At 48.9% G+C, this 57,671-nt stretch carries 55 protein-coding genes, 1 tRNA gene and 1 pseudogene (1 of these 57 only partly in view); 17 read left to right on the forward strand and 40 right to left on the reverse strand.

What is annotated here, in order from left to right:
• A pseudogene (locus PSE6802_RS27400) lies at positions 1–557 on the forward strand (NF041680 family putative transposase); the annotation flags it as partial.
• A gap of 67 nt (positions 558–624) precedes the next feature.
• Here PSE6802_RS27400 and PSE6802_RS30680 read toward each other — a convergent pair.
• From PSE6802_RS30680 to PSE6802_RS31670, 9 genes are all read right to left on the reverse strand, one after another.
• Positions 625–1,146: a hypothetical protein gene (locus PSE6802_RS30680; RefSeq protein WP_019498371.1), complete on the reverse strand. Its 522-nt coding sequence runs from the start codon at positions 1,144–1,146 to the stop codon at positions 625–627.
• 63 nt (positions 1,147–1,209) lie between these two features.
• Positions 1,210–2,601, reverse strand: a complete 1,392-nt coding sequence (locus PSE6802_RS27410; RefSeq protein ID WP_019498372.1) for a DEAD/DEAH box helicase — start codon at positions 2,599–2,601, stop codon at positions 1,210–1,212.
• Entirely contained in the window at positions 2,598–2,948 is a 351-nt protein-coding gene (locus tag PSE6802_RS0101860) for a hypothetical protein (protein WP_019498373.1), read from the reverse strand. The genes PSE6802_RS27410 and PSE6802_RS0101860 overlap by 4 nt, the downstream gene beginning before the upstream one ends.
• Positions 2,932–3,213, reverse strand: coding sequence for a hypothetical protein (locus PSE6802_RS0101865; protein WP_019498374.1), 282 nt, complete (start codon positions 3,211–3,213; stop codon positions 2,932–2,934). Before PSE6802_RS0101865 ends, PSE6802_RS0101860 begins: the two co-directional genes overlap by 17 nt.
• A 96-nt stretch (positions 3,214–3,309) precedes the next feature.
• On the reverse strand, positions 3,310–4,092 hold the full coding sequence (locus PSE6802_RS0101870) for a DUF3987 domain-containing protein (RefSeq protein ID WP_019498375.1): 783 nt from the start codon (positions 4,090–4,092) through the stop codon (positions 3,310–3,312).
• A gap of 44 nt (positions 4,093–4,136) precedes the next feature.
• On the reverse strand, positions 4,137–4,976 hold the full coding sequence (locus PSE6802_RS0101875) for an IS5 family transposase (protein ID WP_019498088.1): 840 nt from the start codon (positions 4,974–4,976) through the stop codon (positions 4,137–4,139).
• Positions 4,977–5,052: 76 nt separating this feature from the next.
• Positions 5,053–5,355, reverse strand: a complete 303-nt coding sequence (locus PSE6802_RS27415; RefSeq protein WP_019498376.1) for an Arm DNA-binding domain-containing protein — start codon at positions 5,353–5,355, stop codon at positions 5,053–5,055.
• A gap of 291 nt (positions 5,356–5,646) precedes the next feature.
• On the reverse strand, positions 5,647–6,108 hold the full coding sequence (locus PSE6802_RS27420) for a hypothetical protein (protein WP_019498377.1): 462 nt from the start codon (positions 6,106–6,108) through the stop codon (positions 5,647–5,649).
• Positions 6,105–6,314: a hypothetical protein gene (locus tag PSE6802_RS31670; RefSeq protein ID WP_071592250.1), complete on the reverse strand. Its 210-nt coding sequence runs from the start codon at positions 6,312–6,314 to the stop codon at positions 6,105–6,107. The genes PSE6802_RS27420 and PSE6802_RS31670 overlap by 4 nt, the downstream gene beginning before the upstream one ends.
• Before the next feature lie 1,211 nt (positions 6,315–7,525).
• On the opposite strand from PSE6802_RS31670, the gene PSE6802_RS0101890 reads away from it, so the two are divergent.
• The gene (locus PSE6802_RS0101890; protein ID WP_019498378.1) at positions 7,526–7,828 is read left to right on the forward strand and encodes a hypothetical protein; all 303 of its coding nucleotides are present in this window, start codon (positions 7,526–7,528) and stop codon (positions 7,826–7,828) included.
• Positions 7,829–7,926: 98 nt separating this feature from the next.
• On the opposite strand, the gene PSE6802_RS0101895 is transcribed toward PSE6802_RS0101890, so the two are convergent.
• The 8 genes from PSE6802_RS0101895 to PSE6802_RS0101930 all read right to left on the reverse strand — a co-directional run bounded on the left by PSE6802_RS0101895 (position 7,927) and on the right by PSE6802_RS0101930 (position 15,261).
• Complete coding sequence (locus PSE6802_RS0101895) at positions 7,927–8,124, reverse strand: hypothetical protein (RefSeq protein ID WP_019498379.1); 198 nt, start codon at positions 8,122–8,124, stop codon at positions 7,927–7,929.
• 17 nt (positions 8,125–8,141) lie between these two features.
• Positions 8,142–8,981 (reverse strand): IS5 family transposase, encoded by an 840-nt coding sequence (locus tag PSE6802_RS0101900; protein WP_019498088.1) that lies wholly within the window; start codon positions 8,979–8,981, stop codon positions 8,142–8,144.
• Positions 8,982–9,057: 76 nt separating this feature from the next.
• Positions 9,058–11,907, reverse strand: a complete 2,850-nt coding sequence (locus PSE6802_RS0101905; protein ID WP_156815372.1) for a hypothetical protein — start codon at positions 11,905–11,907, stop codon at positions 9,058–9,060.
• 72 nt (positions 11,908–11,979) lie between these two features.
• Positions 11,980–12,114, reverse strand: coding sequence for a hypothetical protein (locus PSE6802_RS35165; protein WP_263970279.1), 135 nt, complete (start codon positions 12,112–12,114; stop codon positions 11,980–11,982).
• Between the two features lie 419 nt (positions 12,115–12,533).
• Positions 12,534–12,794, reverse strand: coding sequence for a hypothetical protein (locus tag PSE6802_RS0101915; protein WP_019498382.1), 261 nt, complete (start codon positions 12,792–12,794; stop codon positions 12,534–12,536).
• A gap of 231 nt (positions 12,795–13,025) precedes the next feature.
• Complete coding sequence (locus PSE6802_RS0101920) at positions 13,026–13,991, reverse strand: hypothetical protein (RefSeq protein ID WP_156815374.1); 966 nt, start codon at positions 13,989–13,991, stop codon at positions 13,026–13,028.
• Positions 13,948–15,048, reverse strand: a complete 1,101-nt coding sequence (locus tag PSE6802_RS0101925; protein WP_019498384.1) for a tyrosine-type recombinase/integrase — start codon at positions 15,046–15,048, stop codon at positions 13,948–13,950. Before PSE6802_RS0101925 ends, PSE6802_RS0101920 begins: the two co-directional genes overlap by 44 nt.
• Before the next feature lie 140 nt (positions 15,049–15,188).
• A tRNA-Val gene (locus PSE6802_RS0101930) sits at positions 15,189–15,261 on the reverse strand.
• A 142-nt stretch (positions 15,262–15,403) separates the two neighbouring features.
• Between PSE6802_RS0101930 and PSE6802_RS27425 the strand changes: the two genes are divergently transcribed.
• Positions 15,404–15,820, forward strand: a complete 417-nt coding sequence (locus PSE6802_RS27425; protein ID WP_019498385.1) for a hypothetical protein — start codon at positions 15,404–15,406, stop codon at positions 15,818–15,820.
• Positions 15,821–15,825: 5 nt separating this feature from the next.
• Positions 15,826–16,155, forward strand: coding sequence for a hypothetical protein (locus PSE6802_RS0101940; RefSeq protein ID WP_026102989.1), 330 nt, complete (start codon positions 15,826–15,828; stop codon positions 16,153–16,155).
• Between the two features lie 68 nt (positions 16,156–16,223).
• Here the strand turns inward: PSE6802_RS0101940 and PSE6802_RS0101945 are convergent, their stop codons facing one another.
• The 4 genes from PSE6802_RS0101945 to minC are packed head-to-tail and all read right to left on the reverse strand — an operon-like array spanning position 16,224 to position 20,024.
• Positions 16,224–17,915 carry an ArnT family glycosyltransferase gene (locus PSE6802_RS0101945; RefSeq protein ID WP_019498387.1) on the reverse strand — a complete coding sequence of 564 codons (1,692 nt, stop codon included), beginning with the start codon at positions 17,913–17,915 and terminating at the stop codon, positions 16,224–16,226.
• The gene (minE, locus tag PSE6802_RS27430; protein WP_019498388.1) at positions 17,912–18,289 is read right to left on the reverse strand and encodes a cell division topological specificity factor MinE; all 378 of its coding nucleotides are present in this window, start codon (positions 18,287–18,289) and stop codon (positions 17,912–17,914) included. The genes PSE6802_RS0101945 and minE overlap by 4 nt, the downstream gene beginning before the upstream one ends.
• A gap of 8 nt (positions 18,290–18,297) precedes the next feature.
• Positions 18,298–19,104 carry a septum site-determining protein MinD gene (gene minD, locus PSE6802_RS0101955; protein ID WP_019498389.1) on the reverse strand — a complete coding sequence of 269 codons (807 nt, stop codon included), beginning with the start codon at positions 19,102–19,104 and terminating at the stop codon, positions 18,298–18,300.
• A complete protein-coding gene (gene minC / locus PSE6802_RS0101960; protein ID WP_019498390.1) occupies positions 19,101–20,024 on the reverse strand; it encodes a septum site-determining protein MinC in 924 nt (307 codons plus the stop codon). The genes minD and minC overlap by 4 nt, the downstream gene beginning before the upstream one ends.
• Positions 20,025–20,195: 171 nt before the next feature.
• On the opposite strand from minC, the gene PSE6802_RS0101965 reads away from it, so the two are divergent.
• Both PSE6802_RS0101965 and PSE6802_RS0101970 read left to right on the forward strand, forming a co-directional pair.
• Complete coding sequence (locus PSE6802_RS0101965; RefSeq protein WP_019498391.1) at positions 20,196–21,671, forward strand: WGR domain-containing protein; 1,476 nt, start codon at positions 20,196–20,198, stop codon at positions 21,669–21,671.
• Between the two features lie 12 nt (positions 21,672–21,683).
• Positions 21,684–22,925, forward strand: a complete 1,242-nt coding sequence (locus PSE6802_RS0101970; protein WP_019498392.1) for a hypothetical protein — start codon at positions 21,684–21,686, stop codon at positions 22,923–22,925.
• 87 nt (positions 22,926–23,012) lie between these two features.
• Here PSE6802_RS0101970 and PSE6802_RS0101975 read toward each other — a convergent pair whose 3' ends face one another.
• The 4 genes from PSE6802_RS0101975 to pgeF all read right to left on the reverse strand — a co-directional run bounded on the left by PSE6802_RS0101975 (position 23,013) and on the right by pgeF (position 28,290).
• Positions 23,013–23,765, reverse strand: a complete 753-nt coding sequence (locus PSE6802_RS0101975) for a hypothetical protein (protein WP_019498393.1) — start codon at positions 23,763–23,765, stop codon at positions 23,013–23,015.
• A 117-nt stretch (positions 23,766–23,882) separates the two neighbouring features.
• On the reverse strand, positions 23,883–26,369 hold the full coding sequence (locus PSE6802_RS0101980) for an ATP-dependent Clp protease ATP-binding subunit (RefSeq protein WP_019498394.1): 2,487 nt from the start codon (positions 26,367–26,369) through the stop codon (positions 23,883–23,885).
• A gap of 301 nt (positions 26,370–26,670) precedes the next feature.
• Positions 26,671–27,312, reverse strand: coding sequence for a type I restriction endonuclease (locus PSE6802_RS0101985; RefSeq protein WP_019498395.1), 642 nt, complete (start codon positions 27,310–27,312; stop codon positions 26,671–26,673).
• Between the two features lie 225 nt (positions 27,313–27,537).
• The gene (gene pgeF, locus PSE6802_RS0101990) at positions 27,538–28,290 is read right to left on the reverse strand and encodes a peptidoglycan editing factor PgeF (protein WP_019498396.1); all 753 of its coding nucleotides are present in this window, start codon (positions 28,288–28,290) and stop codon (positions 27,538–27,540) included.
• Positions 28,291–28,799: 509 nt separating this feature from the next.
• Here pgeF and PSE6802_RS0101995 point away from each other — a divergent pair.
• From PSE6802_RS0101995 to PSE6802_RS33030, 6 genes are all read left to right on the forward strand, one after another.
• Positions 28,800–31,781: a peptidase domain-containing ABC transporter gene (locus tag PSE6802_RS0101995; protein WP_019498397.1), complete on the forward strand. Its 2,982-nt coding sequence runs from the start codon at positions 28,800–28,802 to the stop codon at positions 31,779–31,781.
• Positions 31,782–31,837: 56 nt separating this feature from the next.
• Entirely contained in the window at positions 31,838–31,966 is a 129-nt protein-coding gene (locus tag PSE6802_RS35170) for a hypothetical protein (RefSeq protein WP_263970281.1), read from the forward strand.
• Between the two features lie 12 nt (positions 31,967–31,978).
• Positions 31,979–33,400: an HlyD family type I secretion periplasmic adaptor subunit gene (locus PSE6802_RS0102000; protein WP_019498399.1), complete on the forward strand. Its 1,422-nt coding sequence runs from the start codon at positions 31,979–31,981 to the stop codon at positions 33,398–33,400.
• Positions 33,401–33,408: 8 nt separating this feature from the next.
• Positions 33,409–34,296, forward strand: coding sequence for a glycosyltransferase family 2 protein (locus PSE6802_RS0102005; RefSeq protein ID WP_019498400.1), 888 nt, complete (start codon positions 33,409–33,411; stop codon positions 34,294–34,296).
• 9 nt (positions 34,297–34,305) lie between these two features.
• The gene (locus PSE6802_RS0102010; protein WP_019498401.1) at positions 34,306–35,388 is read left to right on the forward strand and encodes a glycosyltransferase family 4 protein; all 1,083 of its coding nucleotides are present in this window, start codon (positions 34,306–34,308) and stop codon (positions 35,386–35,388) included.
• 211 nt (positions 35,389–35,599) lie between these two features.
• Positions 35,600–35,773: a hypothetical protein gene (locus PSE6802_RS33030; RefSeq protein ID WP_156815376.1), complete on the forward strand. Its 174-nt coding sequence runs from the start codon at positions 35,600–35,602 to the stop codon at positions 35,771–35,773.
• An 18-nt stretch (positions 35,774–35,791) separates the two neighbouring features.
• On the opposite strand, the gene PSE6802_RS0102015 is transcribed toward PSE6802_RS33030, so the two are convergent.
• From PSE6802_RS0102015 to PSE6802_RS0102030, 4 genes are all read right to left on the reverse strand, one after another.
• On the reverse strand, positions 35,792–36,178 hold the full coding sequence (locus PSE6802_RS0102015) for a DUF6713 family protein (RefSeq protein ID WP_019498402.1): 387 nt from the start codon (positions 36,176–36,178) through the stop codon (positions 35,792–35,794).
• 121 nt (positions 36,179–36,299) lie between these two features.
• Entirely contained in the window at positions 36,300–36,635 is a 336-nt protein-coding gene (locus PSE6802_RS0102020; protein ID WP_019498403.1) for a nucleotidyltransferase family protein, read from the reverse strand.
• A gap of 39 nt (positions 36,636–36,674) precedes the next feature.
• Positions 36,675–36,887 (reverse strand): DUF2283 domain-containing protein, encoded by a 213-nt coding sequence (locus tag PSE6802_RS0102025; RefSeq protein WP_019498404.1) that lies wholly within the window; start codon positions 36,885–36,887, stop codon positions 36,675–36,677.
• Positions 36,884–37,150 (reverse strand): DUF4258 domain-containing protein, encoded by a 267-nt coding sequence (locus PSE6802_RS0102030; protein WP_202950666.1) that lies wholly within the window; start codon positions 37,148–37,150, stop codon positions 36,884–36,886. Before PSE6802_RS0102030 ends, PSE6802_RS0102025 begins: the two co-directional genes overlap by 4 nt.
• A gap of 58 nt (positions 37,151–37,208) precedes the next feature.
• Between PSE6802_RS0102030 and PSE6802_RS0102035 the strand changes: the two genes are divergently transcribed.
• The 3 genes from PSE6802_RS0102035 (at position 37,209) to PSE6802_RS0102045 (ending at position 40,800) form a co-directional block, all read left to right on the forward strand.
• Positions 37,209–37,439 carry a hypothetical protein gene (locus PSE6802_RS0102035; protein WP_019498406.1) on the forward strand — a complete coding sequence of 77 codons (231 nt, stop codon included), beginning with the start codon at positions 37,209–37,211 and terminating at the stop codon, positions 37,437–37,439.
• Between the two features lie 159 nt (positions 37,440–37,598).
• Positions 37,599–37,988 (forward strand): fluoride efflux transporter CrcB, encoded by a 390-nt coding sequence (gene crcB / locus PSE6802_RS0102040; protein ID WP_036945118.1) that lies wholly within the window; start codon positions 37,599–37,601, stop codon positions 37,986–37,988.
• A 25-nt stretch (positions 37,989–38,013) separates the two neighbouring features.
• Positions 38,014–40,800 carry a cation-translocating P-type ATPase gene (locus PSE6802_RS0102045; RefSeq protein WP_019498408.1) on the forward strand — a complete coding sequence of 929 codons (2,787 nt, stop codon included), beginning with the start codon at positions 38,014–38,016 and terminating at the stop codon, positions 40,798–40,800.
• Here PSE6802_RS0102045 and hypF read toward each other — a convergent pair.
• The 3 genes from hypF to PSE6802_RS0102060 all read right to left on the reverse strand — a co-directional run bounded on the left by hypF (position 40,780) and on the right by PSE6802_RS0102060 (position 43,767).
• Positions 40,780–43,134: a carbamoyltransferase HypF gene (gene hypF, locus PSE6802_RS0102050; RefSeq protein WP_019498409.1), complete on the reverse strand. Its 2,355-nt coding sequence runs from the start codon at positions 43,132–43,134 to the stop codon at positions 40,780–40,782. The two genes, PSE6802_RS0102045 and hypF, sit on opposite strands and share 21 nt — an antisense overlap.
• A 235-nt stretch (positions 43,135–43,369) precedes the next feature.
• Positions 43,370–43,582 carry a type II toxin-antitoxin system HicB family antitoxin gene (locus tag PSE6802_RS0102055; RefSeq protein WP_019498410.1) on the reverse strand — a complete coding sequence of 71 codons (213 nt, stop codon included), beginning with the start codon at positions 43,580–43,582 and terminating at the stop codon, positions 43,370–43,372.
• Positions 43,582–43,767, reverse strand: coding sequence for a type II toxin-antitoxin system HicA family toxin (locus tag PSE6802_RS0102060; protein ID WP_019498411.1), 186 nt, complete (start codon positions 43,765–43,767; stop codon positions 43,582–43,584). The genes PSE6802_RS0102055 and PSE6802_RS0102060 overlap by 1 nt, the downstream gene beginning before the upstream one ends.
• Before the next feature lie 196 nt (positions 43,768–43,963).
• Here PSE6802_RS0102060 and PSE6802_RS0102065 point away from each other — a divergent pair, with 196 nt between their 5' ends.
• Positions 43,964–45,466: a phenylacetate--CoA ligase family protein gene (locus PSE6802_RS0102065; RefSeq protein WP_019498412.1), complete on the forward strand. Its 1,503-nt coding sequence runs from the start codon at positions 43,964–43,966 to the stop codon at positions 45,464–45,466.
• A gap of 330 nt (positions 45,467–45,796) precedes the next feature.
• Here PSE6802_RS0102065 and PSE6802_RS0102070 read toward each other — a convergent pair whose 3' ends face one another.
• From PSE6802_RS0102070 to nifJ, 8 genes are all read right to left on the reverse strand, one after another.
• Positions 45,797–47,329, reverse strand: coding sequence for a pyruvate kinase (locus tag PSE6802_RS0102070; protein WP_019498413.1), 1,533 nt, complete (start codon positions 47,327–47,329; stop codon positions 45,797–45,799).
• Positions 47,330–47,385: 56 nt separating this feature from the next.
• Positions 47,386–48,387, reverse strand: coding sequence for a CHAD domain-containing protein (locus PSE6802_RS27435; protein ID WP_019498414.1), 1,002 nt, complete (start codon positions 48,385–48,387; stop codon positions 47,386–47,388).
• A 247-nt stretch (positions 48,388–48,634) separates the two neighbouring features.
• A complete protein-coding gene (hypB, locus tag PSE6802_RS0102080; protein ID WP_019498415.1) occupies positions 48,635–49,504 on the reverse strand; it encodes a hydrogenase nickel incorporation protein HypB in 870 nt (289 codons plus the stop codon).
• A 2-nt stretch (positions 49,505–49,506) separates the two neighbouring features.
• Positions 49,507–49,935, reverse strand: coding sequence for a hydrogenase maturation nickel metallochaperone HypA (hypA, locus tag PSE6802_RS0102085; RefSeq protein WP_019498416.1), 429 nt, complete (start codon positions 49,933–49,935; stop codon positions 49,507–49,509).
• Positions 49,932–50,456 (reverse strand): hydrogenase maturation protease, encoded by a 525-nt coding sequence (locus PSE6802_RS0102090; protein ID WP_019498417.1) that lies wholly within the window; start codon positions 50,454–50,456, stop codon positions 49,932–49,934. Before PSE6802_RS0102090 ends, hypA begins: the two co-directional genes overlap by 4 nt.
• A 1-nt stretch (position 50,457) precedes the next feature.
• Positions 50,458–51,663 (reverse strand): ATP-dependent 6-phosphofructokinase, encoded by a 1,206-nt coding sequence (locus PSE6802_RS0102095; protein ID WP_019498418.1) that lies wholly within the window; start codon positions 51,661–51,663, stop codon positions 50,458–50,460.
• A 9-nt stretch (positions 51,664–51,672) separates the two neighbouring features.
• Entirely contained in the window at positions 51,673–52,686 is a 1,014-nt protein-coding gene (locus tag PSE6802_RS0102100; RefSeq protein WP_019498419.1) for a dihydroorotate dehydrogenase-like protein, read from the reverse strand.
• A 40-nt stretch (positions 52,687–52,726) separates the two neighbouring features.
• Positions 52,727–56,551 (reverse strand): pyruvate:ferredoxin (flavodoxin) oxidoreductase, encoded by a 3,825-nt coding sequence (gene nifJ, locus PSE6802_RS0102105; RefSeq protein ID WP_019498420.1) that lies wholly within the window; start codon positions 56,549–56,551, stop codon positions 52,727–52,729.
• 990 nt (positions 56,552–57,541) lie between these two features.
• Here nifJ and hoxE point away from each other — a divergent pair.
• On the forward strand, positions 57,542–57,671 hold the beginning of the coding sequence (gene hoxE, locus PSE6802_RS0102110; protein ID WP_019498421.1) for a bidirectional hydrogenase complex protein HoxE. The gene runs 413 nt beyond the window's last position; only the first 130 of its 543 coding nucleotides appear in the window; it begins with the start codon at positions 57,542–57,544; the stop codon falls past the right edge of the window.

Here is a 57,671-nt window from a genome sequence, read left to right on the forward strand (position 1 = left end):
TGGGACGATTGCAAATTCGTCGATGGCCAAACCTGCACTTAAAGCAAGCCGCAGACCATCCCTTTACACTCATTCTGGTCGAACGTCTTGATATGCCTGAATCGAAACCCCTGTGGTTGATTTGGGTCGCTAAAGACGAGCCAATCTTGAGTGAGGTATGGCAAAAATATCTGCGCAGATTTGCCATTGAGCATTGGTATCGCTTGGTGCGTCAACGTCTCCATTGGACAATCCCTCAGCTTTCTACCCCTGCTCAGATGGAGACTTGGTCGGACTTGATGCCTTTACTTACTTGGCAATTGTGGCTCGCTCGTGAACTTGTCCAAGACTCTCCTCTGCCTTGGCAGAAACCGATGACTAAATTGTCTCCTGGTCGAGTTGCAAATGCTTTTGCTTTAGTTTTGGTCAGGATTGGCTCTCCTTCCCCTGACCCTAAACCTCGCGGTAAGTCTCCAGGTTGGCCTCTTGGGAAAAAACGAACCCAACGGATTCGTTATCCTACTGTCAAAAAACGCTATGCCAAGCCCCTCAAAAAAGCTTCCGCTGCAACTGCTTAGCTCAACTTCTTCCCTTTTATCCTCTCTCTCGCTAGTTTCTATCTAGCGAGATGCTTCTTGTTGCCTTTTAGTCTAAACTCCAGAATTCACAAACTAATTCAACAGCGGTCTCAGACTGGCACCAATGCCTTGTAACTTGTTTTGGGATCTGCCACTTAATTCGCTCGTCAAGGGCAGTTGACAACCGCCTCAATGCAAGGAGCATCAGTGCTAAGATGGCTGACGGATAACCTGACCCCTCAAATACCTCCGGCGACAGCATGGGGAACCGATGTACCTTCTCCAGTCGAATCATCTCCAGATTTGCGATCGCTGCCTCTACGCCCCAAAGTCGATGCAGTCTTTGCCAACCCATTGCGATTTGTTGGACTAACAGATGTTCGACAGGTGTTTGGGGATTGTATTGGTCGATCAAGCCTTGCACAATCCCCTGAAATGTCTCTAAATCCTCACTCGCCAAGATCGGAGGCTGTTGAGCCAACAGCCCATGTTTTGTGGCATTGCGAGAAGCGATCGCCTTACCTCTTTTGGTAATTGCCCCGCGAGACCTAGCTCCATTTATTCGACTAATTTCGGGGGGGCAACTCATAAAACTTTCCTCATTTCAAGCCATATTAGCAATTAGGGGCGATCGCGCCTTGAAAAAGGAAATTCATGCCGCTTCCCTCTTTCTGAGTTTGAGTTCCGAGAATTTTAACCAGACCCAACCAGGCTTGTAGCCACAAGCGATCGCACAAGCCCGTAATGCTTCGAGACTCGGATCGATCTCCAAAAACTTATGCGCGACCCAACCCAGCTTGTAATCGTACCTCTTCGCCACTTCCAGTAATCTATCGAGTACCTCCAACTCGTCCGCCAGTCGCGCCTCATCCTCTGATATCTCCGTAAGCTCACAGTCAGCCTCAGCGATCGCCACTTCCTCAGACTCGATTATCTCCCCATCAGGCGATCGCTTCAGCCTTTTGCACTGGGTATTGGGATCTACGCCCTCTAGCGTCCACGTGCGATTGGCATCCGGTAGACCGTGAATACCCCAATTGTTCGTATGGTCGAGAATTGTCGCGTACTCTTTGTCATGAGAGGGTCTCAAAACACGTCCCACCATCTGCAACCACAGCGCTAAGGATTTAGTCGGTCGGGCAATCTGAACGCACGCGATCGCAGGTAGATCGAAGCCTTCGCTGACGATGCCGCAATTGGTCAGCACCAGAGTCTCACCACTACGGAAACGATCTAAGATTGCCCTGCGCTCGTCACTAGGAGTAGTGCCATCTAGATGCTCTGCGGATATTTCTTCGGAGGAATAACGATCGCAAATCTCCTTTGAGTGATTCACATTTATCGCGAAAACTACACAGCGCTTTCGATCGGCATACTTGCGGTATGAGGCGATCAGGTTGCCACTGAGTAATGCCGCATCGACAGCATTAGCCAATTGTTTTTGATTGTAGTCGCCGCCAACCGTGCGCACGCCCCTGGTATCGATTGGGTTGGCATCGGCATAGAGCTTGAACGGGCAGAGATGCCCGTCAGCAATTAACTCTTTGACGGAAATACCAGTTACCATGTGGTCGAAAAGACCGTCAAAGCCGCTCCCATCAGTGCGAATAGGCGTAGCGGTGACCCCCAGAATTTTTGATTCGGGGTAGTTATCTAAGACTTTGCGATAGGTATCTGCCGTGCTGTGGTGTGCTTCATCAATTATTGCTAAGCCAGCTTTAGGCAACTCTCGTCTGACCAGGCTCTGGATACTAGCAACCTGAATCGGGAATAGAGGGTTAGATGGGTAACCGGCTTTGATAATACCTACGGGGCGATCGCACCACCGCTGTAGGTGTTCGTTCAGTTGCACGACTAACTCCTCACGATGGGCGATCGCCACGACACCCTCATGCTGCAACTCGCGTGCGATCGCGCTCAGGATTACGGACTTACCACCGCCTGTGGGTAATTGCATCAGTACCCGTCTATTACCCGATTGCCAAGCTCTAAATACTTTTTCTACGAGCGATCGCTGGTAAGGTCTCAATTTTACTTCTGTCATAGATCGCCATCCTCCCAGCGCTCCAATTCTTCGGCATAAAGCCAGGTCGTAATGTTGCCATCAGGTAGGGCTGCATTTCCTAGCCCATCGTGATGCCAGCAACGAAAAATCATCGGTACACCACCGTACTGCACGGCAAATCTCTTGCCAATGTATCGAACGCGATCGCCTGGCTTTAGCTTTTGGGTTGGCATCTTCCAGCGAGTAATCGCGGCTATGGGCACCCGTTTTAATCCACTGGGTGTCTGCAACACTACCCGATCGCCCTCGTTCTGGGCAACAGTGCAACCAACGCCAGACTTTCCGAAGGCGATCGCACCCACTGGAGGCTTAGAACTCTTCAGCATCTTCGATAGCCTCCGAGTCAGGCCGTTTTGGTTCGTTAAGGCTAACCCCCTCAGATTTCAAATCAGGAATTTTTTCCTTTAAAGAAGTAGTCCTTGTAGTCCAAAGCCCTTGGATCTCTTTTCCCTCCTGTATTTCGTCTTGGACTACTGGGTAGTCCGTTGGATAGTCCATGCGTTCCACGTAGTCCAAAATTTGCTCTGGTGCAAACGAGTTATGACCATTTGAACTGCTTTGGACTACATCTTGGACTACCGGATAGTCCATGCTTAATGCTTTGCCCAGATTAGTTTCTAGCGTTTTTGGACTATTGTGACTACTTTCATGATTAATTTGAATTTGATAGTTGGTACTATCTTCGGGTTAACCATTATTAATTGCGTAACCGAGAGACACCACTTTGGACATAAACTGACGGCATAAGTTGGAACTTGGTTTGGGTTTAGTCGTCCACCAATCTCTGATTTGCCTCGATCTCAGCCACCCACACCCTTTAAACCGATTCACGAATCGGACGATCCTCGATGCTTCGGGGCTATCAGACGTACCGATCTCGCAATACAGCATCTTAGTCTGACCCAATAACCAGCGGGTGAACTGGATCGCCTGAAATAGGGTATCCCCTGGAATAGTTGTTTCTGGGTATACGCCAGCTAACTTTGCGTTGGCAATGTGTGTAATCAGGGCAATCCGTGCTGCAACTTCTTTTAGCTTTGGATAAGCTGCCCTCAGAATTCCTGAGGGTTCTTGCTTGATAAAATCGCCTATCTCGCTGTTCCACTGGTTCCAGAAAGCGATCGCCTCACGAGATAATCTATAAGTCTGCGCTGGGTGCTGATTAAGGCCGAGATACAAAGCCTTTAGAAGTGGAGACAGATCGACGTGGGTTCGCTCGGAGATACCAGGGGGAGTAGTTATAGGTAGTCTAACCCAGATAAAACGCGCCCATAGTCCATCCTCTGACGTGGCATCGTCTAGAACCTGCTTTTCAAGAACCGATGGCTGGATACCACCTAAAAGGCTGATTGAGGTGCGGTGAAGGTAGATAGGTTCTGAGGATTTCCGATTGACCTTGATTGCGCTGCCACTGTAGGAACTAAGCCAACGTTGCCGATCGCTTCCTTTCCCATTTCTGTAAGCATCCATACTCTTAAGAAACCCTGCTAGCTCGTCAATAGACCTCTTGCAAATTAGCCAACTGAGGAGCCTTGAGAGCGTTCAAAATTGTAGAGACCAGCAATTAGATTGCAACGCAAACCAAAGCGGTGACGACGATTGCGATAGCGTCCAGATAAGATGCGGAAGATCTTCAAGCGGCGATTAACATGCTCAATGCCAACCCGTTGGCGCGCAAGTTGGCGGTTGAACGCTTTCTGCTCAGGCGTAAGCTGACCACCTTTCGGTTTCTTGTGGGGTAAGCGGCAGTAGAGATGCAGTTTCTGGATGCCTTGATAACCCTTGTCCTGCAAACTCTCGGTTTGAGGATGGAAATGGATGCCAGAAGCTTTGAACAGCTTGAAATCATGCCGTCGCCCCTTGCCGAAAAACGTACAGATAATCTGCCCAGTAAGAGCGTCAATTATGAGTTGACATTTGAGCGTGTGCCCTTTCTGTTTGCCGCTATAAAAGGCACGTTGGTGCCGCTTAGGACGCTCAATGCGAGTTTCAGTCACATCAACGATCGCGACTGTAGGTATCCCAAAGCCCCGCACCAACTGGCGCTTCCCAGGTAGTCGAAAGCGACGTGAGCGGATTAAAGTCTCCTCTACCCAATGCACTATTCGACAAACTGTAGACTCGCTGATGCCCCAACTAGTGGCGATGTGAAAGTAGGTGCGATATTCCCGCCAATACTCGAAGGCAACCAATATGCGGTCTTCTAGTCCGAGTTTAGGCTTGGCTCCAGGTGTTGGCGTTGCTCGCCACTCTGGTTTAAGCACTTTCACAATTGCTTTGAACGTATTAGTCTCGATACCAAATCGACGCTTAAAGTGTGCAGCAGGTAGGGTTTGCGCTATTATATAGTTCATCATCAGGACGCTTTTTCGTTATTGCTATGTCCTGATATTTTCCTATCTTGGGGTTCTTTGGCAACTCAACCTCAACCTAATCTGCAAGAGGTCTATTAGTCAGGTTTTTCTCTTTTGCGATCGCCTCGACATAGCGATCGAATAAATCCGGTACGTTAACCTCAATGGCACTCTTACCTATTGTTTTTGGGCTGTATTTCATTAGCGTTGAATCGAAGTAGCCAGCAGCGATATCAACCTCGATAGTTGCTGCTTTCTGCTTGGCTACTGCCCTACCTGTGGCATTATCATCAACGCCTAAACTCAAACCGTATCGCTTACCTTGATAGTGCCATCTGAGCCTCAAGCGATCGTCATTACTCTCTATCCAAACTGTCATTTTTTCTGGGTGTATTTCTGGGTGAATTTACTAACCCAAACAACCCCTAACAGCCTATTTTCGTTGGCTTATTGACAACAAAAACGACCTTCAAGAGTTCTTTGGAACTCCCAAAAGCCTTACCAGTAGCGGTTCCCCAACCGATGGGCGATGAGGGACTCGAACCCCCGACATTCTCGGTGTAAACGAGAGGTCATCATTGGCTGGAGTTCTTGGTAGGCAAGGCTTTTAGGCATTTTCAATAAAGTAGCGGGGTGAATATCGGGGTGACAGTGAGATGTCAATCACCATTCACTGGTGTGCTAACAGGCGATCTACTTTGTTCTCAATTGCATTGAGTTTTCTGAGGATAGTGGGACGGTCTTCGTCTAAGTTGGCAAGTAGCCTTGCTATCCCCTCCTGGGTATCGGCTAAACGAATCATGGCTTGATTCAACTGTGACGATGACTGCTGTTGAGTTGAAACTAGCTGAGCGACATCGCGACCGATTGCCTGGGTTACTGCTCTTAGATCGTCCATCTGTTCGTTACCGCTACTAATGAAATGCTCCAACCGTTCGTCAATGCGGGTTATTGCTTCACTATTAGCGGCGATCGCCCTAGCGTTGCTTTCCTGGATTTGTTCGATGCGAGTTAAGCGATCGTTACTGGCAGCGGTAGCTTCGCGTATTGCTTCATGATTAGCAGCGATCGCAGTTGCCACCGTAGCAGCAAACCGATCTAGCGTCTCATCTGTCCAGCGTTCGACCGTCATTGTTGACTACCTCCCATTAACTCTCGTTGTGCTGCCTCGGTGATGACCCGTCGTAACCATGCCGATCGGTTGGGTAGCGATCGCACTAAAGCGTCAATGTCTCGGAATAGTCTGACCTGTACTTGTGTTTCAGCTAGAGGTTGTGTGCTGTCATCGCATCGCTGCCAGGGATGACGATTTTCAGGTCTAGGGTTAGGGTTGCTCACAGATTGACTATATAGTTTGCCGTATACCGTTAATGATGACCCATAGGCTGGGGGTTGGTCAACCACTGACTGATGATTGTTGTCTATAGTTTTGAGGGGTATATATAAGCTCTACTTATAGACGTTGGCGGTTAAGTTGCTAATGCTGACCGCAGCTACTGAACACGAGGTGCAGTGCTGACATGGGGCAGTCAATGTGTGTAGCGAATAGGTTACAGCGCTCAAAATCGTACAATTTTCAAACAGGCGATGATGGGCAAGGTAAGGGCTACCCTATCATACCCCAGCAAGGTTAGTGTCGTTTTCACCGCACTACAAATCGTACAAATTCAAACAGGGTGTTACTGCTTAGCTGACGGATGATGTTGTTGACCTTAGCTGACTGTTGGGCGATCAATAGAGCGATCGCTGCCTTAGCTACTGCGCTAACTGATTGCTTAGTTGCAACGTGGTGACCTTATTGATGCACTACAGCGTACTACAACGCACTACAAGATGCTAGTCAACCACTGCTACTCGTGGGTGATTACAGCATCCAACTAAATTGGTATGCGCAAGGTGTCTCAAACTCTTTTTCTGACTGGTGTGTAGAGTTTGCTGGTGACGATGGGTGACGATGGGTGACGATACCCAAATTCATCGTCACCACCTCAAAGCTATGCTGAGTAAGGTTTTCGAGGTGCGGGTGACGATGGTGACGATGAATTGAAGTCCTTTATATATATACCCCTATATACCCCCTATATATATGATCGCTTTACCTCTCTGGCTATAAAGATTTCAAAACATCGTCACCATCGTCACCCGACCTCTGAAAGCCCCTCACAGTAAGGATTCTAGCGGTGACGATGAATTTGGGTATCGTCACCCATCGTCACCAGCGAATCCTATAAGTCTCTCGCAGCAAAGGTTACATCGATTTTTAATCTACCAACTATTTACCAACCAAAACATCGTCACCATCGTTACCCGACCAACCATTCAGTCAGAAATGTATCTAATTGTTACAAATTGCATGGTAAATCATCGTCACCATCGTCACCTAATTTTTGCACTCCAATTTATCGTCACCATCGTCACCAATCAGCATGACCCACCCACATCATCAGTCAGCAAGTCAGGGATCGTCAGCACATCTGTATGTAGTTGATAGTCACCATCGTCAGTTTTTTGGGCATGATTCATTAAATGTAAGCAATAGAGAAAAACAAATGACTACCTCACCCACTAACTTTGACAAGCTAGTCTCGCTACCGTCTGATTTAGTAAAATCCCTTGTCTCCATTTGTGAAGATGCTGCTAAATTTGGCTATGAGAAAATTGGTGCCCATCACGTTCACGATCCTGGATTAGGATCGTGTGTCGATTACGGGGGAGAGATCGGTGTAGTGGCATCGATCGCTACCACAGGGAAAGGCTTAAAACTTTACGGATGTCAGTTCGTTGATGAGTTTCGCATGTTGGGTCTACACGATTTTTGTTTAGTACTTTTGGATGAGGGGGCGATCGCATAGCCAAAAAAAAAAAGGCGATGGCATGTTCACCACCGCATATACCCCCAGCAAGCGATCGCTAGACCACCCCAACAGTCGCCTAAGCGATCGCCTACCCCCTAGTTAGCCTGCAACTTTCGCACTTGCCACATGACACCTAGCTTACTCTTGCTACCCTTATCAAGCCGATAGCCCCTAGTTCTGACACCAACCTGAAGTCTGAGCCAATACCCCAGCTTTTTTGTGTCCATACCCCAAAGACCAGTCCCATAATGCTCCTGCAAGTGGTCTTGCAACTGCACTATTTCAGGACGCACATTAGACCTCTTGCAAATTAGCCAACTGAGGAGCCTTGAGAGCGTTCAAAATTGTAGAGACCAGCAATTAGATTGCAACGCAAACCAAAGCGGTGACGACGATTGCGATAGCGTCCAGATAAGATGCGGAAGATCTTCAAGCGGCGATTAACATGCTCAATGCCAACCCGTTGGCGCGCAAGTTGGCGGTTGAACGCTTTCTGCTCAGGCGTAAGCTGACCACCTTTCGGTTTCTTGTGGGGTAAGCGGCAGTAGAGATGCAGTTTCTGGATGCCTTGATAACCCTTGTCCTGCAAACTCTCGGTTTGAGGATGGAAATGGATGCCAGAAGCTTTGAACAGCTTGAAATCATGCCGTCGCCCCTTGCCGAAAAACGTACAGATAATCTGCCCAGTAAGAGCGTCAATTATGAGTTGACATTTGAGCGTGTGCCCTTTCTGTTTGCCGCTATAAAAGGCACGTTGGTGCCGCTTAGGACGCTCAATGCGAGTTTCAGTCACATCAACGATCGCGACTGTAGGTATCCCAAAGCCCCGCACCAACTGGCGCTTCCCAGGTAGTCGAAAGCGACGTGAGCGGATTAAAGTCTCCTCTACCCAATGCACTATTCGACAAACTGTAGACTCGCTGATGCCCCAACTAGTGGCGATGTGAAAGTAGGTGCGATATTCCCGCCAATACTCGAAGGCAACCAATATGCGGTCTTCTAGTCCGAGTTTAGGCTTGGCTCCAGGTGTTGGCGTTGCTCGCCACTCTGGTTTAAGCACTTTCACAATTGCTTTGAACGTATTAGTCTCGATACCAAATCGACGCTTAAAGTGTGCAGCAGGTAGGGTTTGCGCTATTATATAGTTCATCATCAGGACGCTTTTTCGTTATTGCTATGTCCTGATATTTTCCTATCTTGGGGTTCTTTGGCAACTCAACCTCAACCTAATCTGCAAGAGGTCTATTTATGCCACCAGACTGATCGGTCACCACCTTAGCCAAGTCAGTAGCAGTCCACTCACGATCGCCTAGCACACTATGCACCAGACTCAGAAAGTCACCCAATCGATTAAGGTTCGGGTCTTCCTCTCTAAGTAGTTTCTGGCTGTCAACGGGATCTGCTTCACCTAACCACACCAACGGCTGTCTGACATAACGATCCCATTGCTCGTAACTGGGTAACGGTCTTTGCTGGTTAGGCGAAGATTGCAGACAAGCCATAGTCACAGTCAGCAGTGCGCTTACCAACCTGACACGCTCCTTAGTTACATAGGGCAATATCTCGCGCCTGAACGAGCGATCGCTAGGGTTCTCAAAGGGTGACTCCAGATTAATACCTATCGTTCGCCTGATCGCATCGCTGACCACACCTACATGGTTACCATTGGCAATCCCCAGAGCAGAGTTAGGCACAGTCAGCATCGCGGTGCTACCCAGAATGCGACCTGAATAAAACTCACTGGTCAATATGCTCTCCAGTGCAGCACCACGCAGAGACACGTTATTGCAGTTGTCCAGATTGACTACCTGCGCACCGCTGCCTAACACTGCCAGTAGCTTCTTAGCCATTTCCTCTTCCTTAGCATCCCAAGCGATCGTACTGGGACAAGCGCGATCGCCTAACAACAGTTTGCTTGCGATCGCGGCAAGAGTTGACTTACCAGTGCCAGGGGATGCTGCATTAATGACGTGCATAGGTGCCAATGCATAGCACTTTCTGGTCACGGCAGTTAGCAGCAAGCTTAGTGCGCAAGACCCATCCAGGTCGCTAACAAAGGGGAACTCAGCCAGCAACTCCTTAATGCAGGCGATCGCATTGACCGCATCAGCTTGAGTTGGTGACTTAGGTATATCTGCATAGTCAGCAGGATCGAATAACAACAGTAGCTTACTGTCACGGTCATATCCAGGGGTGTTGCACAGGGTACCATCCGATCGGATTGCAGGTATGTGTGAAATACCTCTTAGCTCGCACAACATACTGAGGTTGTTGAAAGTGCGCAGGCGTTCGGCTAGTTCGGTGGGGCATGTATAGTAGTGAACTGTCGGTGCGCTGTTCTTTGAACCTCCTGTTACGATGTAAAACACAAAATGCTCGTTAACCGCTCCAGCCCAATCTTTCTGAGAGAGCAACTGACTAATGGTATAGGAGCGATCGCCTGAGTCATTGTGCGACTCCTGTTGTTTTAGTCGCACGGGTGTATAACCATACTGACGGTTACCCTGCAAATAAAGGCGCTCGACATCCTCACCCCCTTCATTCAGCAGTTGGAATATTTCACGAATAGTACTATCCATAGATAGCGCATCGGGCTTACCTAACTCGATCTTGTCACCCCCCGACCACCCATTAGCTCTGGCATGGTAAAACAGCGTCCCGATCGTAAAGTTGTAGTTGCCATCACGTATCCGCTCCCACTCAGCATCACTCAGATCGCCTCTCTTGACAGCGAACAACTCATCAGCAGTCTCAACACCGTAGGTATTCTTCACAGCCCAATAGCTTTCAGTGAACTGCTGGTAGGTGTTCTCACCTGCTACCCGCTCCTTAATGTAGGGGATAGCTGACAAGACCTTATCTCTGAGGTGATACGAAGTAGTACGCATCGCTACCTGGACGTTATCAGAGAGGTCATCCAGATTAATAGGTTCCTTCTGTTTGGTACCTCTGATTTGTGACTTTTTGGTTTGAAAGCTACTGTTAGCAGGGGTCAGACCCTTAGGTGCGATCTTATGACTATGACTGCTCCTATCTGGCAAAGGTGGCAACCAGTCCTCTATTGCAGCTAAATCCCAAGGAGTCTCATCGCGAACAAACAACCTGACAGGGGTCATCTCGAAGGTGTTCTCAGCGCTATTGAAAGCTACATGATCGAAACCTGGTACGCGCATCAGTCGGGCAGCATCGCAAATGCTACTATCGCTACCTTCCATAAAAGCTACCAGTCGCCTTTGCAGGTTTTCTCTAATCGACCAGTCCATACCATCTACAAGATAGTAGGCATGGATTGACTTTCGAGTGACCACTAGCCAGTTAGGTTTCAGGTCTAACCCGTCAATGAAAGCTACCTGATCGTCCATACCCAGGTTGTCAAACTCAAACATCAACACAGACGGTGTGTGTTTAGTTCCCTCCCAAGTCACGCACTTATTTATACCGATACCGTGTACGTGCGCGTAGATGCCCCAGCCCCGTTGGTTAGTCTTCACTAGCGCCTCTAGGTTTGGTGAGGGTGACTGAACCTCCTCCTTAGCCAATGGTTTCAGATAATCACACTGCCAATCTCTCTTGATGTTGATGTTAACAATAGCAGCGGGGTTTATAGACTTGTTTTTTTTGCTCCGCTCTCTACCCTTAAGGTCGATCCTTTGGGGGTAACACCTACCTCCATCTGTCACCAGATAGATGGGGGTGGAAGGACACCAAAGATCTTCCTTATTGGTGTACCCCCAGTCTTTATGCTTAAACCACTGTTCGGGGTAACCTTTGCAGGCGATCGCTTTGAATAGCAACCCTGCACTCTTTTGCAATTCTGGGTATGGGTCGAGCAGTTTTCCACCCACCAGTTTAGAGGGGGCATCACGTACATCATCCACATCGCGATCTAGCAGTTGGATAAATTTACCCACGACTGTAAAGCGATCGCCTGCAACCTCTACGAACTCTGAGGGAATGCTGTAGCTAGGGGCTATACGCGAGATCCCTGGAGCAGTGGTTGTGGTGCCACTGCTAAGGTCTAAGGTAGACTCCAGATTAGGGGCTAGGTTAGGCTCTAAAGTAGCAACAGTAGACACTCTGGGGGGTGCAACACCTTTAGAAAAAGTGTTGATAATTGTGTTATTATTAGGGCTATACATTTTTCTAAATCAGGGGTGAACTCTCTGGTTTTTTTGTATCTGTGGGGTGGGCAGCGATATTACCAGAGCACCGTCGGTCAACTCTTCTACACCCCAACCGTTCTCCTCAAATGCAGCAAACTCTCCTGTTTCCCACTCCTCCATAAAGATTCGATACAGGTCACTTGAGGGGAAGGCTACAGAAGTATCCGAACCGTCCGTGGGTGAGTACCATAGTAAACTCACATGGTGCTGCAAATGGGGGTGCTGAGAAAAAATAAATCTAGGGTTGAACCTAGCAGGTATTGTCTTTAGAAACACGTTGGTACACTTGGTATGAATTAGTTCGCGCCGCCTCTTAGTCAGATACCGATAGCAACGTGCGTACTCTTGTGTTTGACGTAGGAGATATTCAAAGTCCCTAACATGATCGGTGTGCTTAGTCGATCGATTAGAAGGTTTGTTACTGTTTCTGTGTGCGGCTCTAGCCAGGTAAATCATTCTAGCTGGGGCACTCCTTGTGGAGTCTATAGGGGCAACTAGATCTATAGAGTCGTTAAATATCATAAACGTCTGAGAATCAGTCATGATGCTCTCTCCATTGCTAAGGTTGATAAATACTGTTCGACCAAACGTTGATGCTGTGGACTGTTGCCATTCAGCAGGTAGTCCTGCACCAGGGGTAGGTTCCAAAGGATTTTGCGATTGGGCTGAATCCAATACAGCGGACTGGGTAACTCTCTGCGTAGTTCAGCTTCAAGAGACTTTCCTAGATCGAAGTACGATCGGAGTGTGTTGGTGCTGACGAACCTCCAGCGAGCGTAAATGTTTTTCTTAGTCTTCATAGGCATATATTGGCTGGGGAAGCTAATAAGGCTTTTAAGATTACACAGCCATCATCTCAGCCCCCCAAACCTCCCCATGTGTAAACGGGGAAAAATGCGAAAAGTTTTACAAAAACTTTACAATAGGTCGCCCTGTAGGGTTAGCTCTCTCCATTGGTAGAGAGAAGAATTGACTACTCCCCGCTCTAAAGAGACGAGGCTACCAACCCTATTGAAAATTTTTTGTGTTGACTAAACTTTGCCCCGTGAGCGCGGTAACCGTGTTACATAGGTGTACCTACCGTATTGTTTGGTCATGTTGTTGAAGTGCTCCATAGCATTTAGGAATTGACGAATGTGTGATGCTAAGTCTTTTCCGCGCCCATCACCACCCTCAGCATCAGCTACCAGTGCGATCGCCTCTTCTACTAGCAACTCAACGATGAAGAACCGCCAATCAATAACCCCTTCTTTTAGTCGCTTGACTATAGTGGTTAGTTGCTCTTTAACGCGAGGACGTGGCGACATACTGTCAATATAGGCATCCCAGTTAAACCTATCTGGCTTTATCAGATCGTCCAAAGTAAGAGAGACGATAGGGTCACCATCCTGCGCGGACTTGAGTTTTTTTCTCTGCGCTCTAATCCAATCTGTCATCATAGGGTGAATAACGTCATCCTTGGGTGTTAGCTTCGCATCTATAGGAAACAGTTTCTCTAGGCACTCAGCATATTCCATGCAAAACCATAGTTCATTTTCTCCCCCTGCTCTCTGTGCGAGTTCGGAGTAGCTATAGATTTGACGGGCAAACTCGCGCTTAGCTACCGAGTAGTCAACAAAAAATTTGATAACACCTTCATCTGTACCGTATAACTTTCGGCGTAACTCCTCTTTCTCGGGTGAGTCAGGCATCTCTATGTGAGCCAACCCGTGCCCTAGTTTTTTGTAAAGGTCAGATGTGACATCTAGTTGGTCTTTACCGATAGGCGACTCTATGCCTTGAGGGGGGAAACTCCATAGTTGCTGGATGACATCATCCTTACTGATCGATCGGAAGTGGCTCTTAAACGATTGCGAAGTCACCCATTTTTTTGCAGGGTCTTTAGCTAAACCCCATTTATGGCGATCGTCTCCCAACAACAAATTAGGGTCATTCCAGTTAATCTGCATCTTTCTAAAACTCCACAAATACTGACTGTTGTTCAATTGCACTGGCATAGCTCTGATGCAGCACCCTAGGATCGTGTCCTGTCGCTTCAGCCACCTGAAGATAGTTAGCACCATTGGCTAGGGCGTGGCTGATAGCTGTGTGTCTAGTGCTGTAAGGTTTGCGATACTCGATGTGACACTGTTCTAGAATGTGCTTCCACGCCCTATTTCTGAAGTTATGGCTATCGATATAACCCCCCTTAGGTGATGGGAACACTAGGTCATCAGGCTTTGGTTGTAATGCCTCATGACGCGATCGCAGCATCTCACTTACCTTAGAACTGAGCAGAATAGTCCTGGCTTTACCTGTCTTGGTGGACTTGCGCTTACCGTCAGCGATGCTCTGACCGATCCATGCAGTCTGATAGTCAGCACCTAAGTGTTTCCATTGCAAGGCGATCGCTTCACCTAACCTGCACCCCGTCCCGAACAGGAACTGAACGAAAGGGTAGTAGTGACTGTAGTAGCGATCGCCCTCAAAGGCAGCCAGGATCGCTTTGATTTCAGCAGTGGTGAACGGTCTGACTTTCTGCTTAGGTTGGGGCTTGATGCGAGCAAGTGGAGCGATCCAGGGGTTTTCATCAGCGATGTGATATTTACCCCTTGCCCAGTCCCAGCAACTCCTAAGCATCCAGAGGTACTCTTTAGCGGTGCGATCGCTGACATGCTCTTTTAGGTAGGCAGCAAAGTCACCAGCTATGCGATCGCTTACTGTGACTGCTGGTAGAGTTAGGTGCTGCCTGACATGGGCTTGAATGCCTTGATATCGTCGTAGCGAACCATTAGTCAGGTTTTTATCACGGGCGATTGCCTCGACATAGCGATCGAATAGCTGAGGTGCAGTTAACTCTGTGGCATTCTTGCCTAGAAGTTTGGGCTTATATTTCAGCAGACTTGGATCGAAGTAGCCAGCGCTGATATCTAACTCGATCTGTGCTGCTTTCTGACGGGCTAATGCTCTGCCAGTAGGATTATCGCTAACCGCTGCTGACAAGGTGTATCGCTTGCCCTGGTACAACCAACGCAGTCTGAGTCTGCCGTTGTGGTTTTCTATCGTGACTTTCATAGCGGGGTAAAAATCGGGGTAAATTTACAACCCAAATAACCCTTATCAGCCTATTTTCATTGGCTTATTGACAGCAAAAACGACCTTCGAGAGTTACTTGGAACTCCCAAAAGCCTTACCAGTAAAGGTTCCCCAACCGATGGGCGATGAGGGACTCGAACCCCCGACATTCTCGGTGTAAACGAGACGCTCTACCAACTGAGCTAATCGCCCTAAAATTTTGACTTTTAGGATTGTAGCAGACTTATATTACTTTATCCTAGCACTCAGACAAAATTCGCTGTTCGCCTTACAATTTTGTAAATATGCTATGTTTTTGCCAACTTAGCGGTATTTGCCGCGATCGCCTTTATTAATGACACCACAAGACCCACCACCAAACTTACCAACTCCTGCCAAAGGACAACAGCAAACAAAATTAGGTAGGCTCACCGAAACGCTTTTACAAAATATCTGGGAACCACTTGACTTGGTGGGCAAGGGGTTAATGGGGGATTTATGGCGTACAGTCTACCTTTCAGTTCAAGATGCTATTGCGCTCGGTGTTCTGGTAAAAGTCCCAAATTTAGTGGGGCAGTTTTTTATTGGCAAGAGTTTTACGAGCTTTGATATTTGCCTTAAGGAAAATCCTCTAGGTTCTGTGTTCTATGCCTGCTTTATAATCGTAGCAGCAGATTTTTTTGCTCTGGATCGTTTTAGCGAAGCGCATTGTCAGACGCTTCTTAACAGAGTGGTCGGAGATAAGCGATCGGCAAAGGCACGAGGGAGGTAATGAAGATGACTCTCAGTAACTGTAGAGAAATAAGCCTGGATGAGGAGGCTAAAACTGGGTTGCTCTCCCTTGTAAAGCAATCTGCCCAGGTAGGAGCAGGTCTGTTCGGGTTACTCTTGCTGACAGGTGGAAATCCACCAGTGTATGTGATGGCACTAGGTGTAGTTGGTGGAATTGTCTTTGTGGCATGGCAAGATAAGAATGCTCGTTTTACAAATAGTGTTGGTATCTCTGAAGAACTCAAGCAGGATTTAATAGAATGGGGCGCTATCTTTGAGGATAACCCTCCTTCAGGGGAGTCTGTATCCTCTCCCCGATCGCCAGTCAAAAAATAGCTTGAATACTAGAATATTCAATTACAGAGTTCTCTTGGCAAATATCCAATGCAAGGAGAATGAAAGCATCAAATTCCATAAGGTCGTGGGTAGGGTTTAAGCAGTTTGGTGCATTTGTAGATATGAAAGACCTGCACTGGTTGACCGCCACGTATGATATTCATTTCACCGATTTTTTCAACTGCTTGAAATAGGTTTTTATAGATCTCCAGTGCCTCGATTTTATCGTCAACTAGTCTGGGCAATAGCTTTTGGACGAGGTCGTTTGCACCTAGCTCGGCTAGCTCGGCAAGGTTTTTACGATCGCTATATTTAAACAAGTCGCTGGTTACATATAGGGCATTCTTACTCACCCAATCTGAGGCGGACGACCAGTAGGCAAAACCGCGCAGGTCGGTGTCGAATGTGGTGAGTGGTTTATGGAAGGGGGCGATCGCCATGGCAATCTGTCCGGCGAGGAAGAAATTATTGCTGAAAACAAAATCGGTATTGGCGATCGCAGTGGCAAGTGACGATTGATTTTTAAAAGCTTGACGGAGTTGCTGGATATCGATTAGTTGGGTGGAGGGATCGTCTTTGGCTGGCCAGAAGCCCCCGGCAATGGCGTAGTCGCCACCTTTCTGGACGATGCCATTGGTGACATGTAGCAGTGCCAGACTGAGTAAGATCGCGATGGTCATGCCAGAACCCCACACCCAGTTACGGATGCGATGGGGATATTTGGTTTGGATATTTGCCGCCCATTGTCCCAAAAGTAAAGTCGCGCCAAAAAATCCGGGCATGTGCCAACTGGGAAGGATTTGGCGATATCCACCCATCAGCGTAAATCCTAGGAATATGGGGAGCGATACGGATAGGATTAATATCTGTTTCTGGGCTTGAGAGCTTCTCAAGATCTGAGATTTCAGGTTGCTCAATATACGCCCGAGCGATCGCAGGCTTACCCACCAGATTGGAAAACCGAAGGTGGGAAAGAGATAGCCTACTGCGGCAAGGAAAGTAACTAGTAAGCCCTCAAAGTTATAGCCAGATTGGGGAACGGCTCGTACTGACTGGAACCGAAATGATGCCCAGTCGTGTTGCCAATTCCAGATCAGTATGGGCGAGATCGCGATCGCAAATAGAGCGATCGCAGCCAGCGTCCAGGGCGACCGCAACACTTTGCGGTGGGCGGGACTAACCAGGCAAAATAGAACTAAACCTAAACCTAAAATAAAGCCGTGGTATTTACCGAGGCAGGCAAGTCCTACCAGCAAACCAATCCCAGCGATGCGATAGGTGGGGCGATAGATAAAATCGCGATCGCCTGGATCTGAGGTGGTGGGTGGTGGGAAAAATTCATAGGCGGCGAGGCACAAACATGCCGACCAGAAAAACATCAAGGGAGTATCGGGTAAGGTGAGCGTGCCAAAGCCGACTTGAAAAAAGGGAATGGTGGTAGCGATCGCCAGCGATAGAGTTGCAGTCTTCTGGGAAAATAATCTGGCACTGGTGAGGTAGAACAGAAACAACGTACCCGTGTAGAGCAATACTCCACCGAGGCGAATCGAAAATTGCGACACATCGCCGCCAGTCAGCCAGATGCCAATGGCGGTGGTCAAAGCCACCAATGGCGGATGGTCGAAATAGCTCAAGCTGGGGTGGAGCGTGTAGACGTAGTAGTAGGCTTCGTCAAAGCCGGGTTGCAAAAAGCAGGCGATCGCGCCTCTAAATGCCAAACCCCATGCGAGTAAGGCAATGACCCAACTATTTATTCTCATTCGGGTGGGGACTTGGGGGTGTCTGAACTATTAAGTTCGAGATCGCGATCCGGCTCTAGATCGGGTAGCTCAAAATCCGCTTCTGGGGCTTCTGGTAATGGTTCGTCATTGCGCTTGATCGCCTTAATGGGGAGGCTAGCAATTACCGCCGTCAGATCGCGATTGCTTTCCAGATTGATTTCGATATCTTCTTCTTCCAGTTCGACATATTTAGATACCACTTGCATAATTTCGCGGCGCAACTGCTCGAACATCTGGGGTGAGATGGCAGCGCGATCGTGCGCCAGAATAAACTTGAGGCGTTGTTTGGCCTTGGTACGGCTTGTAGCGTGGGCGCGACCAGCAAAAAGACGTTCGAGCAGCTCTGTAATCATGATTGACCTTACTTGGAATTGCCACTGAGCCAGCGTTTTAGACGACTAATAAACGAGTCATCGATCGCATTGAAGTCGATAAAATCTACCGCCTGACCGTCCAAGCGCTGTGCAGTATTTTCATATGCCAAACCTGCGAGTGGCACCTTCTCAGCCAGAACTAAAGGTTCGCCTTTATTTGTCGAGACAATTACTTGCTCGTCTTCTGGAATGACTCCCACAAGTTTAACCGACAAAACCTCCAGTACATCCTCAACGCTCATCATGTCGTTGGTTTTCACCATTGTCGGGCGCAGGCGATTGATGATTAGTTTGATGTCCTTGATGCGGTTAGCTTCCAGCAGACCGATGACGCGGTCGGCATCGCGCACGGCGGAGATTTCTGGAGTGGTGACGATAATTGCTTCCTTGGCACCGGCGATCGCATTTTGAAATCCCGTCTCAATCCCTGCCGGACAATCGATTAGAACGTAGTCAAAGTAACGACTCAAAACTTCAACCAATGCCTTCATATGATTGGCGTTAATCGCAGTTTTGTTACGGGTCTGTGGTGCCGCCAGGAGGGAAAGGTTGGGCTGTCGCTTATCCTTAACCAGTGCCTGATCCAGCTTGCACTCTCGCGCAATTACTTCCAAGGCTGTATAGACGACGCGATTTTCTAAACCCAGGAGTAAGTCGAGGTTGCGCAAGCCAAAGTCAGCATCGACCAAAACCACCTTGCGACCAATGCGAGCCAGAGCCATACCCAGGTTGGCGGTAGAAGTGGTTTTGCCTACTCCCCCCTTACCGGAGGTCACAACAATGATACGACTCATGATTGGGAATGTCTCATAGAAGAAAAATAGTCAGCCGCCGATACGATACAAATGCTAGGCGTGCCAGACATATTAACATAGGCAACTTCAGGCAGGTACTGAGTGCTGGGTGGTTCGACGCGAGCCACCAGATCGCCAATCCGCAGTTGGGTTGCCTCCAGGTGCAGTGCCAGGATCCTGGCTTGCTTGTTACCATTGGCTCCGGCATGGGCTACACCTTTCAGCTTGCCCCATACGAGAATATCACCATCGGCAATCACTTCGCCGCCAGCATTAACGTCGCCGAACACGATCGCGCTACCTGGGTGGCGGATCTCTGTCCCGGAGCGTACAGTCATTTTGACATACAAGGGTTCCGCGATCGCACTGGCGGCCTGGATTAGATCGTTGGCAACTCGACCCTGTTCTACGGATAAACCCATCGTGGCGGCAGCGATCGCGGTCTGCCGCCGTAGAGTAATGACGCAGTGCAAAACCAGTTGCTGCGTTTGCAGGGCAGTGGCGATCTCGTGCAATTGTCCGGCATCGAGCAGGCGATCGCCACCCTGTAAATACACTAAAGTACCGGGCGACCAAAAGCGATCGGAACCGTTCAGGCATTGTTGCAACTGCTCCAGGACATCCGACCAGGTAATACCGTTATGCTCGGAGCCATCTTCAGCTTTGACGATCTGCTCGTCTGGCAGGAGTAGCATCAGCTTGCCATCGATCGCCTGCAATCTGACCTTGAGGATTTTTGTGCTGGCCAGAGTTGTGGTTGGGGAGGAAGCCTCGGGTTTCTTTTGGGCTGCTGCATTTTCTGGGCGATCGGCAGCAATTTCATCGGGTATGTCAACAGTCAAAAAGCCCTCCTCAGCCAGGGATTTAGGTAAGGGGGGAGGACTTTTTGTTTCTACAGGTTTTGACTCTTCTACACTCATACAGGCTTTGAGCTACTGGCCATTGGTGGTTAGCCTAGATTACACGACTTAGGAGGTTGGCGATCGAAAATCAGGTCTGAAAATAACCTTCCCAGCAGTGCTTCATAAACTATGATTTTCGGGAATCATAAGCTGTATTGGCTCAACGCACGATCTCACTACCCATAAACCATGACTGGCGAAGTAACCTATTTAGAATTTTCTGATGCAGGCAGCAATAGCCAAAAGTTTTACGAAGTATCTGTAGCCGCACAAACTCTGACTGTCCGGTTTGGCCGAGTTCATACCCAGGGCACGACCCAAACAAAAACTTACCCTACTTTTGAGCAAGCTCAAGCGGAGGCTCGTAAACGCATTCGCGAGAAGCAACGCAAGGGTTACCAAATCCGGTCAACTGTGGCTAAGGCAGTTACACCAGCCCACTCAGAAGCACCCAATTCGCAACCAGCCTTACCTGTTGTGTCAGGCGATCGCCTTCCTTCTGTCAGTAGCCCCGAGCCAATTTCACCCGAGCGAGCGCCAATCCTCTGGCGATTTGATTCCGGCTCCAGCACCTTCGGCTTAGCTGTCGAATCAGAACATTGTTGGTTGGGCAATGAAAAAGGCCAGGTCTTCAAGCTCGATCGCCAGGGGCAAATCTTGCAGCAGTATCAGCTCCCAGATGCGGTTAAATGTATCGTCACTGATGATATCTGGATCTATGCTGGCTGCGACAATGGCAATGTCTATGACTTGACGGGCAAATTTCCCTATCTTGCCTATGAATTAGAAAAGGGTGTCGATATTTTCTGGCTGGCGATTTATGACGGTATGCTGGGGGTTTCCGATGCCAATGGCGGCATCACCAAAACCGACCCCGAAGGAGAAATTCTTTGGACGAGGTTGAGCAGTGGCAAAATGGGCTGGATGTTGTGTTGTGATGCTCAGGGGTTCTATCACGGTCACAGTAAAGGAGTGACTGGGTACGACTTCTCGACCGGTCGCCAAATCTGGCACCAACCGACGCATGGCAAGGTGCTGTTTGGCTGCCAGAGTGGCGATCACCTCTATGTTGCCACCAGTGGCAAGCAAATCCAAAGCTTTAGTACGGATGGTACGCTCCTGGAAAGCTATCCCTGCGGTGCATCCGTTTATGCCTGCACTACCGACAGCCAGGGACAGTATCTCTATGCTTCGGATAGTTCGGCTTTTATCTACTGTTTTAGCCAGCAAGGACAGTTGCTTTGGAAAGTTTCGACTGGCTGTGGTTCTGCCCTGTCGATACAGTGGTTTGACGATCGGCTTTACATTGTGACAAATCAAGGTGTAATGGCTTGTCTGGATATCAGTACGACGGCACTGCAAAGCGCTCGGAATGGGAATTTACCCCTGACCGCGAGCGTTACCCATCCTGCCAGCCTTCCCACCCAAACAGCAACGACCTTAGAGATCGCGTCTGAGCCAACCCAGGGGGTAGTTTTGGAATGTTTCCGAGAAGGTCAAAAATTACGGGTACGCGCTGTTTCAGAGGGATATTGTCAAGACTGGATGGTGCAATTTCCGCGAGATATCCGTCGAGAGGGCGATCGCTATTGGGTAGAAGCCTTAAAAGAAGCCAAACAGGGAGGATATTACCGCACCTACGGTGAAATTAAACGTTTGGGTTGAGGTTAACTACTCATGAGTGAAGAACGATACTATTTACATCGGGATGGAAAGGGACGTTTTCTGCTCCAAAGCGCGACAACAGGAGTTGTAGACGGCTTTTTATTCCCAGCTATGCCTGGAGAAAGTGCCCGTGCCTTTTCCTACGATTACGGTTCGGTTGAGTATCCCGATCGCCTGATAAATCTGGCTGACTTTCCCGAACTGGCAGACATGCCATTCTTCACCATAGAATCCTGCGCCCATTATCAATTAAGTAATTATTTCCAGCAGACAGAATCTCAATCCTTATGGCCTCTGTTAGGCAGTTTTGCGAGATTTGCAGGCTTTAGTCTCGATCCCGATCGCGGTTCTCCTCCCACACAGAAGCGTACCAACCAGATTGTTTGGCAATACAAAGTTCCTAATCCCAAAGGGAGCTGGACGATTCCCATTTTAGATTTGTGGGTGAGCGAGCAGGGCTGTTGGTTCTGCACGAGGGAAGGAGAGGTTTTGGTAATTAATCATCAAGGCGAGCCGATCCAGCAATATGCCTTGCCCAAACTGACTCGTTGTTTGGCAGGATGCGAAGACGCTCCCTACGTCAGTTGCGACGATGGCAATCTCTACGACCTGACGGCTAAATTGCCCCAAGCCATTTATGCAATGCGATCGGCCAATAATTACAGTTACGCATATCAAATCCTGGCAGTCGAACAAACCCCTCATGCCTTGTCGATCGCGGATGCCTACGGTCACCTCCAGGTCTTAAATACCGATCTAGAGCTACAGTGGCAGCAGCACCGAGCCGACTACTGGCAAAGCTGGTTTCTGCGTAGCGATCCGGAGACCGTTTATCTCGGACACTCTCGCGGGGTGAGTGCCTATAATCTCAAAAGCGGTCAGGAGCAACGGATGCACCCGCTAGCCGCACCCGTCCTGTGTGGCGATTTGACCCAAACAGAAATAATTGTTGGCTGTAGCGATCGCAACATTTACGGATTGCAGAAAACAGCAGATTCGCAAACTGGCGAGACAAGGATGAGAACAATTTATACCTGTACTGGAATGCCCTACGTACTGACGCTGTCGGCAGACCAGCACTCGTTTTTTGTCGGGGATTACACGGGTAAGATCGAGCAACTCGACCTGAACGGCAACCTCAAGACATCTATCCAACTGCAAGCAGGAGCGATCGCCGCTTTAAAAGTTTGGGGCGATCGCTTGTATGCCACTACGAGTCAAGGCGTTTTAATTTGCCTGGAGCGATTGGCATGAGCCATTGATTGTAGGAGCGCTGCGCGAATTTCCTGCAAATAACGCTGTGCGATGCAACGCTTATTGCTTAAGAAATTTATAACGACTTTAGCTTGTTGGTGCGATTACCTTAACCTTTTGGGAAAAGTCATTATTAAAAAATGTCCCTTTACCATCAAGGTTGTTGACACACCAAGGCAACAATTTGCCTTGAAAACTGGAACTGGGTTTATGAACACTAACTTGACCGTTAGGCAGTGCTCGATTGATATATGCATCGACTAGTAGCTGGCATTGTGTTTGGGTAAGATTTGCATCAGCCACATTTATTTGAATTCGATTGCCTTTACTGCCTAGTGAAGAAGGGATTACTTGATGAGGAGGTAGAGCAGCAGTTGGGGTTGAGATGGTTGGAATGGGTTTGTTAGGCTGGCGTGATTGGTATGGGGTGGCTACAATATCCTGTTGTGGTTGTTTCCCTACAATGGCACGTTGTTCCTCTTCGGCCAGATTGCGTGTATCAATCACTAAGCGCCCCAAATAGCCACCCCCCAAGATAACGAATATTCCAACTAGCAGAATTGTTATTGCCACATTGTCGCTTCTACTCACATTCTTTTGTTTGAAGTTTTGCTGTTCTTTCTGTTTTTCATCTCCCAGACTAGCTTTACCTGCTGGAGTAATGCTCCAAATCCAACAAAAGGGTGAGCTCGCCAGCAAAATCAATAGACTGCCAAAAAGCTTTGAGAAAAGACCAGCACCAGTCCAAAATTGTACGATCGCAGCAATAAAAAAAACTGTAGCGATACCAAAGCAGACCCAGCCGATAAAGTTAGCAATTCTGATGGGCAGTTTTTTCATACAAGCTGTTAGTTTTTTGAGCTAATAGCCATCAACAATTAACTGGATTCAGAGGGTGGGCATTGCCCACCCTACTTATGGTCTTTTATCGGCAGATTGCTGATTAGCGATCGCGTTCTAGTTTGAGGAGGGCATCAGTTGTAGGCTATCTTCAGCACTAGCGATCGCCGCCTGCTGCTCCGTACAGGTGACTTTACCATCATCATCGACATCGACGACGATCGACGCGCCCTCGCGGACTTTACCAGTCAGGATTTCCTCAGCTAAAGAGTCTTCTAGCAGGCGCATGATGGCGCGACGCAGAGGACGGGCACCGTAGCTGGGATTGTAACCTTCCTGTACCAGCAGATCTTTAAAGCGATCGGTAACGGCAAGGTTGATGTTTTTCTCCTTGAGGCGCTTGAACACCTCGTTCAGCATTAGCTCGGCGATTTCCTTCACTTCATCCTTGCTGAGTTGACGGAACACGATGATCTCGTCGAGTCGGTTGAGGAATTCAGGACGGAAGTATTGCTTTAACTCTTCGTTGACCAGGGAACGAATGCGCGTGTAGTGCGAATCTTCCTGATTTTCCGCAAAGTCAAAGCCGAGGCCGCCGCCACCTTTTTCAATGACCTTGGAACCGATATTAGAGGTCATGATCAGCAACGTGTTCTTGAAGTCAACCGTGCGTCCCTTCGAGTCGGTCAGACGACCGTCTTCCAGGATTTGCAGCAATAGGTTGAATACGTCTGGGTGAGCCTTTTCGATTTCGTCGAATAGCACCACCGTATAAGGACGGCGACGCACCGCTTCGGTCAACTGACCGCCTTCGTTATAGCCGACATAGCCAGGCGGCGAACCGATCAGCTTGGAAACCGTATGGCGCTCCATGTACTCGGACATGTCGAGGCGGATCATTGCCTCTTCGGAACCAAAGAAGTAGGCTGCCAGTGCCTTGGTCAACTCGGTCTTGCCCACACCAGTGGGGCCGGAGAAGATAAATGACGCGATCGGGCGGTTGGGGTTCTTTAAGCCAACGCGAGCGCGGCGAATGGCGCGAGATATGGCTTTGACAGCTTCCTCTTGTCCGATCAGGCGCTGGTGCAGGGTGTCTTCCATCTGCATGAGCTTGAGCGATTCGGACTCGGTCAGCTTGCTGACTGGCACGCCTGTCCAGGAGCTAACGATGTAGGCAATATCCTCTTCGTTAACGATTAGTTCTTCATCTTTGCTAGGCTCGGTTTTCTTGGCTTGGGTCAGCGATTTGATTTCCTGCTTGATTTCGATCTCGCGATCACGCAGTTCGGCTGCCTTGTCAAAGTTTTGAGCTCTGACCGCTTCGTCTTTATCGCGCAGTAATTGCCTTAACTCTTTATCTAGCTCTTTGGCGGCGGGTGGTAGCTGTGAGTTAATCAGTCTGACTCTAGAGCCAGCTTCGTCGATCAGGTCGATCGCCTTGTCGGGCAAGAAGCGATCGGAAATATAGCGATCGGATAGCGTTGCCGCCGCTTCTAAAGCTTCGTTAGAAATCTTGAGCTTATGGTGTTGCTCGTAGCGCTCGCGCAAGCCGTACAAGATTTCGATGGTTTCCTCAACGCTAGGCTCGCCCACCTGCACGGGTTGGAAGCGGCGCTCCAGGGCAGCATCGCGTTCGATGTGCTTGCGGTACTCGTCGAGCGTGGTAGCACCGATGCATTGCAGTTCGCCACGGGCGAGTGCGGGCTTCAGGATGTTAGCCGCATCGATCGCGCCCTCAGCGGCACCAGCACCGATGAGCGTATGGACTTCGTCGATTACCAGCACCACATTGGAGGCGGAGCGGATTTCGTCCATGATCTTTTTGAGGCGTTCTTCAAATTCGCCCCTGTACTTGGTACCTGCCACTAGCAAACCGATGTCGAGCGTGACCACGCGCTTGTCTTGCAAAATATCCGGTACGTCACCATTGGCAATGCGTTGGGCTAAACCTTCAGCGATCGCGGTTTTGCCTACCCCTGGCTCGCCGATCAAGACGGGGTTGTTTTTGGTGCGGCGACCCAAAATCTGGATCACGCGCTCGATTTCTTTTTGGCGACCTACAACAGGATCGAGCTTACCTTCCGCTGCCATTTGGGTGAGGTTAGAGCCAAACTCGTCTAGCGTTGGGGTTTTGGTACGACCCTGACCGCCACCAGTAGTTACCTCTGCGGTTTCGCCCAACATGCGGATTACCTGCGTCCGCACCTTGGAAAGATCGACACCCAAATTTTCTAATACTCTTGCTGCCACACCTTCACCCTCGCGGATCAACCCGAGCAACAGGTGTTCGGTGCCGATGTAGTTATGTCCTAGCTGTCTGGCTTCTTCTAATGAAAGCTCCAGCACGCGTTTTGCCCTTGGCGTAAAAGGGATCTCAACTGCGACAAAACCAGATCCGCGTCCAATAATCTTTTCGACTTCGATGCGTGCATCCTTGAGATTCACACCCATGGATTTGAGGACTTTGGCAGCAACGCCAGTTCCTTCTCCGATCAGACCCAGGAGAATCTGTTCTGTGCCAACGAAATTATGACCCAGACGACGTGCCTCTTCCTGAGCCAACATAATGACTTTAATAGCCTTTTCTGTAAAGCGTTCAAACATGGCGTGTGTCCCACTAATCGCTGCGTTCTGGTTAGTGTTAATACTAACATAGGGGTAATGTATTTAACGCAGTTCGGATATCACGTCATTCTGGAGGAATAGTCGCCTTTATGGGCTTATAGAGGGTGCTGGGCGCGATCGCAATAACCGAAATTAAATAGTTCAGAGCGAACTATTTCTACTAGGCAGAAATACATGGTTCTAGATTAACCTTACTGATTCTTGGAACCTTCACCCCTATCTATCTCCCTGAGTTGAGAGGGGAATAGAACCAGAGTGGGGACTGTGCTTCTACGATCCCTTAGTACAGAGCTAATTCTCCCAGCTTTTTCAAAATACTTAAAACCTGATACAGATCGTTGCCATGTCTAATCAGGGTAAACAAGTCAGACAAGGCGTATTGCGCTACTTCATGTTTTGCCAGCTTTGCAAAGATAAATTCGCTGCCATTAGTGACCAAACCAAATACGGGCTGCCCCACGTGTAGATTAGACATCATGTAAGTCAGGGTTTGCGGTATCGCTAAAGTTGCTGAATAGCCAGCTTTTTTAGACTCAATTACAACTACCCAAATCTGCTTGTGCCTGAGATGGTTGCTGACAACTAAAACGTCAATTCTGCCTTTGATAGTTTCGTCTTCGTCTGAAACGTCGATTTCGATTTGAGTTTCAGTTTCTATGTAAAAGGGAGCGTGATAAAAACCTGCCAAGTCAAGTAATGGCGATAGAACCACCATTTTGATCGCATCTTCTAGCATGGGGCGCTTAACTAGATACAGGTAGTTAGCTTTAACTTTGTCCAGTATCTGTTTTTCTGTCGAAGTAACTTCGGGTAAATCCTCAAGCCACTCTTGAAAGAAGCGATCGTCTTCTATGGAGATTAAGTTGAATTTTCGCTCTACATCAAATAGCGTTAAATTATTAGCCTGAATTGTTTGAATCATTGAGGGGTTCTCCTTGGTGGTTTATAGCGGTTTTCAGATGAAAACGAGAAGGGGGTTTGGGGGCGTTGCCCCCAAGAAGGGGTGGAACCCCTTCACCCCATAAACTAACCCCTTTCTCAATTGCAAAGCGCTATACTTATGCTGTCATGATTTCTCTCTCATTGACTGACAAAAGTCTCAAGAAGCCCAGTTTGTGGTACGGGCGGATTTTGTCTAGCCATTCGTTCAGCCCCAAATCACCTGGGCAGTAGCAATACCAGACCACTGTACCTGTGGCGATCTAGAAATGTTACCAGGATCTTCCAAGCAATTGCGGCGGTAGGAAAAGAAATGCCGTGCATCAGTGAGGGTGCAGTAGGGCGCGATCGCAATTCGCTCTTTCGCGATCCCCATTTCGATCAACTGCTGCCGCTGTACGGCTCTGAGATCCAAACGACACCGATCTGGTTGCGGATCGATGGATATGCCTTGTGGGGTGGCAATCGTTAACAACACGCGATCGGCAACCTCCTGCGATACCTGGTAGGCATCGCCAGAAATGGCAGGTCCCAGTGCCACGCACAGATCGTCTAACTGACTGCCCCGTTCTAGAAATTTCGCGATCGCTACCGCCAATATTTTGCTTGCCGTGCCACGCCAACCCGCATGTACCGCCGCTACGCTGCCCAAACGGCGATCGCCAATTAATACGGGGACGCAATCTGCGGTACAGACCCAAACCGATCGAGGCATGTCCTCTGTCTCGAACGCGCACACCCCATCTGCTTCCGGTAATGGCAGATCCGGTGCGATTTCTGTATTGTGCAGTACGCGATCGCCATGTACCTGTTTGGCTCTATAAGCCTTCCCTTCAGCATGCAGGAACTGGTGCAACCGATCGGGTGTGTGCGGTGCGTGCGATCGCGTGAAAAAACCATGTCGCCAGTCAGAGAGTAGATCGCAGACCAGGACTTCGTTTTGCCATTGCCAATTATTCATGTTTCCCCGTAATGATTTACTCAGTCTGTTACCAACGCTAAACAGCGTTGTCTTTATAGCCGCGCACTTTTGTTTAAGGTGGTGAAGTGGGGGCTATGCCTCCACTTCGCAGAGCCACATCAAGAATTGTTCGGGATTTTATTTATAGCCATAGACAGATATGTTAGGACAGGGGGGTGTGGGGGCTGCGCCCCCACGCAGGGGTGGAACCCCTGCACCCCGTCCTAAGCCTGTTGGCTATAGCTATGATTAAGTACGAATTGACTATGCCATTCGGTTTTACAGTCCCTTCTATCTAAGACTAGTAAATACTAGATTCAGTTCAGATAACTTTCACGAACGTGTATACAGGTGTGCTTCATTGTGTAACCTAGTGCTTACCCTACTAGGGTTATCCTGAATAAAATCGCGATGGTATTTTTTACCTAGCGATCGAATCGATTTGACCCAATACCTAATAGTAGTTAAATTAGACTAGCTTCTTGGTTTACTTTGCAACCTAACTGTCCATGCCGCAACTTATCTCACACACCCAACTGCAAGACTTTCTAGCCCAAACGTCACCTTTCGATCGTTTGAGTGCAGATGTACTGAGGACGATTGTATCTAAGTTCCAATTTTTGCAGTACCGCATGGGTCAAACAATTCTGTTGCACGAAGCTCTGCCTACGCAAATAACTATTATTTACCAGGGACAAGCTCGACTGCTAGGCTACGGTAACACTAATATTCCGATTAGTCTTGGCGTACTGAACCCAGGAGAAATATTAGGCTGGATTAGCTTAGTACGCGGTATTCCCTGCGAGACAGCGATCGCCTCGATCGAGACTGTAGTTGCAACCTTACCAGCTAAGGACTTTCTAGAGCTTTTAGATAAAGAGCCAACCCTAAAACAATCTTTCCAAGAGCGTCCGGCACTCAGCGAAGTATTTGAGCTGGTGGTGGCGGAACTCAAGCGTCGTGCCATTGCCACTGCCGATCCCAAGAGCCTGGCCGCCAAAATCATTCAGGAGGCAGCGATCTTAAACCTCCCCAAAGGCAAACTTGCTGCTAGCAAGCTCGATCCCAACCTCATCTGGCTGGTCAGTAGCGGTGATATCGCCAACTATCCTGTTGGCAGCCGCCTTAACCAGGCTGAAACCGATATTGTGGTCCAGAGTAAAGCTGCGAGGTTACTGGGCTTTCGCGACATACTGACTGATAGCCCAGACCATGCCGACACCCCTGAGGATGCCAGCGATCGCTCTGCCGAACCCTCGATTCCGTTTGCACCCGATCGCCCTGCCGCCGCTATTAACGAAGAAACGATCAGCGGCGAGGACATGCGCAGCTATCCCTACGTGAGGGGGCGCGGGCCAGCGGATGGTTTGCTAGCCTGCTTGCAGATGTTGAGCAAGCACATGGATGGCAGCTTTAGGCGGGATACTTTGGAAAGGATACTGGAAAACCAGGTTGCAAAAGTAGGTAGCATTCCCCTGCAACTCAGTGGGGCGCTGGTGGAAATAATTGGCTTGACGGGGCAAATGATCCAGATCCCCAAGGTTGCCATCAATCGCATCAAAGCACCGGCCCTGATTCAGTGGCAAGACAGTTTTGCGGTGATCTACAAAATTACATCAACGGAAATTGCGTTCGCATCACCGGAATCTGGAGGTGTCAGGCGACAAAAAATCGATGCCTTCCTGCAACAATGCCCTGAAATGATGCCCATGCTGTTGGTGAGGCCGAGGCTGCGCGATCGCACCGAAAGGTTTGGCCTGAGATCTTTCTTTCCCTACATCAGCATGTACAAGGGCATCTTGACGCAGGTACTGATTGCCTCCTGCTTCATCTTGCTGTTTAGCCTTGCTAATCCGCTGATTACGCAGATCATCATTGACAAGGTGTTAGTGCAAAATAGCATCGATACCCTGGACATTTTGGGCTGGCTGTTAGTTGGTGTGGCGTTATTTGAGGGCTTGCTAACCGCGTTGCGCACCTACTTGTTTGTCGATACCACCAACCGTATCGACATGAGCTTGGGTTCGGAAATCATCGACCACATGCTGCGCTTGCCGTTATCTTACTTTGATAAGCGGCGCGTCGGCGAACTATCGACTCGGATTAACGAGCTAGAGAACATTCGCAGTTTTATGACAGGCACGGCGCTAACCGTGGTTCTGGATGCGGTTTTCTCGCTAATCTACATCGTAGTCATGCTGTTCTACAGCGTGCTCCTAACATTCTGGGCATTGGTGACAGTGCCATTCTTTATTATCTTGGCAGTGATTGCCTCGCCAATCATTCGCAGGCAGTTGCGGGTAAAAGCCGAGCGCCATGCCGACACGCAGTCCTACCTGGTGGAAGTGCTCTCAGGTATCCAGACAGTCAAAGCTCAAAATATCGAGCTTAAATCCCGCTGGCAGTGGCAAGAGAAATATGCTCGTTACGTTAATGCTGGGTTCCAGACTGTATTGACCTCTAGCTGGGCGGGTTCGCTCAGTGGCTTTTTAAATAAGCTGTCCGGTTTAATCTTGCTTTGGGTAGGTGCGCATTTAGTCTTGCTACCTCAAACCGATGCTTCCCATATTACTCTGGGGCAGTTAATTGCATTTAGAATCATTGCTAGTTACGTGACCAGTCCCTTGCTGCGTCTAGCTCAGTTGTGGCAGAACTTCCAGGAAATCGGCCTGTCAATCGAACGCCTGAGCGATATTATCGATGCCGAGCAGGAAGTACCCGAAAGCGATCGCACCAATATTCCCATGCCAGAAATTGACGGCGCGGTTAAATTTGAGGATGTCTCTTTCCGCTTTACTACCACTGGCCCATTGCAACTCGCCAATATCAATGTCGATTTCCCGGCTGGCAGTTTTGTAGGAATCGTGGGTCAGAGCGGTTCCGGTAAGAGCACGCTCACCAAGCTAATTTCCCGACTTTACGAACCATTAAGCGGTCGCGTTCAGATCGATGGTTACGACATCAACAAGGTAGAACTTTACTCACTGCGCCGTCAGGTGGGGACAGTACTGCAAGATACCCTGTTGTTTAACGGTACGGTTCAGGAAAACATCGCCCTCACCAATCCGGAAGCTACATCCGATGACATTATCCACGCTGCCAAAGTCGCTGCTGCCCACGATTTTATTATGACCCTACCAAATGGTTATAATACAGTTGTGGGCGAACGCGGTGCTGGTTTATCGGGGGGGCAAAGACAGCGGATCGCGATCGCCCGTACTGTCCTGCAAGGTCCGAGATTATTAATTTTAGATGAAGCCACCAGCGCCCTGGACTACGACTCCGAGCGTCAAGTTTGCAATAACCTGGCCGAGACATTCCACGATCGCACCGTGTTTTTCATTACCCACCGTCTGAATACGATTAAAAACGCAGACGTGATTATCATGATGGATCAAGGCGCGATCGTCGAACAAGGCACTCACGAAGAGCTAATGCAGATGCGCGGTCGCTACTATTGCCTCTATCAACAACAAGAATCCCAGACCTAATCGCGGGTGGGGTGATGGTGCAAATCACCTACCCCACGTAAGTAAGGGTTAAGCATTTGCTAAACAATCTTGGGATTAAATGCAGAGATACCCTGCAAATGCTTAACCCCTTCGATATCCCCGATATCCCTGATATCCCCGATATCCCTGATATCCCTGATATCTCCCATATCCCCAACCCATAATCTCTAAAAAACATGAAATCTCTGAAAAAAAACGATAAAGCGGCGCTTAAAACCTCCGAACAACCAGTGATTCTGGAGCGTTCCATCTTTTGGTCCAGCGCTTTTGTGTGGTTGATTATCGGTCTTACAGTTTCGGCGGTTACCTGGGCGTGCCTTGCTCAAATTGAAGAAGCAGTACCAGCAGCGGGTAAATTGGAACCGGAGGGCGCGACTAAAGAGATTCAGGCTCCCACTGGCGGGGTAATTCGTACTGTAGAAGTAAAAGATGGAGACCATGTCAAAGCAGGGCAGTTGCTAATCACCCTAGACCCCACATCGCCCCAAGCGGATCTCGAATCTTTAAGTCGGACTAAAGCGGCACTTACTCAGGAAAACCGCTTTTATACAGCCCAGGTGAATGGCTTCAGGTTGCGAGGCACAGCGGAGGAAAATGCCACCCCAGACTTCACCCGGAACCAGGAGCAACTTCTGGTTGCCAGTCGCGTTGAATTTAATACTCGTGTTGAAGCCGCTCGACTTGAGGTTATACAGTTGCAGACGCAGCTAGCCCAGGCTCAAAAACAACTTGCTACCGCTAGAGATGTGCTGGCAGCCAATCAAGGTATCCTCGCCCAAAGCATACAGATTAGGGACACTAACAAGCAAATCCTAGATGATATGAAACCAGTAGCCGAGTCCGGCGCGCTCTCGCAATTGCAATACAAACAACAACAGCAAAGATTCCAGTCTGCGGAGTCAGATGTATTGAACCGTCAGGCTGCGATCGCCACGGCACAAGGTGATATTGCAAGATACACCAAGGAAGAACAAAGGTTGAGCGCCCTGATTTCTCAAGCTCAGGAACGGCTCAACAACACGGCATCGCTCACGTACAAGGAAGTCCTGTCAAAAATTGCTGACAATCAGAAGAAAATCTCCGAGATCGAAGCGCAAATGAGTAAGGCGAAGCTCGCTCTAAGTTATCAGGAAATTAGATCGCCAATCGAAGGTACGGTATTCGATATGAAAGCCAAAGGCCCTGGCTTTGTAATTTCGGGAAATACCACCACTCAGCCTTTAATGACAATTGTCCCCAAAGGTAGGCTAGTTGCCAAAGTTTACATTACCAACCGAGACATCGGCTTTGTTAGGGAAGGTATGCCCGTTGAAGTCAAAGTCGATACTTTCCCAAACCTGGAATTTGGCAGTATAAAAGGGAAATTGGTTAATATTGGCTCCGATGCCTTACCTCCAACTCAAGAAAGACCATTCTACGCTTTCCCTGCCAAAGTCGAAATAGAATCCCAAGAATTTGATATTGGCGGCGGGCGCAAGATTCCACTGCAAGCAGGCATGTCTGTTAACAGCAGCATTTTAATCCGCAAGCGCAGTGTAATGACGATTTTCCTCAGTCAGTTCACTAATAAAGTTGACAGCTTTAAGTACGTGAGATAGGCCGTTTGGTGAAGAGTCCCTCGATCTATTTTCTGACTGTTAATTACCATTCTACCGAACTAATTCGCAGGTTAATTAGTTCTATTTATGCATGCGAAGATAGCGATCGCTCTAACCATCAACTAATAATTGTGAATAACGCGATCGACGATCTCGCAATTTCCAGTCTTGAAGATGCCAGGGTTACGGTCATCCACGCGCTCGATAATCTGGGATTTGGACGTGCTTGCAATCTAGGTCTAAATTGGATTTACGAGCGAGATGCGTCGGCAACTGTCTGGATTATCAACCCCGATGCTTACTTAGTGGATGGCGCGATCGCACAGCTAAACAAGCTTTTGCAAGCGCATCCAGAAATTGCGATTTTGGGTACGTCAGTGTACGATACCTCCGGTCAACTCTGCTTTGGTGGCGGTAAGTTTATCCCTGGTAATGGAGCAATCTGGGAAGAGACTGATTCGACCTCAACGATTCAGCAAGATACTGAATGTGTCCTGACGGATTGGGTAACAGCCTGTAGTATGGTACTTAACCTCAAACACTTTTCCCAATGCCCCTACTTCGATCCAGACTATTTCCTCTATTACGAAGATTTTGATTTTTGCCGCCGTTATGCCTCGCAGGGACATCAGATTTACTTCAGCGATCGCATTAGGGTCGTCCATCAAACCTCAGCGATCGCGAGCCGCAATCGGCACTTTAAGATTACCAACGAAATCTACAGCTACTTGCTGAGTTTAGAAAAACATGCCAGTATCCCGATCCTGAGCTTCCGATTGACGCGCATTGCGATCGCTTCGATCTTACAAATGTTTTACAACAGGCAAAAAGCCACTAGCAAACTAACTGGTGTAGTGATGTACTGCCAAAGAATATTGAGAAATCCAAGCCACTAGATCGAACCCGTGACCAATTCCACTGATTCACTGTTAGTTAATCTCGCTTTCCTTAGCAAAAAGCCAACTGGCTTAACAGTTTACGCTCAAAATATCTGTCCGTATCTCGCTCATCTCAATCCCACCTGCTTAGCATCTCATCCCATTCCCGACCTTCACTGCTATAAAATTGCCGAGAATCTCAACTCCGACTATGGAGCCAAAGGACATCTCAGACGCTTGATCTGGACGCAGTTTAAATTAGCTGGCATTCATCGTCAATTAGGTGCGAGCTTGCTCTTTTCACCCATTCCCGAAGCGCCGCTCTTCTCATCTTGTCGCTATATCGTCACCGTTCACGATTTAATTCCCCTGCGGTTTGGCAAACCCTTTTCCAGACTGACAACCTATTTCCGTTACTATATCCCTCAGGTTCTACACCAGGCCGAACATATTATTTGCAACTCCGAAAGCACCAGGCAGGAAGTGATGGCATACTTCGGTATTCCAGGATCGAAAATTACAGCGATTTTACTGGCGTACGATCGCAGTCATTTCCGCCATCTCAACTTGTCAACTGGCAACTATTTTCTCTATATTGGGCGACACGATCGCCACAAAAATCTAGATCGTTTAATCTCCGCTTTTGCTACCTTATCCCATCACCAGGATTGCGAATTGTATCTAGCAGGGTCTTACGATCCTCGCTATACACCTGCTCTAAAAACTCAGATAGAGGAATTGGAGATATCGCATCGGGTGAAATTTCTCGACTATATTCCCTACGCCGATTTGCCTGTGCTAATCAATCAGTCGATCGCGCTAGTTTTCCCTAGTCTATGGGAAGGATTTGGTCTGCCAGTTTTAGAGGCGATGGCATGCGGTACGCCTGTAATTACATCTAATCTCTCAGCTTTGCCGGAGGTAGCGGGCGACGCAGCAATTTCGATCGATCCCTATAATGTGGGTGCGATCGCGGATGCTATGCAAGCTCTGCTCGACTCATCTGCGCTGCGATCTCAGATGCGCGTTTCTGGTTTGGCGCGGGCTGAACTGTTTAGTTGGGAGCTTACTGGCAGAAGTACGGCAGCAATTCTATCCAAATATGTATAGATCGAGTGTGAATGGCGATCGTGAAGTATAACTGCCAACACGTTTAGGAAGTGGTGTAGGGGTTCTACCCCTCTGTGCAGGAGCGTAACGCTCACCCCCCTATAGCAGTCCGAGAATGTTACGAAAGGTAAATATTGGATATCTTCAGTAATTTTTGGGGTACTATAAATAGTGTTCCAAATAAGTATAAATACCTTTTTGGAGGTGTTTTATGAGTTACAGTGAATGTCCCGATCGCAACCACCAACACTACTGCGAACATCCAGGGAAATGTTCTTCACAGTGTTTGCTCCAGCGCTGCATGGCTATACTTAACGAAAGAGATGCAAATCCTCCTACTTATGTTGCTTGGGCCGAACAAGTGCTTAAGCTAGTTGGAACCTAATAATTGCTAGGAAACATCTCAATTACGGTTGGCGATCGATGCGAGCAGCGCTGTCGCTTGCATTAGGGAAATTAGCAATGTAGCTGCAAGCAATCCAAGTGAGACGGGCAGCCGAAAGGCATCGTCACCTTGTAAAAGGAAATATGAGTGAATGCTAACTGCGGTGATGCCTCCTGCCACTAGCAACCAGGAGACAGCAATACCAGCAGTGCGACCTTGAGCTAGACGTTGCTGACCGAATAATATCAACGCGACCAGCGGAATATTCAGTAGCAGATTTAGTTGAATTCCTCCTGGCATCCCGAACAGTTCCCACTCATGCCAATAGGCAGCATCAATCTGATGTGCAATGAGGACGGTCGAGTTGGCGAGGTAGAGCCAGGGAAGCGTTGATTTCGCGAGCATTGAACTTTTGGTTAGCATACTCTTTCATAAGGGTAATAAATCTAATATAGACATCAGTACTTACAGCCAGCATTTACCTCACAGGTAATGCAGACTCAGTTGCTGATGGCACTTGTAAACGCTAATCTGTAATGATTTGGGCTGTGCTGAGTATTTCTTGGCGACGAATCCAATTAGGGCCATTTACAACCGACTTTTTAGTCGATAAGTCTACTTTTCGATGAAAGAGAGCTTCCAGTTCATACTGCATATCTACGAGATCGAGAAGACTGACTCTGATATCGGCTTGAAATCTGACAAGAATATCAATGTCGCTATCTAGGTGAAAGTCATCTCGAAGAATGGAGCCAAACAGAGCAAGCTCAGCGATATGTCTACGCTGACAAAATTCTTTTAGCTGCTCGGGCTTGATGAGCAGTCGAGTGTAAATCTCTGGCTTGACTGAAAGAATATCCATCCTTAGTTACTGCTAATTAGTATTCTTACTTATATCGACTTAAGATGCGATCGCTGTCTGACTAATCGTGTATTCAATGGCTTGAGGATTATCAGTACGCTTAGAAGCCTGAAGAATTTCGATGCCTACCACATTACCACCCGAGTCGAAATCTAAGATAATACCTGCTGTTTCTTCATCGCTTTCCTCAATCGGCACATCCTTAAGGATAATCTGAATAACATCAACGTCGGGATCGTATTTAATTTTCATGGGTTTCTCCAATGTTTTTTAATCTGGCTGGTTCGATAAGCTGTTACAACGATGGCAGGATAGTTCTTTGCATTGATAAAAACTCTAAGTAAGTAAGGTTTACCTGTGCCAAAATCAACTTGAGACTGATGAATAACGATCTCCTCATCTTGTTTAACGATCTGCTGTGGATTGCCTAAGACATCTTCTATAAGTGAAATGGGAATTTTTCGCCTTTCTATTTCTTCTAAAGCATGGTTTGAAAATTTGAAATTCATTCGCATGTTTTTACGATGTAGATAGAATAGCATTAAGCAACTGCTCGATTATTAGACTAGCATTATGAAAGCATACGATTTTTTTGCTAAGGTAACCCCAGAAGGCAAGCTGGAACTCCCTTCCACCTTATTAACAGATCTAGACAGCAATCAAAAGGTAAGGGTTGTTGTTTTAGTTGATGAGTCAACCAACGAAAGTAAATCTAATAATGAAGAGTCTGAAGGGCAACGCCTTGCTATCGAGCATTTCTTTACAGAATATAGTGAAGCAGATGCAATCTACGACAAGATTTAAATATGCAAAATTACTTATCTGGTACTTGGGAGCAGATGCAGCAAGGTATTCATCAACTCTGGCTTTCTATAAAGATATAAAGGAGGAAGTGAGTTGCTAGCTAGCCTGTTGCATTCTCTCTTCAGTGGGTTCAGGCAAATATTCGCTACGCTGGGTAACATGAGTCCAGACATGCGCGCCCCCATCGCGATCGCCCTTGGAGCTATCCCCGGAGCCTTAAGCCGCTATTACCTCACGATCTTGTTGGCAAAATGGTTGGGTACGGATTTTCCCTATGGCACGTTTGTGGTGAATATCACTGGTGCCCTGATCATGGGGTTATTTACCACCATAGCTGTAGAGCGTCATCTGATTCCTTCTGACCTGAGTCTGTTGGTTGCTACGGGTTTTTTAGGCTCCTACACGACTTTTTCCACCTATGCCTTAGATGTATCCAGACTTTTGCACCAAGGTAGCTACGGATATGGCTTATTCTATTGGATAGGCAGTGCTATGCTCGGATTAGTGGGCTTAGAAATTGGTAGTGCGATCGCCAGGAGGCTGCTATAAGTACCTGAGCGTGTCGGGGATATTTATGAGCAAGTGGTATCAGTTAGAGACTAGTGTAGTGCTGGAGCATTTTAAAACTGATGCTACCAGGGGTCTGAGCCATACGGAGGTCGAACAGCGGCTCGCACAATTTGGCTTTAACGAGATCGAAGAGAGGGCGCTTAAAAACCCCTGGCTGATTTTATGGGAACAGCTAACGGCCTTGATTGTGGTGGTTCTGATTGTGGCAGCAGGTATATCTGCTCTAGTCGGAGACTACAAAGATACTATTGCCATCCTTGCCATTGTCTTATTCAACGCCTTACTAGGATTTAATCAGGAATATCAAGCAGGGCAAGCTTTAGCTGCGCTCAAAAAGATGGCGATTCCGAAAGTCAAGGTCTACCGCGATCGCCAATTAGTAGAAATATCGGCAAGGCAACTGGTACCTGGCGATATCGTTTTGCTAGAAGCGGGAAATCTGGTGCCTGCTGACTGTCGCTTGTTAGAGAGCATCAACCTGCGCGTGCAGGAATCGACATTTACAGGCGAAGCGGAACCAGTTGAGAAAACCAGCGTGGCGCTGGCAGGAGAAGAACTGGCGCTCGGCGATCGCCGCAACATGGTTTATATGGGTACGGCAATTGTCTACGGGCGCGGCAAGGCTGTAGTCACAGAGACGGGGATGCGTACTGAATTGGGGAAAATCGCCGATTCCATTCAGTCGATTGACGGCGAACTCACGCCGCTTCAGCAGCGCCTCGATCGATTGGGGCAAAAGCTGGTGATTGCTTCGCTGATATTGGTGGGATTGATTTTCGGCATTGGTCTCCTACGCGGTGAGTCGCTCAAACTGATGTTTATGACGGCGGTGAGTATGGCTGTTGCCGTTATTCCGGAAGGATTACCCGCCGTGGTGACGATTACGCTGGCTTTGGGAGCAAATCGGATGCTGAAACGAAATGCTCTGATTCGCAATCTGCCTGCAGTAGAGACTCTTGGTTCGACGATTGTCATTTGTTCGGATAAAACTGGTACTCTCACTGAGAATCAAATGACCGTCAATGTTCTTGCTATAGAAGGACAGAAGATCGATCTCAATGGCGGTACGCCGAACTCTGCGTTTAACCTTTTACTAACTGGTGCCGCTCTCTGTAATGATGTTCGTAGCAATCTCAGTTTTACTGGCGATCGCTCGCCATTAGTCAGCAATCGCCCCAGTGCAGAAAATTATTTGGGCGATCCGACGGAGGTTGCCCTCGCGATCGCCGCAAAACGTCTGGGGTTAGATAAGATCGCTCTGGATCGGAAATTCCGCCGTATTTTTGAAATTCCCTTCGACTCCGAACGTCAGCGCATGACAACAGTTCATCAGTGTTCGCTGGCAGATGTGCAGAGTATCTTGCCCGATATTCACGACGATCCCGAATCTTCAACTCGATACATTGTTTTCAGTAAAGGAGCAGTCGGCAGTCTCTTAGAAATTACTAACTTAGTTTGGGTAAAGGGTGGCATTGAGAAATTGGACGATCGCGATCGCGATCGCATAATCTCTAGTAATGACGAACTCGCTCAAACTGGGATGCGAGTTTTGGGAATAGCGTTTCGATACCTGGATCGCCCTCTAGATCATAGCAATGACATTACTTTATTAGAGCAGGAGCTAATAAATCTATTAGAACGGGATTTGGTTTTCATTGGCATGGTGGGGATACTCGACCCACCGCGCCCTGAAGTGAGAGAGGCCGTTCAAACCTGCAAAAAGGCTGGGATTCGTCCCATCATGATTACAGGCGATCACCCATTGGCGGCACAGTACATTGCCAAGGAACTGGATATCGATACCAGCGGCAAGGTGTTGGTGGGCAGCGATCTCGCTCGGTTATCCCCAGCAGAACTATCCGAACAAGTGGAGCTGGTGTCCGTGTACGCGCGGGTTTCGCCGCAGCAAAAGCTGAGAATAGTACAAGCTCTGCAATCGCGAGGTCATATCGTAGCGATGACAGGCGATGGGATCAACGATGCACCCGCCCTGCGCAAAGCCGATATTGGCGTGGCGATGGGCTTGGTGGGAACAGATGTCTGTAAAGAAGCTGCCGATATGGTGTTATTGGATGATAATTTTGCCACAATCGTGGCTGCGGTTGCGGAAGGCAGAGTCATTTACGACAATATTCGCAAGTTCATCAAGTACAGCATGACTGGCAATGCCAGCGGTGTTTGGATTGTCCTTCTGGCTCCGTTTTTGTCCATGCCTCTGCCATTATTGCCATTGCAAATTCTCTGGATTAATCTCTTGGCGGATGGTTTGCTAGCACTATCTTTGAGCGTTGAACCGGCTGAAAGCGATACCATGCAGCGATCGCCCTATCCCAAACAATCTAACATTTTTAACTATCGCACGGTTAGAGATATTGTCTGGGTGGGTTTAATGATGGGTGTAAGTATCTTACTTTTAGGATACGAATATCGATTAGCTGGAGAATTAGTTAACGGACACAACTGGCAGACAATGGTATTCGTCACTTTGACCTTTTCGCGGATGAGTTTGGCATTGGCAATGCGATCGGAGCACGACTCGTTATTTAAGATTGGCCTGCTTAGTAACCCACCACTATCGATCGCGGTCGTTCTGACTTTCTTGCTTCAGATTGCTGTAATTTATCTACCCTGGCTGCAAGCTTCATTTCAGACAGTCGCTTTATCGGCGTATGACCTGACTCTCTGTTTGGCAGTTAGCACGGTGGGTTTCTGGCTAATTGAGATAGAGAAATGGTTGTACAGGCGATCGCGATCCCATGCTAAAAGCGCTTCAGCCAAATTGGAATCCTAAATTTTGCTGGCGCGCAACGGCCATGACTTGTCCCACCGCGATCGCGCCATCGTTGGGGGGAATGTGTTGGTGCCAATAGGGAGAAAATCCTTCTGCTTTTAATCTTTGGATTGTTCTTTCGGTTAAGTATTTATTTTGGAAACAGCCACCCGTCAGTACGACTTGCGATTCACCCGATCGCTTGGCAACGGCAACAATAATTTCAACCAGAGTATTGTGAAATTTCGCAGAAATTCGATGCGGCGGAATTTCTTGCTCTAGATCGTGCAGGATGGCAGCGATTGCGGGCGACCAGTCGATGATCTTCTCTTGCAGCTCAAATTCGTAATGTTCTTCCACCTCCGGATCGTCGAGCATAAATTCCAATGCCATAGCCGCTTGGCCTTCAAAACTGGCTTGCTGGCAAGCACCCAGTAGGGAAGCGATCGCGTCGAACAACCTACCCACGCTGGAGCATAAGGGTGCATTCAGACGCTTGCATAGCATAGTTGAGATCGCGGTTAGTTCCTGGGTAGAAAAAGCTAGCAGAGGCTTGAGATGGGACATCGACTGCATATCTGCGCCAAACATTTCCCATAGTAACCCCAGTGCCGCTCGACGCGGCTGTTTGACTGCTTTATCGCCGCCAGGAAGGAGAAAGGTACGGAAGTGCGCGACACGCTCCCAGTCTGTCTGCTTAATCCGAAAGAATTCTCCGCCCCAGATCGTGCCATCTAGGCCGTAGCCCGTGCCATCCCAAACAACTCCGAGAACGGGCGGTGCGATTTGATTGTCGATCGTACAAGATAAAGCGTGGGCATAGTGATGCTGCACGGGAATAACAGGAATACTTAATTGCTGCCCTAGTTTTTGCGCAAACTGGCTGGAGAGATAGTCGGGGTGAGCGTCGCAGGCGATCGCCTCGGGTTGAAATTCATAGATGCTGCTCAAACTAGAGATGACGCGCTGGAAATGCTCGAAAGCTGGCACGGTTTCCAAGTCGCCTACGTGCTGGCTTAGGAAAATCTGTCCGTCGAAACCAAGCGCGATTGTATTTTTGAGATGACTGCCGAGAGCCAGGATTTTAGCTGGAGAATTAGAAGATGGAACTGGAGAATTGATAGGAAGAGGAGCATAGCCTCTGGCGCGGCGCAATATTACGGGGCGATCGCCCATAACTCTTACGATCGAGTCATCAACGGGACGAACGATGGGGCGATTGTGGACTAAAAATAGATCGGCGATGTTACCTAAGCGCTCTATGGCTTCAGATTCATTAATGCAAATCGGTTCGTCGGCAAGATTGCCACTGGTGGCGACGATGGGAAATTGCAACGATGCCATAAGCAAGTGATGGAGGGGCGTGTATGGCAGCATGACACCGAGATAGGGATTGGCAGGAGCAATAAAATCGCACGAAAATTTTCGTGCTTTTCTTTTACGCAAAAGCACGATGGGAGCCTCAGGCGATCGCAACAGATTCGCTTCCAATTCGGAGATGATGCAGTCCGCTCGAATTTGCTCAAGGGATGGATACATCAACGCAAACGGCTTGTGAGGCCGATGTTTGCGCGAGCGTAACTGGCCGACAGCTTCGGGATTGCGGGCATCGACAATGAGATGAAACCCTCCCAATCCTTTCACTGCCAGAATCTTACCGCGTTCGATCTGAGCTGCGGTTTCTAACAAAGCGCGATCGCCGCGTTCTAGAACTCTGCCATCCCGATCCCACAATTCCAATTGAGGGCCGCAATGGGGGCAGGCATTGGGTTGGGCGTGAAAGCGGCGGCTGCGCGGATCGCTATATTCTGCTTGGCATTGGGGGCACATCTGAAAGTCTTTCATGGTGGTGCCAGAGCGATCGTAGGGCAGCGCTTCGATAATGCTGTAACGGGGGCCGCAGTTGGTGCAGTTGGTGAAGGGATAGCGATAGCGGCGATCGCTGCAATCGAAGATTTCGCGTCGGCATTCAGGGCACGTGGCAAGATCGGGAAGGACGATCGCCGATTTAAGTCTGCTTCCTTCTTCGTTCGGTTCGGTGTCCGAAGTGCGAATGCTAAATTCCGTATACCCTACAGGTGCGAGCCATGTGGACTCTATAATGTGAATTTGCGATCGCGGCGGCTTTTCTAATTCCAACCGTTCCCAAAAAACCTGCAATTGCTGGCGAGTTCCTTCCACTTCAATCGAAACTCCACGCAGCGAATTGTTTACCCAACCTGTAAGATTCAACTCAAGCGCAAGGCGATAGACAAACGGACGAAACCCCACCCCCTGAACTGCCCCGCGCACGTTCAGGCTCAGGCGCTGTTTGGATGTATCCGGTGCGATCGTCGCTTCTCTGATGATGTGCACGTTCTTAATTGCAACTACATTACAATCGATTTAATCAATATAGCGTTTTTCAATTGAGAACAGGTCTTATTGATGGGGTGAAGGGGTTCCACACGGCAGTGGCTCTAGCGGGGAAACCCCAAGACCGCCCTGCCTCCCCTTCTTGGGGGCAACGCCCCCAAACCCCCTTCTCGTTTTCATCTGAAAACCGCTATATCATGGTGTTATCGTCAGGCTTGATTTCAATCTACTAATGTTATGCCGCCACCTCAATATATGCAGAGACAGTGGATGGTGTTGGGATTTCCAAACCTTCTAGCCTCAACCCTTCAAGGTGAAACTCTATAGCTTCGCGCATATTTTGCTCCACTTCCGCCGGAGTTGAACCAGTAGAAATACATCCTGGTAGATCGGGTGAGTAGGCCGAGTACCCAGTTTCTGTTTTTTCAATCAATATAAGATATTTCATCATTTAAGACCTGCTTGCTTTAAAATACTGTCCAATGTTCCTGGCGCAAGATCGTCACTTGGCTTCCCGGGTACCGTAACTAGCCCAATCTTGGTGGGATGCTTGTACTGACGATGGCTACCTCTTGTTCGAGCTAAGAACCAACCATCTTCTTCAATAAGCTTGATGACTGCTTTGACCTTCATTATTCAAGCCTAGAGGCGTACCAAAGATTTGTCAATCAATCGTACTAAACTTCCATCCCAGTACTAGTCAGGATTCGAGCTTGTGGTGCGATTGTCGGATATTCCTACAGGTACTGTTAGGACGCATACACTACAATTGGTAATGTATTTCCCAACACTTTTGACTCGATCGCAAAGATCTAGAAAATATGCCGCTATGCAATACGCACAAATAGAACGATCGCTGGCTGCCCTGCAAACATTTTTCCACACGCCATTGGATGAAATCCTGGCGAGATCGCCTGTGCGTGCTGATGCTGAGAACGCAGTGCTAGCCTTGTTTCACAAGGTAGCAACCTCAGTACCTGCTTACCAGGCATTTCTGGCAGAGCACGGTATCGATCCAAAAGAGATTCAGAGCTTCGAGCAATTCACATCTTTGCCTCTAGTTGATAAGGATAATTACCTGCGGCGCTATCAGCTAGAGGAACTTTGCTACGACGGCAAGCTAGTCAATTGCGATACGATCGCCGTGTCGTCCGGCTCGACTGGCAAACCTAGCTTTTGGCCGCGTTTCGTGACGGATGAGTTGCAGATTGCTACGCGATTCGAGCAAATTTTTCACGATAGCTTTGAGGCGGATCGGCGCAGTACCCTCGCAGTAATTTGCTTTGCGCTCGGTACGTGGGTGGGGGGCATGTACACCACTAACTGCTGCCGCTATCTTGCTAGTAAAGGCTATCCCATCACAATCGTAACGCCAGGAAATAACAAAGACGAGATATTTCGAGTCGTGCGCGAACTGGGCGATCGCTTCGAGCAGGTGGTACTGCTGGGCTATCCGCCCTTTCTCAAAGACGCGATCGATAGCGGTAGGGAGCAAGGTATTGATTGGTCGCAGTATCGAATTAAGTTGGTGATGGCGGGGGAAGTCTTCAGCGAGGAGTGGCGCAGTTTGGTAGGCGATCGCACTGGAGCGAGCAATCCCTGCTACGACTCAGCTTCTCTGTACGGCACGGCGGATGCGGGCGTGTTGGGGAACGAAACCCCATTGAGCATTTGCATTCGTCGTTTTTTGGCCGCGCAACCTGAAGCAGCACGAGCGCTGTTTGGTGAATCGCGGCTTCCCACTCTGGTGCAATACGATCCGCGCAGCCGCTATTTCGAGACTACCAACGAAGGCACGCTGGTATTTTCGGGCGACAATGGCATTCCTTTGCTACGCTATCACATTGCCGACAATGGCGGTACGATCTGCTACGAGGAGATGTTGGAATTCCTAGCAAAGCAAGGTTTCGATCCGAGAGAGCATTTGGGCAATCGCGGCATGCGACCTCTGCCGTTTGTTTACGTGTTTGGGCGATCGCACTTCACGGTTTCCTACTTTGGTGCCAATATTTATCCCGAAAACGTGACGGTGGGACTGGAGCAACCCACTATTAGGGAATGGGTAACGGGGAAGTTCGTCCTACAGGTAAAGGAAGATAGCGACAAAAATCGATTTTTATCCGTTGTAGTCGAACTCGCGCCTGGGGTAGAGAGTAGTGAGGACAAAAGATCGGCGATCGCGGCATCTATTCAAACACAGCTATTCCGCCTCAACAGCGAATTCGCCAACTACGTTCCGCCTGAATACCAAACTCCACAAATTACACTGGCTAGTATGGGAGATCCGGAATATTTCCCAGCAGGAGTCAAGCATCGCTATACTCGCGCTTGATGTCTTCTGCTATTAGCCCTACTGTTAGTAGCCCAATTGCCCCCCAACGCAACAATTCTCTTCAAATTTGTGGCAACTAATATCAAAAGTTGCTGAATTCAATATTCTGGGCAGACTTAGGTGGCTAACTAAGGAAAATAACGATAGATTTCTTTACGATGTAATACACGAACGAAAATCACAGTATAGCGGTTTTCAGATCGGAAAGAGCAGGGGGTTTGGGGGCGTTGCCCCCAAGAAGGGGTGAAACCCCTTCACCCCAAAAATAAAACCCGTTCTCAAGTGAAAACCGCTATAAGTCTCATGTATGAAATATAGTCACCCCGTTTCTTACCAGGAGCGTAGCGCGCGCAATTGAGGAGTTTTTTTCATCTGGTGCGTCTCCATTCTGGTTAAAACATCGTCCAGAATCGTTACTGCATCGGCAATAAACGGGCCTTTATTCAACATGACGCATTCCGCACGCTCGGCCATCGCTGCATCGGTCATTTCTGCCCGAGAAGGGATTCCTTTCTTAACAAGATTTTCTAAGACCTGAGTTGCCCAAATTACGGGAACGTGAGCGGCTTCGCACAACCAGAGAATTTCTTCTTGTATTTCCGCAAGGCGCTGGTAGCCGATTTCGACCGCTAAATCTCCCCTAGCTATCATGATCGCAAAAGGCTGTTTCCCAGCCGCCTGGACGATTAATTCGGGCAGATTACGAACGGCCTTGGGAGTTTCGATCTTGGCGACAATTGCTGGCAAGGGCGATCTTTCTGGCAACCGCGCCCGCAATTCTCGCTGTAACAGTTCGATATCCGCAGGTTCCTGAACGAAAGAATAACCAACAATATCGGCATGAATGGCAACAAAATCTAGATCCTGGAGATCTTTTTCTGTGAGCGGACTGAGATTCAGGTCGGTATCTGGGAAGTTAAGACCTTTATCGGGGAGTAGTTTGTTGCCCTTCGAGCTAGCATGGGTAACGCGCAGTAAAACTCCCTCCTCCGTTATAGATTCAATGCGAGCGCCAATATGACCGTCATCGATCCAAACAGCTTCCCCAACTTGCACCTGGTCGAGTACTTCTGGCAAAGTGCAATTCGCTTGGAAACAGGTAGCCCCCACGATCGCTGGGGGAGTGCGAGTTAGCAAGAGATATTCATCTCGGAAAATGCGCTGTTTGGTATTGGGGGCGATCGCCACGCCCATGCGCGGTTTGGGGCCGCCCAAATCCATCAGAACCTTACAGGAATTGCCGATTTCAGCTTCTGCCAAGCGGACGTTATCGATCGCGGCTTTCCAAATGTCAGCATTATCGTGACTGCAGTTAATGCGAGCGCAATCCATACCTCGCCTTACTAGATCGCGGACGAACTCGTAATGACTCGCTGCTTCTGTAGGCAGGGTTAACATAATCCTGACTCGGCGGGTTGCTTTAGTTTTGTTAAAGATATCTTCTGTATTTAACTGAAGGAGTTGCTCTCCTTCAAAAAATTTCTCTACGATCGGACGACTGGGTAGTGAATGGGGATCGGCATGACAAACCGATCCCAAAGTCGCGATCGCGGCATCGAGATTGGGCAATACTCTAGATTCCAATCGCCCTAGAGATGACAAGCCCCAGGGCATTAAAGCAGTTTGTAAGGCTCGCAAGTCGTGTCGCCTGAGAGCCAGGTAATAGGAAAGATTGAGGCAACTTTTGCGAAAAGCCTGGCGCTCGATTCGCGATCGCCATTGCTCGAAAATTGCCTGCCCTCCCACCACGACCGACTGACGCAAATGTTGGAGCGCTGCGAGCAATATCGTTGGATTGGAAAGATCTAAACTTGCAAAATCGAGAATGGAATCTTTATTGCGCACTAAAACAGGAGCGAACATAAAACCTCCTCAACATTTCGTATAAAAATGAATGCAGTAAAATATCGTGCCCAGAGTCAGGTGGTTATCTGCTGCATTAACGGCTCCAGAATCATTTGGTGCAATTGGTAGCGAAAGTCAGCACTGAGATACTTCTGTCTCACTGATTCCCAATTGACGGTTGCTCCAATCAGATTGTCCTGAATTGCGCGCTGAAGCTCGGGCAAATCTGCTCCTTCAGGCAACTCGCGCAAAAGTAATGCTTGAAAGACTTGCATATCCTGCACTTTGCCCAAGCTATCTTGTAGTTCCTTTAACTCATCAATCCATTCCTTAAATGTCGCACCGTAGAAGTCAGTGAAAAACTCAGCTTGATATCGGACGTACTTACAGGTCTTGCGCAAATCGTGAAGAACTTCGCTATTTGACTCTGAAATCCCTGTAGTTTCCGCAATGGGAATCGACCAGCCGGGGTGCAGGAGTAAAGCAGATAGGAGAGGGCTGAGTAAATCTGGCAGTAGCAGTCCTAAGGGAAAGTGGACGGGAGATGAGAACTGAGGATGCTCCAGCCAGCTTTCGCATCCTGCTTTCAGCTTCTCGTAGCTGGGATGAGTCAGGATAGATTCCACCTTGGCAAAGGCTCGTTGTCGCTGTTTATCCAGCGATGCCAGCACTTTATCCAGTATCTCGCGCTCGGCAGAACTCACGCGATGGCAGTAATCCTCACGCAAGGAATCAATCTGAACGTCTAGATCGCGCAATGCACCCAAGGTTTTCGTCAGGGAGCGAACGCGCTTTTCCTGCGCGGCCTTTGGGAGATCGACAACATGGCTAAAGACCTGCAAAGCCGTACTCAAGCGCCGACCGCCAACGCGCATCTGGTGCAGGTACTCTGGATCGAGATCGGCTAACACGCCCCGTTCTTGGGTAACCATATATTTGTATTGCCTAGCGATGACCGCGCAGACAAATTCACCGATTGTCAGCGATCGCCGGTCGATTTTTTCGCCCTTAAACGGACTCTTACGCGGTTTTTGGGGCGGTTTTTGAGGCTTCAATGGTGTTTTGGGTTTCGCCATGAGATATAAAGCCTCGCTTAATGAATACGAGCAACATTAATACCTAAGCTATAGAATACACCACATAGTTAGAGCCTGTAGGTAAAGAAAAGTAACTAGCGATCGCCTCTAAAGTCCCATTAGCAATGCAGATATAGCACTTTTCAATTGAGAACGGGTTTTATTGATGGGGTGAAGGGGTTCCACCCCTTCTTGGGGGCAACGCCCCCAAACCCCCTTCTCGTTTTCATCTGAAAACTGCTATAAGCTATACAGAAGCCATGCTGGCAAAGGGTTCGCGCATCTTTTCTTTAAGGAACTCATACCACGTTTCCATGCCCGCGCCCGTACGAGCAGAAACCTCTATAATCCTTGCTTGTGGAGCGATTTGCTGGATATTTCCGATGGCTGAGTCGCGATCGAAGCCCACGGCTTCGGCAATATCTATTTTGCTAATAATTACGACATCGGCAATTTTGAACATTGTAGGATACTTGAGCGGTTTATCCTCTCCCTCTGTGACGGAGAAAACTACGACGCGCAAGCCTTCACCCAGGTCATAGGCTGCAGGGCAAACTAGATTGCCAACATTTTCGATAACTAATAGCTTAATACTGTCGAGATGCAGTTGCTGAACGGCACGACCGACCATCTCTGCTTCTAAATGGCAAGCATCGCCAGTGGTAATTTGAATTGCTTCTGCACCAGTCCGCCGCAGGCGTTGGGCATCGTTATCCGTTGCCAGATCGCCTACAATGACGGCAGTAGGAAGGCGATCGCCTGAATCTGCTAACATGCGTTCGATTAAAGCCGTTTTCCCAGAACCAGGCGAAGAGAGTACGTTCAGCACCAGCAAACCTTTCGCCATAAAGAAGCCGCGATTGCGCTCTGCTAAGCGTTCGTTTTTCGACAAAATGGATTGCACGATCTCGACATGGCGGCGATCGCCGTTACGTGTAGCAGAAATAGTTCCATCATGGTGATGGTGATGCTCTCTACCATCTTCATGTTCGGCGTGATGGTGATGGTGGAGATGCTCCAAGTTGCGACCGCGATCGTGGTGATGGTGATGATGTTCGCGATCGTGCCCGCTCACCGTGAATTCCCCTACAGCACTACATCCGCAGTTCGTACACATGGTTAAGATACCTCCAGAGAAGTTAATTGTAATTCCCGTCCTTGCAATAGGTCGCTGCTAATTTGCCCGCAATCGGGGCAGGCATAGATTAGATCCGATGGAGCAAACTCGCGATCGCAGTTCTTGCAGTAGCACAAGGCTGGCACCAACTCTATCTTAAGATCTGCTCCTGCGGCGATCGTATCCTGCGTGCAGGCATCAAAGGCAAAGGCCAAAGCTTCCGGCACTACGCCCGATATCGCTCCCACGCGCAGATTAATCTGATGGATCTTCTGCGCTTTCTGGTTCCTGGCATACTCCAGTGCGATTCCTAAAGTTGATTCCATGAGGCTGAGTTCGTGCATGGGTTCGGAAGATTTCTCGTCAATAATATGCAATCGTGTCTGTAGGGAAGAGCGCCTCGCAATCGCGCTTGGGTTCGGGACAGTCACGGGGGCGCTGCTCCTAGGATTTCTGTAATTTTCTGTAGAGCCTGGTCAATGCCCTCTGTGGTAAGGGGCGATAGGCGATCGCCAAACTCAAAATTCAAAGCGGGAATAAGAATCCACCAAGCAGGGGGAGCGTGACCGTAGACCACTTCGGCTAAGCACAGCAGAGAGTGCGGATCGGTAGTATGTCCGAATCCTTCGTTTGTAGAGCAATGCCTATAGGTGGAAGGATGAATATGTATAACTCGAATGGCGTTCTCTTCTGCCATCCCCGGTTGCTCTGCGACGGGATAAACATCCACAAAGATCGCTAATTCCGATTCGGCGATCGAGGCAGCACATTCTGGGGTGAGTTGATGGGTGGCGATCGCTCGCACCTGCGGTAAATTCCAATTATCGACTATCTCCGCTACTTTTTGTCCCGCGCCATCGTCACTGCGCAGTGTATTGCCATAGCCGATCGCGATTACTTTTTCATAGTGGGAGCGAGCGATCGAATTTTCCAGTTTGGTAACCACTTCCATCTCATCCTCCTGTGCGTTCCCCTATATAGATACCGATATCGCGTGCCGTGCAGACCAAGAAACTATGTGGCTCGACCCGCGAGGGCGCTATTTTCTGTTTGCGGGCGATCGCGATCTGCTCGACAACGTGACTAATGGGAACGCTACTCACTCTACCATTCTGCCAAATTACCATCTGGTTGTAGTTACCGTTAGCAATTAGCTCTACGGCTTCTCTGCCAAAAGCCGTTGCCAGCAGGCGATCGGTCGATGTCGGCGTACCACCGCGCTGCAAATGCCCCAGCGTCGTCACGCGCGTATCGATCTTATCCAGGTTGCTGTATTCGGGCTGCCCCGTACCGCAAAGTTTGCTGCTGTATTCCTGAATTTGATTGGCTAGATAATCGCCGATATAGTGCTCTTTCTGACCGAGATGATTTTTGACTCCCTCCGCCACAACGATGAGGGCAAATCGTCGTCCCTGCCAGCGCAATTGTGAGATGTGCTGGCAAATTCCTTCGATCGTGTTTTCGTCAAGGATGGGAGTCAGTTCGGGGATTAGAATTGCATCCGAGCAACCAGCAATCCCCGACTCCATCGCTAGATAACCAGCATCTCGCCCCATGACCTGGACTACCATAACGCGATCGTGGCTGGCAGCGGTAAATGTGAGGTCGTAGAGTGCCTGAGTGACGTGGTTGACCGCCGTATCAAATCCCACTGAAACTTCGGTATAGGGAACGTCGTTATCGATGGTTTTGGGCACTGCCACCCAATTCCAAGGTTTGCCTAGCTCATCCGCTTTGCGCGCCAAGTTATTTAAAATCTCAATGCTGCCGTCTCCACCCATGACAATCAGAGCATTTAACCCCAGCTTTTCATAGCCTTGCAAGATCTCATCGGCATGTTGAGAGGGATTGCCTTTGTTTACCGATCCCAGGACGCTACCGCTTAAAAAGTGGAGAATGTCCAATCCCTGCACTAACCCTGGGATATCGTAACCGTGTTCTTTAATTCGCAATTCCTCGGGATGGCGCTTGTTCAGGAGTAAATCAATAAAACCATCAGTGCCATAGGGAATCCCATACACTTCCCAACCGTATTTGTTAGTTGCTACTTTAACTACAGCCCGAATTACAGCATTGAGTCCGGGGCAGTCACCACCGCTGGTAAGAATACCAATGCGTTTGGGTTTGCGATCGTTTGTACTTGTTGGTGTATTTGTCATGCATTTAATTTACCTTGGTAACGCATGCTTTGGTTTGTAGCTCTGGATAGCTTTCATGTACTGCGCGCGCTCGAAAGCGCTCTCATCGGGGCAGTTGATCTGGCTCATGCTGCCCTGCATCTGTTGGACTGATTCGTACTCGTGTTCTTCCATCCAGTGAAGGATATCCTGTTCGATCGCGCGAATGTGCTCGATGCCGTGACGCAATAACACGGAGCAAAGCTGCGTTACTTTTGCTCCTGCCATCAACATCTTGATTGCGTCACTACCCCTCTGAATGCCGCTGGTAGCAGCGAGATCGGCTCCGATCCGACCGTAAAGGATAGCAATCCAGCGCATGGGGAGGCGAGTGTCGTTGGGAGAACTCAAGACCAGGTGAGGGTAAACCTCCAAATTCTCTAGATCGATATCTGGCTGATAGAAGCGATTGAACAGTACCAGCCCATCGGCACCAGCATAGTCCAGTCGCTTTGCCATATTTGCCATGTTGCTAAAGAAAGGACTCAGCTTAATGGCAACTGGAATCGTTACTTCTGCTTTCACATCGCGCAGGATGTTGATGTAGTTTTGCTCCACCTCCGCGCCAGTCATATTGGGATCGGTGGGCACGTAGTAAATATTCAACTCGATCGCATCTGCCCCAGCCTGCTGCATCAGTTGCGCGTACTCCACCCAACCCCCTGAGGTATAGCCGTTCAGGCTGGCAATAACGGGGATTGCTACGGATTCCTTGGCTTTGCAAATATGTTCCAAATAGAGTTCTGGCCCTACGTGGAATGTTTCCGGTTCGGGGAAATAGGTGAGCGATTCGGCAAAGCTTTCGGTGCCGTAGGTGAGGTGGTGGTGCAATTCAAATTTTTCCTGCACCAGTTGTTCCTCAAACAGGGAGTGGAGGACGATCGCCGCTGCCCCCGCATCTTCCATGCGCTTGATATTATCGATATCTTCGCTTAAGGGTGTGGCAGAGGATGGCACGAGGGGCGATCGCAATTTTAACCCGAGATAAGTAGTAGTTAGATCCATAGGGATTTATTCGGTAGGCGTTTGCGTCATGGTACGGAAGTTATGGCGTGGAAGTTTGGGCGGCGCGATCGCTGTCAGCGGAATTGTTGGCACTGCGATGGTTACCGTGACCGTTGGAAGCCTTAGCGCCATTTCCTCCCAAATGCTGGCTTGCTAGATATTCGTACATTTGCCAGCGTCGATCGACATCTGTCTGTGCTGCTTGCAGCAGTTGCTTGGCATCGGCGGGCTTGCTCTTAGAAAGCATCTTGAAGCGGTTTTCGGCATACATAGATTCCTCCACTGTCTTTTTAGGCGATCCGGAATCAAGATGCAGGGGATTTTTGCCTTCTGCTTTAAGAGTGGGGTTATAGCGATAGAGCAGCCAGCGCCCGCTTTCTACAACTGCTTTTTGATGGTTCATCGCCGTTTGCATATTGATGCCGTGGGCAATGCAGTGGCTGTAGGCAATTATCAGGGAGGGACCATCGTAGGCTTCGGCTTCTAGGAATACTTTGAGGGTATGTTCGTCCTTGGCTCCCATTGCTACGCTGGCGACATAGACGTTGCCATAGGACATGGCGATTAGTCCCAGATCTTTCTTGGGCGCGGGTTTACCGCCGGAAGCAAATTTGGCGACAGCGGCACGCGGTGTTGCCTTGGAGGATTGCCCGCCCGTATTAGAGTAAACCTCGGTGTCTAAAACCAGGATGTTAACGTTGCGTCCGCTAGCCAGGACGTGATCGAGACCGCCAAAACCGATGTCGTAAGCCCAGCCATCTCCGCCGATAATCCAGACGCTCTTTTTGACAAGATAGTCGGCAAGGTGTCGCAGCATTGCGATTTTGGATAGGAGCGGCGAAGCATCGTCGCCACCTCGCAGGGGCGAAGCATTCGGATCGAGATCTGTAGGAGAATCCGAAGAGTTATCGTCCGAATGCTTCGCCCTTACACTCACCGGATCGTCCGATTGCATCGCCTGTGGCGTCATCGGATCGCCACCATGCATCGCCTCATCCAGACGTTGTTTGAGTTGGGCGACCCGCTCCCTTTGTTCCCAGATATCCGCTTCGGAATGTTGTTCTGTCTGGAGGATGGCGGTGGCGAGTTCGCCTCCCACCACATCGCCGAGATCGTGCAATAGTTCCGCAGCGTAGGCAGCTTGTTTGTCTATAGCTAAGCGGAATCCCAGACCAAATTCGGCATTATCTTCAAACAGGCTATTCGACCAACTAGGACCGCGCCCATCTGCGTTCTGCGACCAGGGGGTAGTGGGCAGGTTACCGCCGTAGATCGAAGAACAACCCGTAGCATTGGCAACCAGCATGCGATCGCCGAATAGTTGGGTCACCAGCTTGATATAGGGAGTTTCGCCGCAACCAGCACAGGCACCGGAGAATTCAAATAGAGGTTCTTCCAGTTGTTGCTGGCGCACGAGATGAAGTTTCAAATTGCGGCGATCGGGATTGGGTAAGTTGAGGAAGAAGTTCCAATTATCGCATTCGGTTTCGCGTAGGGGTAACTGAGGTTCCATATTAATCGCTTTGCGCGATGGCATGGACTTATTCTTGGCAGGGCAGACATCGACGCAGATGCCGCAACCCGTGCAGTCTTCAGGCGCAACCTGAATTGTGAACTTCTGACCCTCGAAGTCGCGATCCCTGGCATCGGCAGATTTAAACGTAGGCGGTGCATCAACCAGTGCTGTCGGTTCGTAGGCTTTGCCTCGAATCACGCCGTGCGGGCATACCATCACGCACTTACCGCACTGAATGCAAACATTTGGATCCCAAGTGGGAATTTCCTGGGCAATGTTGCGCTTCTCCCACTTTGCCGTACCTGTAGGATAGGTGCCGTCTACGGGCAGGGCGCTGACCGGCAGTGCGTCTCCCCGATGGGCGATCATCTTACCCAGCACGTCGCGCACGAAGTCAGGGGCATTTGCGGGAACGGGCGATCGCATGGTTATCTTACTGGTGGCGGTGGCGGGTACGCTCACCTCGTGCAAATTCTCCAGCGTGCTATCGACGGCCTGGATGTTCATGCGCACGATTTCCGGGCCTTTTTTACCGTAGGTCTTTTCAATTGTCTGTTTGATTTTGGCGATCGCTTCTGCGCGCGGTAGTACGCCCGACAGGGCAAAGAAACATACCTGCATGACTGTATTGATGCGGCTGCCCATGCCGTTGTTGCGAGCCACCTGGTTGGCATCGATCGCGTAGACTTTGAGTTGCTTGCGAATAATTTGCTCCTGCACGTCAAGCGGCAGGCGATCCCATACTGCGTCGGCAGTGTAAGGACTGTTGAGCAGGAGCGTAGCGCCAGCGGCGGCGGATTGTAAAACATCGAGCCATTCCAGGAAATTCCATTGATGACAGCCGACAAAATTGGCGCGATCGATCAGGTATGTGGAGCGAATGGGATCGGGTCCGAAGCGCAAATGGGAAACGGTAATGGAACCGGATTTTTTGGAGTCGTAGACGAAGTAACCCTGGGCGTAGTTGTCGGTTTCTTCGCCAATAATCTTGATCGAGTTTTTATTCGCTCCCACCGTACCGTCGGAACCCAACCCGTAGAACATGGCTCGCACCACGTTACTCGGTTCGGTGGAGAAGCTGGGATCGTAGTCTAGCGAAGTTTGGGTGATATCGTCGTTAATCCCAATCGTAAAGTGATTCTTCGGCTTGACCTGCAATAAATTATCGAAGACGCTCTTTACCATAGCAGGCGTAAATTCCTTCGATGACAGACCGTAACGCCCGCCCACAATTTTGGGCACGGCCTGTAGGGGCGAACAGCCGTTTGCCCCTACCAATTCGTTCGCTCCTACCTGTTCGTATAATGCCGTAACGACATCGAGATAGAGGGGTTCGCCCGCCGACCCTGGTTCCTTAGTGCGATCGAGTACGGCAATATGCTTGACGGTAGCGGGGAGAGCCGCCACCAGGCGCTGGGCATCGAAGGGTCGATAAAGCCGCACTTTCAGCACGCCGACTTTTTCACCGCTGGCATTGAGGGTATCGACGGTTTCGCAGATTGCCTCGCACCCCGATCCCATCGCAACTATGACGCGATCGGCATCGGCAGCACCGTAATATTCAAAAAGGCGATAGTAACGCCCGGTCAGGTCGCCGAATCGATCCATCGCCTTTTGTACGATATCGGGACAGGCATTGTAATAGGTATTGACGGATTCGCGGGCTTGGAAGTACACGTCGGGGTTTTGAGCCGTGCCGCGCAGGACGGGGCGATCGGGACTCAGCGATCGCGCGCGATGGGCGAGAATCCACTTATCCGCGATGAGGGCGCGCATGGCATCCGCCGACAGCAACTCTATCTTCTGAATTTCGTGGGAGGTGCGGAATCCATCAAAGAAGTGAACGAACGGTACGCGCGATTCCAGAGTAGCAGCTTGAGCGATCGCGGCAAAGTCTTGAGCTTCCTGCACGGAAGCCGAGCACAGCATGGCAAAACCCGTGGCGCGCACTGACATGACATCGCTGTGATCGCCAAAAATCGAGAGTCCCTGTGCTGCTAGCGATCGAGCCGCGACGTGAACGACCGTACTGGTGAGTTCGCCAGCGATCTTGTAGAGATTGGGAATAGTCAACAGCAATCCCTGGGATGATGTAAAGGTAGTGGAGAGCGAGCCCGCTTGCAAAGCACCGTGGATCGCACCGGCTACGCCGCCCTCGCTTTGCATTTCCATCACGCTCGGTACCGTTCCCCATAGATTCGCTTTGCCTTCCGCAGACCAGGCATCCGCCCATTCGCCCATTGGTGTAGCTGGTGTAATGGGGTAAATGGCAATTACTTCATTCATAGCGTAAGCAACGCGGGCTACCGCCTCATTCCCGTCCAACGCTGCATAGTTTTTACTACTCATAGGTGCAAACCTCTACAAATTTTTCAGATAGATTGTGATGAGTTGGCTATATTAGCTATCAAAACTATCAAATATAGAATTCCGTTGGGCTAATTAATTGAAGAGTAAAAGCTATTTAAACATCGATTCGAGTAAAAACAAAAAACTAAAAAATATTAAGTTCGCTTTAAAAAGTTAAACCCATTGATAGTTTAGCAGGAAATCATCTTAAATTTATGCGTTATCGAACAACAATCTGCGAAAATAATTTCCACACAACAAACACTAAAATAACAAATTTGTTGTTTAATTAACAACGTTTACAAGAGAACTAAAATAACAAATTTGTTGTTTAATTGACACCTTAGATAATGTCTAGATTTGTTACTTAGTTGACAGCAAAAATAAATCTCCACTACGATCTAAAACCGCGATCGCTGCTTCGCCTTCCCTATTATAGCACCAACAAATTGTCATCGCGACATAGCATGCAAGCCGTTCTCAGCAGGCACCCGTATCTTTGCATGCCAAGGTAAAGATTGGTAAAGAAAATGACATTATAGTTCCCGCTCGCAGTCGATCGCTTTCGAGAAGTTCGCTCGATTACTACTATTAAAGTTCCCGAACGCGGTTAAAAATTACTGAAACGCGATCGCGGAAATAATTGTAAAATTTAACAAAGTCAATGCGTATTGACATGAGATTAGTTTGTGTTGACATTAGGTTAATTCGTGATAAATTCAATAGCAGTTAAACTGAATGAGAAATCCAAGGAAAATTTAACTTTTGAATTCCTTAGCAACCGTAATTAGGTCGGATAATTAAGCTAAAATAGAAAACGTCTGAGATTTATCGCATGCCGATGTATTCTCTCTAATGAGTTTTAGTGAATTTGCCAGAGGCAATTATTTACAGGTACCTGGAAGTTTTTCCAGCAAGGAGAATGTAGATTCAGGATATTGTGCGAAGTTTGGACCTGGAGATTATTGGTTCGTTTAAAGGAAAGTAACTATGCCACCCTTAGAAACAGCAACAGAAGAAATCGCGACAAAATCGCCAGAGGAGAAGAAATCGGCTTCAGAGCATGCAAGTGGCGATAAGCGGTTCAAGACGCTCGATCTGACCATGAAGCGTAATCACT

Source organism: Pseudanabaena sp. PCC 6802 (assembly GCF_000332175.1).
Taxonomy (GTDB): domain Bacteria; phylum Cyanobacteriota; class Cyanobacteriia; order Pseudanabaenales; family Pseudanabaenaceae; genus PCC-6802.

What these genes read in the sequence shown, in the direction of transcription:
- PSE6802_RS30680 (WP_019498371.1), bottom strand. Translation starts at nt 1,146, where the DNA reads ATGAGTTGCCCCCCCGAAATTAGTCGAATAAATGGAGCTAGGTCTCGC.
- PSE6802_RS27410 (WP_019498372.1), bottom strand. Translation starts at nt 2,601, where the DNA reads ATGACAGAAGTAAAATTGAGACCTTACCAGCGATCGCTCGTAGAAAAA.
- PSE6802_RS0101860 (WP_019498373.1), bottom strand. Translation starts at nt 2,948, where the DNA reads ATGCTGAAGAGTTCTAAGCCTCCAGTGGGTGCGATCGCCTTCGGAAAG.
- PSE6802_RS0101865 (WP_019498374.1), bottom strand. Translation starts at nt 3,213, where the DNA reads ATGGACTATCCGGTAGTCCAAGATGTAGTCCAAAGCAGTTCAAATGGT.
- PSE6802_RS0101870 (WP_019498375.1), bottom strand. Translation starts at nt 4,092, where the DNA reads ATGGATGCTTACAGAAATGGGAAAGGAAGCGATCGGCAACGTTGGCTT.
- PSE6802_RS0101875 (WP_019498088.1), bottom strand. Translation starts at nt 4,976, where the DNA reads ATGAACTATATAATAGCGCAAACCCTACCTGCTGCACACTTTAAGCGT.
- PSE6802_RS27415 (WP_019498376.1), bottom strand. Translation starts at nt 5,355, where the DNA reads ATGACAGTTTGGATAGAGAGTAATGACGATCGCTTGAGGCTCAGATGG.
- PSE6802_RS27420 (WP_019498377.1), bottom strand. Translation starts at nt 6,108, where the DNA reads ATGACGGTCGAACGCTGGACAGATGAGACGCTAGATCGGTTTGCTGCT.
- PSE6802_RS0101890 (WP_019498378.1), top strand. Translation starts at nt 7,526, where the DNA reads ATGACTACCTCACCCACTAACTTTGACAAGCTAGTCTCGCTACCGTCT.
- PSE6802_RS0101900 (WP_019498088.1), bottom strand. Translation starts at nt 8,981, where the DNA reads ATGAACTATATAATAGCGCAAACCCTACCTGCTGCACACTTTAAGCGT.
- PSE6802_RS35165 (WP_263970279.1), bottom strand. Translation starts at nt 12,114, where the DNA reads ATGGAGGAGTGGGAAACAGGAGAGTTTGCTGCATTTGAGGAGAACGGT.
- PSE6802_RS0101915 (WP_019498382.1), bottom strand. Translation starts at nt 12,794, where the DNA reads ATGAAGACTAAGAAAAACATTTACGCTCGCTGGAGGTTCGTCAGCACC.
- PSE6802_RS0101920 (WP_156815374.1), bottom strand. Translation starts at nt 13,991, where the DNA reads ATGCCAGTGCAATTGAACAACAGTCAGTATTTGTGGAGTTTTAGAAAG.
- PSE6802_RS0101925 (WP_019498384.1), bottom strand. Translation starts at nt 15,048, where the DNA reads ATGAAAGTCACGATAGAAAACCACAACGGCAGACTCAGACTGCGTTGG.
- PSE6802_RS27425 (WP_019498385.1), top strand. Translation starts at nt 15,404, where the DNA reads ATGACACCACAAGACCCACCACCAAACTTACCAACTCCTGCCAAAGGA.
- PSE6802_RS0101940 (WP_026102989.1), top strand. Translation starts at nt 15,826, where the DNA reads ATGACTCTCAGTAACTGTAGAGAAATAAGCCTGGATGAGGAGGCTAAA.
- PSE6802_RS0101945 (WP_019498387.1), bottom strand. Translation starts at nt 17,915, where the DNA reads ATGAGAATAAATAGTTGGGTCATTGCCTTACTCGCATGGGGTTTGGCA.
- minE (WP_019498388.1), bottom strand. Translation starts at nt 18,289, where the DNA reads ATGATTACAGAGCTGCTCGAACGTCTTTTTGCTGGTCGCGCCCACGCT.
- minD (WP_019498389.1), bottom strand. Translation starts at nt 19,104, where the DNA reads ATGAGTCGTATCATTGTTGTGACCTCCGGTAAGGGGGGAGTAGGCAAA.
- minC (WP_019498390.1), bottom strand. Translation starts at nt 20,024, where the DNA reads ATGAGTGTAGAAGAGTCAAAACCTGTAGAAACAAAAAGTCCTCCCCCC.
- PSE6802_RS0101965 (WP_019498391.1), top strand. Translation starts at nt 20,196, where the DNA reads ATGACTGGCGAAGTAACCTATTTAGAATTTTCTGATGCAGGCAGCAAT.
- PSE6802_RS0101970 (WP_019498392.1), top strand. Translation starts at nt 21,684, where the DNA reads ATGAGTGAAGAACGATACTATTTACATCGGGATGGAAAGGGACGTTTT.
- PSE6802_RS0101975 (WP_019498393.1), bottom strand. Translation starts at nt 23,765, where the DNA reads ATGAAAAAACTGCCCATCAGAATTGCTAACTTTATCGGCTGGGTCTGC.
- PSE6802_RS0101980 (WP_019498394.1), bottom strand. Translation starts at nt 26,369, where the DNA reads ATGTTTGAACGCTTTACAGAAAAGGCTATTAAAGTCATTATGTTGGCT.
- PSE6802_RS0101985 (WP_019498395.1), bottom strand. Translation starts at nt 27,312, where the DNA reads ATGATTCAAACAATTCAGGCTAATAATTTAACGCTATTTGATGTAGAG.
- pgeF (WP_019498396.1), bottom strand. Translation starts at nt 28,290, where the DNA reads ATGAATAATTGGCAATGGCAAAACGAAGTCCTGGTCTGCGATCTACTC.
- PSE6802_RS0101995 (WP_019498397.1), top strand. Translation starts at nt 28,800, where the DNA reads ATGCCGCAACTTATCTCACACACCCAACTGCAAGACTTTCTAGCCCAA.
- PSE6802_RS0102000 (WP_019498399.1), top strand. Translation starts at nt 31,979, where the DNA reads ATGAAATCTCTGAAAAAAAACGATAAAGCGGCGCTTAAAACCTCCGAA.
- PSE6802_RS33030 (WP_156815376.1), top strand. Translation starts at nt 35,600, where the DNA reads ATGAGTTACAGTGAATGTCCCGATCGCAACCACCAACACTACTGCGAA.
- PSE6802_RS0102015 (WP_019498402.1), bottom strand. Translation starts at nt 36,178, where the DNA reads ATGCTCGCGAAATCAACGCTTCCCTGGCTCTACCTCGCCAACTCGACC.
- PSE6802_RS0102020 (WP_019498403.1), bottom strand. Translation starts at nt 36,635, where the DNA reads ATGGATATTCTTTCAGTCAAGCCAGAGATTTACACTCGACTGCTCATC.
- PSE6802_RS0102025 (WP_019498404.1), bottom strand. Translation starts at nt 36,887, where the DNA reads ATGAAAATTAAATACGATCCCGACGTTGATGTTATTCAGATTATCCTT.
- PSE6802_RS0102030 (WP_202950666.1), bottom strand. Translation starts at nt 37,150, where the DNA reads ATGCGAATGAATTTCAAATTTTCAAACCATGCTTTAGAAGAAATAGAA.
- PSE6802_RS0102035 (WP_019498406.1), top strand. Translation starts at nt 37,209, where the DNA reads ATGAAAGCATACGATTTTTTTGCTAAGGTAACCCCAGAAGGCAAGCTG.
- crcB (WP_036945118.1), top strand. Translation starts at nt 37,599, where the DNA reads ATGAGTCCAGACATGCGCGCCCCCATCGCGATCGCCCTTGGAGCTATC.
- PSE6802_RS0102045 (WP_019498408.1), top strand. Translation starts at nt 38,014, where the DNA reads ATGAGCAAGTGGTATCAGTTAGAGACTAGTGTAGTGCTGGAGCATTTT.
- PSE6802_RS0102055 (WP_019498410.1), bottom strand. Translation starts at nt 43,582, where the DNA reads ATGAAATATCTTATATTGATTGAAAAAACAGAAACTGGGTACTCGGCC.
- PSE6802_RS0102060 (WP_019498411.1), bottom strand. Translation starts at nt 43,767, where the DNA reads ATGAAGGTCAAAGCAGTCATCAAGCTTATTGAAGAAGATGGTTGGTTC.
- PSE6802_RS0102065 (WP_019498412.1), top strand. Translation starts at nt 43,964, where the DNA reads ATGCAATACGCACAAATAGAACGATCGCTGGCTGCCCTGCAAACATTT.
- PSE6802_RS0102070 (WP_019498413.1), bottom strand. Translation starts at nt 47,329, where the DNA reads ATGTTCGCTCCTGTTTTAGTGCGCAATAAAGATTCCATTCTCGATTTT.
- PSE6802_RS27435 (WP_019498414.1), bottom strand. Translation starts at nt 48,387, where the DNA reads ATGGCGAAACCCAAAACACCATTGAAGCCTCAAAAACCGCCCCAAAAA.
- hypB (WP_019498415.1), bottom strand. Translation starts at nt 49,504, where the DNA reads ATGTGTACGAACTGCGGATGTAGTGCTGTAGGGGAATTCACGGTGAGC.
- PSE6802_RS0102090 (WP_019498417.1), bottom strand. Translation starts at nt 50,456, where the DNA reads ATGGAAGTGGTTACCAAACTGGAAAATTCGATCGCTCGCTCCCACTAT.
- PSE6802_RS0102095 (WP_019498418.1), bottom strand. Translation starts at nt 51,663, where the DNA reads ATGACAAATACACCAACAAGTACAAACGATCGCAAACCCAAACGCATT.
- PSE6802_RS0102100 (WP_019498419.1), bottom strand. Translation starts at nt 52,686, where the DNA reads ATGGATCTAACTACTACTTATCTCGGGTTAAAATTGCGATCGCCCCTC.
- nifJ (WP_019498420.1), bottom strand. Translation starts at nt 56,551, where the DNA reads ATGAGTAGTAAAAACTATGCAGCGTTGGACGGGAATGAGGCGGTAGCC.